General features: G+C 71.6%; 51 protein-coding genes and 1 riboswitch (2 of these 52 cut by a window edge). Of the genes, 39 read left to right on the forward strand and 12 right to left on the reverse strand.

All coding sequences use genetic code 11. The annotated features are described in order from the left end of the window. Both fmt and OOK38_RS26530 read left to right on the forward strand, forming a co-directional pair. On the forward strand, positions 1-857 hold the 3' portion of the coding sequence (fmt, locus tag OOK38_RS26525) for a methionyl-tRNA formyltransferase (protein WP_266756472.1). It extends 76 nt beyond the left edge of the window; only the last 857 of its 933 coding nucleotides appear in the window; its start codon lies beyond the left edge, outside the window; the stop codon is at positions 855-857. 62 nt (positions 858-919) lie between these two features. Next, the gene (locus OOK38_RS26530) at positions 920-2,353 is read left to right on the forward strand and encodes an RsmB/NOP family class I SAM-dependent RNA methyltransferase (RefSeq protein ID WP_266756471.1); all 1,434 of its coding nucleotides are present in this window, start codon (positions 920-922) and stop codon (positions 2,351-2,353) included. Between the two features lie 73 nt (positions 2,354-2,426). Here OOK38_RS26530 and OOK38_RS26535 read toward each other — a convergent pair whose 3' ends face one another. Next, positions 2,427-4,688: an MMPL family transporter gene (locus tag OOK38_RS26535; RefSeq protein WP_266756469.1), complete on the reverse strand. Its 2,262-nt coding sequence runs from the start codon at positions 4,686-4,688 to the stop codon at positions 2,427-2,429. Between the two features lie 134 nt (positions 4,689-4,822). Here OOK38_RS26535 and rpe point away from each other — a divergent pair, with 134 nt between their 5' ends. The 7 genes from rpe (at position 4,823) to OOK38_RS26570 (ending at position 11,408) form a co-directional block, all read left to right on the forward strand. Then, complete coding sequence (gene rpe, locus OOK38_RS26540; RefSeq protein WP_266756467.1) at positions 4,823-5,509, forward strand: ribulose-phosphate 3-epimerase; 687 nt, start codon at positions 4,823-4,825, stop codon at positions 5,507-5,509. 112 nt (positions 5,510-5,621) lie between these two features. Beyond that, positions 5,622-6,632 carry a sugar-binding transcriptional regulator gene (locus OOK38_RS26545; protein WP_266765587.1) on the forward strand — a complete coding sequence of 337 codons (1,011 nt, stop codon included), beginning with the start codon at positions 5,622-5,624 and terminating at the stop codon, positions 6,630-6,632. A gap of 50 nt (positions 6,633-6,682) precedes the next feature. Further along, positions 6,683-7,129 carry a ribonuclease domain-containing protein gene (locus OOK38_RS26550; RefSeq protein WP_266756465.1) on the forward strand — a complete coding sequence of 149 codons (447 nt, stop codon included), beginning with the start codon at positions 6,683-6,685 and terminating at the stop codon, positions 7,127-7,129. After that, positions 7,126-7,503: a barstar family protein gene (locus tag OOK38_RS26555; protein WP_266756463.1), complete on the forward strand. Its 378-nt coding sequence runs from the start codon at positions 7,126-7,128 to the stop codon at positions 7,501-7,503. The genes OOK38_RS26550 and OOK38_RS26555 overlap by 4 nt, the downstream gene beginning before the upstream one ends. Positions 7,504-7,610: 107 nt before the next feature. Further along, on the forward strand, positions 7,611-9,053 hold the full coding sequence (locus tag OOK38_RS26560) for a GuaB1 family IMP dehydrogenase-related protein (RefSeq protein WP_266765586.1): 1,443 nt from the start codon (positions 7,611-7,613) through the stop codon (positions 9,051-9,053). A 390-nt stretch (positions 9,054-9,443) separates the two neighbouring features. After that, positions 9,444-10,925: an amino acid permease gene (locus OOK38_RS26565; protein WP_266756461.1), complete on the forward strand. Its 1,482-nt coding sequence runs from the start codon at positions 9,444-9,446 to the stop codon at positions 10,923-10,925. Between the two features lie 30 nt (positions 10,926-10,955). After that, positions 10,956-11,408 (forward strand): Lrp/AsnC family transcriptional regulator, encoded by a 453-nt coding sequence (locus OOK38_RS26570; RefSeq protein WP_015661832.1) that lies wholly within the window; start codon positions 10,956-10,958, stop codon positions 11,406-11,408. A gap of 190 nt (positions 11,409-11,598) precedes the next feature. On the opposite strand, the gene OOK38_RS26575 is transcribed toward OOK38_RS26570, so the two are convergent. Further along, positions 11,599-12,339 (reverse strand): GntR family transcriptional regulator, encoded by a 741-nt coding sequence (locus OOK38_RS26575; protein WP_266756459.1) that lies wholly within the window; start codon positions 12,337-12,339, stop codon positions 11,599-11,601. Positions 12,340-12,550: 211 nt separating this feature from the next. Here OOK38_RS26575 and OOK38_RS26580 point away from each other — a divergent pair, with 211 nt between their 5' ends. From OOK38_RS26580 to OOK38_RS26625, 10 genes are all read left to right on the forward strand, one after another. After that, entirely contained in the window at positions 12,551-13,708 is a 1,158-nt protein-coding gene (locus OOK38_RS26580; protein ID WP_266756457.1) for an ABC transporter substrate-binding protein, read from the forward strand. After that, on the forward strand, positions 13,705-14,613 hold the full coding sequence (locus OOK38_RS26585; protein WP_266756455.1) for an ABC transporter permease subunit: 909 nt from the start codon (positions 13,705-13,707) through the stop codon (positions 14,611-14,613). The genes OOK38_RS26580 and OOK38_RS26585 overlap by 4 nt, the downstream gene beginning before the upstream one ends. Beyond that, positions 14,601-15,419 carry an ABC transporter permease gene (locus OOK38_RS26590; RefSeq protein WP_266756453.1) on the forward strand — a complete coding sequence of 273 codons (819 nt, stop codon included), beginning with the start codon at positions 14,601-14,603 and terminating at the stop codon, positions 15,417-15,419. Before OOK38_RS26585 ends, OOK38_RS26590 begins: the two co-directional genes overlap by 13 nt. Further along, a complete protein-coding gene (locus tag OOK38_RS26595; RefSeq protein WP_266756451.1) occupies positions 15,416-16,483 on the forward strand; it encodes an ABC transporter ATP-binding protein in 1,068 nt (355 codons plus the stop codon). The genes OOK38_RS26590 and OOK38_RS26595 overlap by 4 nt, the downstream gene beginning before the upstream one ends. Before the next feature lie 797 nt (positions 16,484-17,280). Further along, complete coding sequence (locus tag OOK38_RS26600; RefSeq protein WP_266756450.1) at positions 17,281-18,765, forward strand: HAD-IA family hydrolase; 1,485 nt, start codon at positions 17,281-17,283, stop codon at positions 18,763-18,765. Positions 18,766-18,936: 171 nt separating this feature from the next. After that, a complete protein-coding gene (locus tag OOK38_RS26605) occupies positions 18,937-21,237 on the forward strand; it encodes a nitrate- and nitrite sensing domain-containing protein (RefSeq protein WP_266756448.1) in 2,301 nt (766 codons plus the stop codon). Next, on the forward strand, positions 21,227-21,745 hold the full coding sequence (locus OOK38_RS26610) for a roadblock/LC7 domain-containing protein (protein WP_266756446.1): 519 nt from the start codon (positions 21,227-21,229) through the stop codon (positions 21,743-21,745). The genes OOK38_RS26605 and OOK38_RS26610 overlap by 11 nt, the downstream gene beginning before the upstream one ends. Before the next feature lie 7 nt (positions 21,746-21,752). Further along, a complete protein-coding gene (locus tag OOK38_RS26615; protein ID WP_266756444.1) occupies positions 21,753-22,133 on the forward strand; it encodes a DUF742 domain-containing protein in 381 nt (126 codons plus the stop codon). Positions 22,134-22,436: 303 nt separating this feature from the next. Next, a complete protein-coding gene (locus OOK38_RS26620) occupies positions 22,437-23,264 on the forward strand; it encodes a carbon-nitrogen hydrolase family protein (protein ID WP_266756442.1) in 828 nt (275 codons plus the stop codon). 61 nt (positions 23,265-23,325) lie between these two features. Continuing rightward, positions 23,326-25,020, forward strand: a complete 1,695-nt coding sequence (locus OOK38_RS26625; RefSeq protein ID WP_266756440.1) for an NAD(P)/FAD-dependent oxidoreductase — start codon at positions 23,326-23,328, stop codon at positions 25,018-25,020. Between the two features lie 186 nt (positions 25,021-25,206). Here OOK38_RS26625 and OOK38_RS26630 read toward each other — a convergent pair whose 3' ends face one another. Together OOK38_RS26630 and OOK38_RS26635 are read right to left on the reverse strand one after the other, a co-directional pair. Beyond that, on the reverse strand, positions 25,207-26,136 hold the full coding sequence (locus OOK38_RS26630; protein WP_266756438.1) for an LLM class F420-dependent oxidoreductase: 930 nt from the start codon (positions 26,134-26,136) through the stop codon (positions 25,207-25,209). Between the two features lie 92 nt (positions 26,137-26,228). Beyond that, positions 26,229-26,903 (reverse strand): DUF5995 family protein, encoded by a 675-nt coding sequence (locus OOK38_RS26635; protein ID WP_266756436.1) that lies wholly within the window; start codon positions 26,901-26,903, stop codon positions 26,229-26,231. Between the two features lie 184 nt (positions 26,904-27,087). Here OOK38_RS26635 and OOK38_RS26640 point away from each other — a divergent pair, with 184 nt between their 5' ends. Then, on the forward strand, positions 27,088-28,197 hold the full coding sequence (locus tag OOK38_RS26640) for a glycoside hydrolase family 6 protein (protein WP_266765585.1): 1,110 nt from the start codon (positions 27,088-27,090) through the stop codon (positions 28,195-28,197). Here OOK38_RS26640 and OOK38_RS26645 read toward each other — a convergent pair. Further along, positions 28,179-29,573, reverse strand: coding sequence for a uracil-xanthine permease family protein (locus OOK38_RS26645; RefSeq protein WP_266756434.1), 1,395 nt, complete (start codon positions 29,571-29,573; stop codon positions 28,179-28,181). The two genes, OOK38_RS26640 and OOK38_RS26645, sit on opposite strands and share 19 nt — an antisense overlap. Before the next feature lie 121 nt (positions 29,574-29,694). Between OOK38_RS26645 and OOK38_RS26650 the strand changes: the two genes are divergently transcribed. After that, positions 29,695-30,993 carry an alginate lyase family protein gene (locus OOK38_RS26650; RefSeq protein WP_266756433.1) on the forward strand — a complete coding sequence of 433 codons (1,299 nt, stop codon included), beginning with the start codon at positions 29,695-29,697 and terminating at the stop codon, positions 30,991-30,993. A gap of 97 nt (positions 30,994-31,090) precedes the next feature. After that, on the forward strand, positions 31,091-31,549 hold the full coding sequence (locus OOK38_RS26655) for a thioesterase family protein (RefSeq protein ID WP_266756431.1): 459 nt from the start codon (positions 31,091-31,093) through the stop codon (positions 31,547-31,549). Here OOK38_RS26655 and OOK38_RS26660 read toward each other — a convergent pair. Then, positions 31,509-32,720, reverse strand: coding sequence for an MFS transporter (locus OOK38_RS26660; protein WP_266756429.1), 1,212 nt, complete (start codon positions 32,718-32,720; stop codon positions 31,509-31,511). The two genes, OOK38_RS26655 and OOK38_RS26660, sit on opposite strands and share 41 nt — an antisense overlap. A gap of 130 nt (positions 32,721-32,850) precedes the next feature. Here OOK38_RS26660 and OOK38_RS26665 point away from each other — a divergent pair, with 130 nt between their 5' ends. Then, the gene (locus OOK38_RS26665; RefSeq protein ID WP_266756428.1) at positions 32,851-34,083 is read left to right on the forward strand and encodes an ROK family transcriptional regulator; all 1,233 of its coding nucleotides are present in this window, start codon (positions 32,851-32,853) and stop codon (positions 34,081-34,083) included. 74 nt (positions 34,084-34,157) lie between these two features. Here OOK38_RS26665 and OOK38_RS26670 read toward each other — a convergent pair whose 3' ends face one another. Further along, on the reverse strand, positions 34,158-34,907 hold the full coding sequence (locus tag OOK38_RS26670; RefSeq protein ID WP_266756426.1) for an SDR family oxidoreductase: 750 nt from the start codon (positions 34,905-34,907) through the stop codon (positions 34,158-34,160). 162 nt (positions 34,908-35,069) lie between these two features. Next, the gene (locus OOK38_RS26675; protein ID WP_266756424.1) at positions 35,070-36,056 is read right to left on the reverse strand and encodes an RNA polymerase sigma-70 factor; all 987 of its coding nucleotides are present in this window, start codon (positions 36,054-36,056) and stop codon (positions 35,070-35,072) included. Positions 36,057-36,435: 379 nt separating this feature from the next. Further along, positions 36,436-36,566, forward strand: a riboswitch (FMN riboswitch). A 154-nt stretch (positions 36,567-36,720) separates the two neighbouring features. Here OOK38_RS26675 and OOK38_RS26680 point away from each other — a divergent pair. The 9 genes from OOK38_RS26680 to OOK38_RS26720 all read left to right on the forward strand — a co-directional run bounded on the left by OOK38_RS26680 (position 36,721) and on the right by OOK38_RS26720 (position 44,230). After that, entirely contained in the window at positions 36,721-37,356 is a 636-nt protein-coding gene (locus OOK38_RS26680; protein WP_266756422.1) for a riboflavin synthase, read from the forward strand. Continuing rightward, entirely contained in the window at positions 37,353-37,988 is a 636-nt protein-coding gene (locus OOK38_RS26685) for a nicotinamide mononucleotide transporter family protein (protein WP_266756420.1), read from the forward strand. The genes OOK38_RS26680 and OOK38_RS26685 overlap by 4 nt, the downstream gene beginning before the upstream one ends. Beyond that, entirely contained in the window at positions 37,985-39,322 is a 1,338-nt protein-coding gene (locus tag OOK38_RS26690; protein WP_266756418.1) for a bifunctional 3,4-dihydroxy-2-butanone-4-phosphate synthase/GTP cyclohydrolase II, read from the forward strand. The genes OOK38_RS26685 and OOK38_RS26690 overlap by 4 nt, the downstream gene beginning before the upstream one ends. A 74-nt stretch (positions 39,323-39,396) precedes the next feature. Further along, positions 39,397-39,882 (forward strand): 6,7-dimethyl-8-ribityllumazine synthase, encoded by a 486-nt coding sequence (ribH, locus tag OOK38_RS26695; RefSeq protein WP_266756416.1) that lies wholly within the window; start codon positions 39,397-39,399, stop codon positions 39,880-39,882. Between the two features lie 34 nt (positions 39,883-39,916). Further along, on the forward strand, positions 39,917-40,189 hold the full coding sequence (locus OOK38_RS26700; protein ID WP_111665608.1) for a phosphoribosyl-ATP diphosphatase: 273 nt from the start codon (positions 39,917-39,919) through the stop codon (positions 40,187-40,189). 86 nt (positions 40,190-40,275) lie between these two features. After that, positions 40,276-41,133 (forward strand): ATP phosphoribosyltransferase, encoded by an 858-nt coding sequence (hisG, locus tag OOK38_RS26705; protein ID WP_266756412.1) that lies wholly within the window; start codon positions 40,276-40,278, stop codon positions 41,131-41,133. A gap of 14 nt (positions 41,134-41,147) precedes the next feature. Then, positions 41,148-41,615, forward strand: a complete 468-nt coding sequence (locus OOK38_RS26710) for a PH domain-containing protein (RefSeq protein WP_266756410.1) — start codon at positions 41,148-41,150, stop codon at positions 41,613-41,615. 198 nt (positions 41,616-41,813) lie between these two features. Continuing rightward, positions 41,814-43,145 (forward strand): hemolysin family protein, encoded by a 1,332-nt coding sequence (locus OOK38_RS26715; protein ID WP_266756408.1) that lies wholly within the window; start codon positions 41,814-41,816, stop codon positions 43,143-43,145. After that, positions 43,142-44,230 carry a hemolysin family protein gene (locus OOK38_RS26720; RefSeq protein ID WP_266756406.1) on the forward strand — a complete coding sequence of 363 codons (1,089 nt, stop codon included), beginning with the start codon at positions 43,142-43,144 and terminating at the stop codon, positions 44,228-44,230. Before OOK38_RS26715 ends, OOK38_RS26720 begins: the two co-directional genes overlap by 4 nt. 81 nt (positions 44,231-44,311) lie before the next feature. Here the strand turns inward: OOK38_RS26720 and OOK38_RS26725 are convergent, their stop codons facing one another. After that, entirely contained in the window at positions 44,312-46,177 is a 1,866-nt protein-coding gene (locus OOK38_RS26725; RefSeq protein ID WP_266756404.1) for an AAA family ATPase, read from the reverse strand. 467 nt (positions 46,178-46,644) lie between these two features. Further along, positions 46,645-47,298: a uridine kinase gene (locus OOK38_RS26730; RefSeq protein WP_266756402.1), complete on the reverse strand. Its 654-nt coding sequence runs from the start codon at positions 47,296-47,298 to the stop codon at positions 46,645-46,647. A 232-nt stretch (positions 47,299-47,530) separates the two neighbouring features. Between OOK38_RS26730 and OOK38_RS26735 the strand changes: the two genes are divergently transcribed. The 5 genes from OOK38_RS26735 (at position 47,531) to OOK38_RS26755 (ending at position 53,346) form a co-directional block, all read left to right on the forward strand. Continuing rightward, entirely contained in the window at positions 47,531-48,487 is a 957-nt protein-coding gene (locus OOK38_RS26735; RefSeq protein WP_266756400.1) for a hypothetical protein, read from the forward strand. Between the two features lie 54 nt (positions 48,488-48,541). Continuing rightward, complete coding sequence (locus tag OOK38_RS26740) at positions 48,542-50,083, forward strand: amino acid permease (RefSeq protein ID WP_266756398.1); 1,542 nt, start codon at positions 48,542-48,544, stop codon at positions 50,081-50,083. Positions 50,084-50,272: 189 nt separating this feature from the next. Continuing rightward, positions 50,273-51,625 (forward strand): peptidase C39 family protein, encoded by a 1,353-nt coding sequence (locus OOK38_RS26745; RefSeq protein ID WP_266756396.1) that lies wholly within the window; start codon positions 50,273-50,275, stop codon positions 51,623-51,625. A gap of 722 nt (positions 51,626-52,347) precedes the next feature. Continuing rightward, positions 52,348-52,494, forward strand: a complete 147-nt coding sequence (locus tag OOK38_RS26750; RefSeq protein ID WP_266756395.1) for an SCO1431 family membrane protein — start codon at positions 52,348-52,350, stop codon at positions 52,492-52,494. A gap of 192 nt (positions 52,495-52,686) precedes the next feature. After that, positions 52,687-53,346 (forward strand): TetR/AcrR family transcriptional regulator, encoded by a 660-nt coding sequence (locus OOK38_RS26755; protein WP_266756393.1) that lies wholly within the window; start codon positions 52,687-52,689, stop codon positions 53,344-53,346. 127 nt (positions 53,347-53,473) lie between these two features. On the opposite strand, the gene OOK38_RS26760 is transcribed toward OOK38_RS26755, so the two are convergent. Continuing rightward, complete coding sequence (locus OOK38_RS26760; RefSeq protein WP_266756391.1) at positions 53,474-54,781, reverse strand: glycoside hydrolase family 18 protein; 1,308 nt, start codon at positions 54,779-54,781, stop codon at positions 53,474-53,476. Between the two features lie 351 nt (positions 54,782-55,132). Between OOK38_RS26760 and OOK38_RS26765 the strand changes: the two genes are divergently transcribed. Beyond that, positions 55,133-56,305 carry an acyl-CoA dehydrogenase family protein gene (locus OOK38_RS26765; protein ID WP_266756389.1) on the forward strand — a complete coding sequence of 391 codons (1,173 nt, stop codon included), beginning with the start codon at positions 55,133-55,135 and terminating at the stop codon, positions 56,303-56,305. Here the strand turns inward: OOK38_RS26765 and OOK38_RS34565 are convergent. Continuing rightward, positions 56,268-56,567 carry a hypothetical protein gene (locus OOK38_RS34565; RefSeq protein WP_323178829.1) on the reverse strand — a complete coding sequence of 100 codons (300 nt, stop codon included), beginning with the start codon at positions 56,565-56,567 and terminating at the stop codon, positions 56,268-56,270. The genes OOK38_RS26765 and OOK38_RS34565 overlap by 38 nt on opposite strands. A gap of 330 nt (positions 56,568-56,897) precedes the next feature. Here OOK38_RS34565 and OOK38_RS26775 point away from each other — a divergent pair, with 330 nt between their 5' ends. Beyond that, positions 56,898-57,041, forward strand: the 5' portion of a protein-coding gene (locus OOK38_RS26775; protein ID WP_266756387.1) for a hypothetical protein. 969 nt of this gene lie beyond the right edge of the window; 144 of the gene's 1,113 nt are visible here — the first part of the coding sequence; it begins with the start codon at positions 56,898-56,900; its stop codon lies beyond the right edge, outside the window.

A 57,041-nucleotide genomic window follows, 5' to 3' on the forward strand; every position in this document is an offset into this window, starting at 1 on the left:
AGGTGGCCGCTGTCGTGACCCGGCCGGACGCTCCGGCCGGGCGGGGACGACGGCTCGTCGCGAGTCCGGTCGCCGTGCGGGCGGAAGAGGCCGGGATCGAGGTGCTCAAGCCTGTGAAGCCCCGGGACGAGGAGTTCCTGGCCCGGCTGCGGGAGATCGGCCCGGACTGCTGTCCCGTCGTCGCGTACGGCGCCCTGCTGCCCCGGGTCGCCCTCGACATCCCCGCTCAGGGCTGGGTCAACCTGCACTTCTCGCTGCTGCCCGCCTGGCGCGGCGCCGCCCCCGTGCAGCACGCGATCATGGCCGGCGACGAGATCACCGGCGCCTCCACCTTCCTGATCGAGGAGGGCCTCGACTCCGGGCCGGTGTACGGGACCGTCACCGAGGAGATCCGGCCCACCGACACCAGCGGGGACCTGCTGACGCGGCTCGCCTTCGCCGGGTCGGGACTGCTCGCCGCGACGATGGACGGGATCGAGGACGGCACGCTCAAGGCCGTCCCGCAGCCCGCCGACGGCATCAGCTCCGCGCCGAAGATCACCGTCGAGAGCGCCCACGTCGACTGGGCCGCCCCGGCGCTGCGCGTGGACCGCGTGGTGCGCGGGTGCACGCCCGCGCCCGGCTCCTGGACCGTCTTCCGCGACGAGCGCCTCAAGCTCATCCAGGTCGCGATGGTGCCCGACCGCACGGATCTCGCCCCGGGTGAGCTGTCGGTCGCCAAGAACAACGTGTACGTGGGCACCGGGTCCTTCGCCGTGGAACTGCTCTGGGTGCAGGCCCAGGGCAAGAAGCCGATGCGCGCGGCGGACTGGGCCCGCGGGGTGCGGATTCCGTCCGGGGAGCGGCTCGGAGTCTGACGCCGGACCTGCGGCGTACGCTGATAAGCGCATCTTTTTCCTGGATCCGGAGCACCTTTTTCGTGAGTGAGCAGCCCCGTCGGCCGCAGAAGCCCGGCAAGCCCTACCGCCGCCCCCAGAAGGACCCGGTCCGCATGCTCGCCTTCGAGGCGCTGCGGGCCGTGGACGAGCGGGACGCCTACGCGAACCTCGTCCTGCCGCCCCTGCTGCGCAAGGCGCGGGAGAAGAGCGACTTCGACGCACGGGACGCCGCGCTCGCCACCGAGCTGGTGTACGGCACACTGCGCCGGCAGGGGACGTACGACGCCGTGATCTCGGCCTGTGTCGACCGGCCGCTGCGCGAAGTCGACCCGCCGGTCCTCGACGTGCTCAGCCTCGGTGTCCACCAGCTGCTCGGCACGCGCATCCCGACGCACGCCGCCGTCTCCGCCTCCGTCGAGCTGGCCCGGGTGGTGCTCGGCGACGGGCGGGCCAAGTTCGTGAACGCCGTGCTGCGCAAGGTCGCGCGGCAGGACCTCGACGCCTGGCTGGAGCAGGTCGCGCCGCCCTACGACGAGGACCCCGAGGACCACCTCGCGGTCGTGCACTCGCACCCGCGCTGGGTCGTCTCCGCGCTGTGGGACTCGCTGGGCGGTGGCAGGGCCGGCATCGAGGACCTGCTGGAGGCCGACAACGAACGGCCCGAGGTGACCCTCGTCGCCCGGCCGGGACGCTCCACCTCCGAAGAACTCCTCGACGCCCTGGACGAGGACTCGGCGCTTCCCGGGCGCTGGTCGCCGTACGCCGTGCGGCTCACCGAGGGCGGCGAGCCGGGCGCCATCGACGCCGTACGGGAGGGCCGTGCGGGCGTCCAGGACGAGGGCAGCCAGCTGGTCGCGCTCGCTCTGGCCAACGCGCCGCTCGACGGGCCCGACCGGGCCTGGCTGGACGGCTGCGCCGGACCCGGCGGCAAGGCCGCGATGCTGGCCGGCCTCGCCGCCCAGCGGGGCGCCACACTGCTCGCCTCCGAGAAGCAGCCGCACCGGGCCGGGCTCGTCGCCAAGGCGCTCGCCGGGAACCCCGGCCCCTACCAGGTCATCGCCGCCGACGGCACCCGCCCGCCGTGGCGGCCCGGCACCTTCGACCGGGTGCTCATGGACGTGCCCTGCACGGGCCTGGGCGCGCTGCGCCGCCGTCCCGAGGCGCGCTGGCGGCGTCGCCCCGAGGACCTCGACGGCTTCGCCCCGCTCCAGCGCGGGCTGCTGCGCACGGCGCTCGACTCGGTGCGGGTCGGCGGCGTCGTCGGGTACGCGACCTGTTCGCCGCACCTCGCCGAGACCCGCGCGGTCGTCGACGACGTCCTCAAGCACTTCGAGGGCGGCTCCGCCGAACTGCTCGACGCCCGTCCGCTGCTGCCCGGCGTGCCGGCTCTGGGGGACGGCCCCGACGTACAGCTGTGGCCGCATCTGCACGGGACGGACGCGATGTATCTGGCGCTCATCCGCAGAACCGGCTGACCGCTCCACCGTGTCGGACCGGACGGCGAGTCCGCCGGTCCGTCCGGCTGAGAACCGGTCGGCCGGGAACCGGTCAGTCGGGCGGCGGGGAGGGTTTCGCCGGTTCTCCGGTCTCGGTGGAAGACCCGGGCTCCTCGGACGACCCCGTCCCGCCCATCGTCCCGGGTGCTCCCGGCCCGCCGGCTGTTCCGGACGCCTCCGGTTCCCCCGCGTCGGCGGGTCGCGCCGTGCCGTCCTCGCGGGCGAGCCGGTGCGGCCACCACACCTTCGGGCCCACGTCGAGGAAGAGCGAGGTGACCAGCACCGAGCGCACCACGAAGGTGTCCAGGAGCACGCCGAGGGCGACCGCGAAGCCGATCTCCGCGAAGCCCACGATCGGCAGGGTGCCGAGCGCCGCGAACGTGCCCGCGAGGACGAGACCGGCCGAGGTGATCACCGCCCCGGTGGTGGCGAGCCCCGTCACCACACCGGCACGGGTGCCCTGGCGGCCCGCCTCCTCGCGGATGCGGGTGGTCAGGAAGATGTTGTAGTCGATGCCCAGGGCCACCAGGAACACGAAGACGAACAGGGGGAAGGCCACGTCCTCGCCCGCGTAGTCGAAGACGTGCCGGAAGGCCAGCGCGCTGACGCCGAGGGCGGTGGCCAGCGACAGCACCACCGTCCCGATCAGCAGGAGCGGAGCGACCAGAGCGCGCAGCAGGACGCTCAGGACCAGCAGGACCACCAGCAGGACGAGCGGGATGACCAGATAGTTGTCATGCGTCTGGGCGGCGTCCATGTCCAGCAGGGCCGCCGTGCCGCCGCCCACCTTCGCGTCGGCGTCGGGTACCGCGTGCACCGCGTCGCGCACCCGGTCGACGGTGTCCTTCGCCGCCTCGCTGTCGGCCGGGGCGCGCATGGTCGCCTCGAACAGCACCCGGCCGTCGCGCTCGGGCGCGGTGCCCGGTGGCACACCGATGCTCGTCGGCACCACGCCCGGATCCGCCGCGACGGCACGGCCCACCTGCTCGGCCTGGGCCGTGTCGGACACGATCACCAGCGGATCGCCCGCACCCGCCGGGAAGTAGCGGGCCGACACCTCCTGGCCGACCACCGAGTCCGGTTTCCCGGTGAACGCGTCGGCGTTGGAGATGCCCGCGGCCCGCAGCTGGATCAGGCCGAGGGACAGCACCGCCAGCGCCAGTGCCGTGGCGACCCAGGTCGTCCGGGGGCGTAGCGCGATGCGGTGGCCCATGCGCGCCCAGACGCCGCTCCTGGTCGGATCGGGGGAGCCCAGGTGCGGAACCGCGGGCCAGAAGATCCAGCGCCCGAAGACCAGAAGCAGGGCCGGGAAGAGCGTGAGCATGGCGATCAGGCCGACCCCCACGCCGATCGCCGCGACCGGACCGAGGCCCCGCGTCGAGTTCATCTCGGCGACCAGGAGCACCAGCATGCTGAGCACGACCGTCGCGCCCGAGGCGAGGATCGCCGGACCCGCCCGGTTCATGGCGAGCGTCATCGCCTCGTGGCGGTCCTCGTGGCGGCGCAGCTCCTCGCGGTAGCGGGCGACCAGCAGCAGCGCGTAGTCGGTACCCGCTCCGAAGACGAGCACCGTGAGAATGCCCGCGCTCTGGCCGTTGACCGTCAGACCGGCGTGTCTCGCCAGCAGGTAGATCAGCGCCTGGGCCGTGAACAGGGCGACGACCACGCCGAGCAGGGGGACGAACAGCAGGATCGGGCTGCGGAAGGTGATCAGCAGCATCACGATGACGACGGCCATCGCGGCGTAGAGCAGCGTCGAGTCGATGCCCTCGAAGGCCTCGGAGGAGTCGGCGGCGATACCGCCGGGCCCCGTGATGTGCACGGAGAGCCCGTCGCCGCCGTCGCCCACCTCGTCATGGATGGAGTCGACGGCGGGGGCGATCCGCTGCCAGCCGGACGCGTCCATCGTGATGGGGACGTAGATCTGTGCCGCGCGCGGGTCCGCCTGCCGGTCGAAGACCGGTCCCCGGGTCTCCGCGCCCCGGATGCCGTGCTCCCGCAGCGCCTTCATCTGCTGGGCGTCCTCGGCGATCTGCCGGCGGTCCTGTGCCGTCAGGCCGTCCGCGCGCGCGTAGACGACGACCGCCGGAATCTGCTCGGGCCGGAACTCCTCGGAGATGTCGAGGACTTGGGTGGACTCGGCCGAGCCCGGCAGCCAGGACTGCGCGTCGTTGTCCTGGGCGTCGCTGAGCTTCATTCCGAGGGGCGCCACGAAGACGAGGACCAGCAGCCACAGGACCAGGACCAGCCACTTGGACCGCCGTCCGCACACCACCCCGATGGCCGCCCGCTTCCAGGCGTCGAGCCGCTTCATGCCCACCCCCGTGGTCGGACGGAGAGCCGCTGGGCCGCCCAGCATGGCATGCCGGACCGTCGTCCGACATCCGCGGAACAACCCAGGTCCGGACCGAGGAGAGCAACCGGCCCGGGACATGGCAGTCTTGGGGCATGGCCGTGCAGATCAACCCCAGCATCCTGTCCGCCGACTTCGCCCGTCTTGCCGAGGAGGCACAGGCGGTGCAGGGCGCGGACTGGCTCCATGTCGACGTCATGGACAACCATTTCGTACCGAACCTCACCCTCGGGGTGCCGGTCGTAGAGTCTTTGGCCCGTGCGACGGACACTCCGCTGGACTGCCATCTGATGATCGAGGACGCCGATCGGTGGGCGCCCCAGTACGTGGAAGCGGGTGCCGGCTCCGTCACCTTCCACGTGGAGGCGGCTGCCGCGCCCGTCCGGCTGGCCCGGGAGATCCGGGCCAAGGGCGCCCGCGCCTCCATGGCGCTCAAGCCCGCGACCCCCATCGAGCCGTACGAGGACCTGCTGCCCGAGCTCGACATGCTGCTGATCATGACGGTCGAACCCGGATTCGGGGGCCAGGCCTTTCTTGACATCATGCTCCCGAAGATCCGCCGCACGCGCGAGTTGATCAGCAAGCACGGACTGGAACTGTGGCTCCAGGTCGACGGCGGTGTCTCGGCGTCGACCATCGAGCGGTGCGCCGAGGCGGGCGCCGACGTGTTCGTCGCCGGTTCGGCGGTGTACGGGGCGGCGGACCCGGCGCAGGCGGTACGTGCATTGCGCACCCAGGCTCAGGAGGCGACGGCCCATGCATCGTGGGCGTGCGACCACTGAGCCAAGGGAACGTGAACGCCGCCCATCAGGGCGAACCGAGTACGCCGGATCTGCAAGGATGAACGGCGAATCCAGAGTGTGAACAGAAGTGAAGGAGATCGCCGTGTCGGGTATGTCGGCGGGCCGGTCAGCCATGCGGATGGGACCCGCTGAGCTGGTGCAGGCGGCGGCCATGGCCCGCCGCTTCTACCTCGAGGGCAAATCCAAGATCCAGATCGCCGAGGAGTTCGGCGTCAGCCGCTTCAAGGTGGCCCGGGTCCTGGAGACCGCTCTCGAACGGGATCTCGTGAGGATCGAGATCCGCGTCCCCGCAGAGCTGGACGCGGAGCGCTCGGACGCGCTGCGCGCCCGCTACGGCCTGCGGCATGCCGTGGTCGTCGAGTCCCCGGCCGATGCCGAGGAGTCGCCCGACCCGGAGAACCTCGGTGAGGTGGCCGCCGACCTGCTCGGCGAACTCGTCAACGAGGGTGATGTGCTCGGCCTCGCCTGGGGCCGCTCCACGATCCACATGGCGGCGGCCCTGGACCGGCTCCCGCCGTGCACCGTGGTGCAGCTGACGGGCGTGTACGACGCCGGGACCGCCGAGCGCGGCTCCGTCGAGGCGGTCCGGCGCGCCGCGCAGGTGTCGGGCGGCGACGCCCACCCCATCTACGCGCCGATGCTGCTGCCCGACGCGGCCACCGCGGCGGCGCTGCGCAACCAGACGGGGATCGCCCGCGCCTTCGAGTACTTCGACAAGGTCACGGTCGCCTGCGTCTCCATCGGCTCCTGGGAGCCGGGCATCTCCACGGTGCACGACATGCTCAGCGACGAGGAGCGCTCGCACTACGCGTCCCTCGGTGTCGCCGCCGAGATGTCCGCGCACCTCTTCGACGCCGAGGGCCGGCGGGTCGGGCGTGACCTGGGCGAACGCTGCATCACGGTCGAGGCCGACCGGCTGCGCCGTATCCCCGAGGTCGTCGCGATCGCGGGCGGGCAGCGCAAGGCGGCCGCCATCGACGCGGTGCTGCGGTCCGGGCTGGTCACCAGCCTGGTGACGGACACCTCGGCCGCGGACAGTCTGATGACGGCGGGCCCGCCCCCGCGTCCGGCGCTGAACCGGGCGGACCCGGACGGCCCCTGAGGGTTTTCCACCGCGCGCCGCGAGGGGACGGCCGTGGCAGCATCGACGTCATGCTGCCGCGGCCGTCCCCTCGCGCGTACGCGGGCCGGCTCTTCGCCGGCCTGCTGGTCTGTCTGACGGTCCTGCTGGCGGGCTGCTCGTCGACGGGGGCCGCCGTGCCGGAAGACTCCGCGGCCACGGGCGCGAGCCGTGCCACGGTGATCCCGTCCTGGGCCGGCGACCTGCCGACCGTCGCCGCCGCCGCGCTCCCCGCGCAGGCACGCGAGATCCTCGCCCTCATCGACCGGGGCGGCCCCTACCCGTACGCCAGGGACGGCGCCGTCTTCGGCAACGTCGAGCGTGAGCTGCCGAGGCACGCCAGGGGGTACTACCACGAGTACACGGTCCGGACTCCGGGCGAGAGCGACCGCGGGGCCCGGCGCATCGTCACCGGGCGCGGCGGGGAGATCTACTACACCGACGATCACTACGACTCGTTCAAGGCGGTGCTGAGATGACCCACGGTCCTCTCTCGGAGGTGTGCCGCTCCGCCGGGTGGCAGGTCACCGAGCTCGACCTCACCGGGGTTCTCGACAAGGCCGGTTTCATGGCGCGCTGTGGCCGCGCCCTCGACCTGCCGGAGTGGTTCGGGCGGAACTGGGACGCGCTCGCCGACGTCCTGGGCGACCCCGACTGGGGACCGGCCAGTCCGGGCAGGCTGCTGGTGGTGACGGGCTGGCGCCCCTACGCGAGGGCGCGGCCCGGCGAGTGGGAGACCGCCCAGGAGGTCCTGGAGTCGGCCTCCGGCCACTACCAGCAGTTCGACGCCACGCTCTCGGTCGTCCTCGTCCTTGGAGGATCCGACCAATTGCCCCCTGACCAGCCTGGATGATCTGTTCGGGGACCGCATACCGGTTGTCATGGGACAATGAAGTACGTGCTCTTCCCCCTGGCTGACCTGTCCGGGGGCCACCTCTGATCGACTGGGATGTGCAGCACGTGCGTTTCCTCAACGACATCCAGCCCCCGTACGACCTGACGTACGACGACGTCTTCATGGTGCCCAGCCGCTCCGCGGTCGGCTCGCGCCAGGGCGTGGACCTCAGCTCTCCGGACGGCACGGGCACCACCATCCCGCTCGTCGTCGCCAACATGACGGCGATCGCGGGCCGCCGGATGGCCGAGACCGTCGCCCGCCGCGGTGGCCTTGTCGTCATCCCGCAGGACATCCCGATCGAGGTCATCACCGAGGTCGTCTCCTGGGTCAAGGGGCGCCACCTCGTGCTCGACACCCCGATCCGCCTCGAGCCCCACCAGACCGTCGCCGACGCGCTTGCGCTGCTCCCCAAGCGCGCCCACAACGCGGGCGTCGTCGTGGACGAGAACAGCCGTCCGGTCGGTGTGGTCACCGACGCCGACCTGACCGGTGTGGACCGCTTCACCCAGCTGTCCGAGGTCATGTCGAAGGACCTGCTGCTCCTCGACGCGGACATCGAGCCCCGCGAGGCGTTCAACACGCTCGACGGCGCCAACCGCCGCTACGCCCCCGCCGTGGACGCGGACGGCAAGCTGGCCGGCATCCTCACCCGCAAGGGCGCCCTGCGCGCCACGCTGTACACCCCGGCCACCGACGCGGGCGGCAGGCTGCGCATCGCCGCCGCCGTCGGCATCAACGGCGATGTGGCGGGCAAGGCCAAGCAGCTTCTCGACGCGGGCGTCGACACGCTCGTCATCGACACGGCGCACGGCCACCAGGAGTCGATGATCAGCGCCGTCAGGACGGTGCGCGCGCTCGACCCGCAGGTGCCGATCGTCGCGGGCAACATCGTCGCCGCCGAGGGCGTCAAGGACCTCATCGACGCGGGCGCCGACATCATCAAGGTCGGCGTCGGCCCCGGCGCCATGTGCACCACCCGCATGATGACCGGCGTCGGCCGGCCGCAGTTCTCGGCCGTCATGGAGTGCGCGGCCGAGGCCAGGAAGTACGGCAAGCACGTGTGGGCCGACGGCGGTGTCCGCCACCCCCGTGACGTCGCGATGGCGCTCGCCGCCGGTGCGTCCAACGTCATGATCGGCTCCTGGTTCGCCGGCACGTACGAGTCCCCGGGCGACCTCCAGCAGGACGCCAACGGGCGCCTGTACAAGGAGTCGTTCGGCATGGCCTCGGCGCGTGCGGTGAAGAACCGCACCAGCGAGGAGTCGGCGTACGACCGGGCCCGCAAGGCGCTGTTCGAGGAGGGCATCTCCACCTCGCGCATGTTCCTCGACCCGTCCCGTCCGGGCGTGGAGGACCTGATCGACTCGATCATCGCGGGCGTCCGTTCCTCCTGCACCTACGCGGGCGCCAACTCCCTGGACGAGTTCGCCCGGAACGCGATCGTCGGCATCCAGAGCGCGGCCGGCTACGCCGAGGGCAAGCCCCTGCACGCCAGCTGGAGCTGACCCGCCCTTCTGCCCTCGTACGGCCCCTGTTCCCCTCGTCGGGAGCGGGGGCCGTACGCGTGTCCCGAGGGTGTGGAGGGGGTGGACGGACGCCCCCGCGAAGGGAACTGACGCCGTGTCGGACGGGGTGCTCGCAGGGCCGTTCCCTGAGCGAAAAGGCGCCTCGCGCAACCATCGAAAGGCCCCGCGCAACGAACATGCGCCGGGATGCGATGAACGCAACGATCTTGCGGAGATGCGCAAGGTTGCTGCATTACGCCCGTGAAGCCCGGACTCATAGGGTCAAGCGCTGTACATAGCGTGGCGGGGACCCCGCTCGGTGGGTCCCTCCTGTCAGGGGTGCCGCCGGTCCCCGCCCTTTCCGACCGGCAGCGATGAAGGAGCCAGCGCGTGCTCGACCAAGGCGCACCCCCGAAGTCCCCCACCACGTCCGCCCCACCGTCCCCGGGTGTCGGCGCGCGTCTCATGCGCCGCAAGCCCGTGGAACGCCTGGTCGCGGAGGGTGGCCAGGGGGAGGGAGGCTCCCTGCGGCGCTCCCTCGGCCTGTGGCAGCTGACCATGATCAGCATCGGTGCCACGCTCGGCACCGGCATCTTCGTCGTCCTCGGCGAGGCCGTCCCCAAGGCCGGACCCGCGGTCACCCTGTCCTTCGTGATCGCCGGCCTCACGGCGCTCTTCTCCGCCCTCTCGTACGCCGAGCTGGCCGGCACCATCCCGGTCGCCGGATCCTCGTACTCGTACGCGTACGCAACGATGGGCGAGCTCATCGCCTGGATCTGCGGCTGGTGCCTGGTCCTGGAGTACGGCGTCTCGGTCGCGGCCGTCGCGGTCGGCTGGGGCGAGTACCTGAACGAACTGCTCGACGGCACCATCGGCGTCACCATCCCGGACGCGCTGTCCGCGCCGCCCGGTGACGGAGGCATCTTCAACCTGCCCGCGCTCATCGTCGTGCTGCTCGCGATGGCGTTCCTGCTCGGCGGGGCGAGGGAGTCGGCGCGCGCCAACACCATCATGGTGGCCGTGAAGATCGCCGCGCTGGTGATGTTCTGCGCGATCGGCGTCCAGGGCTTCCGCTCCGGCAACTACGAGCACTTCATGCCGCTCGGCATGGCGGGCGTCAGCGCCGCCGGCGCCACCCTGTTCTTCTCCTACATCGGCTTCGACGCCGCCTCCACCGCCGGTGAGGAGGCCAAGGACCCGCAGCGCGACCTGCCGCGCGCGATCATGCTCTCGCTGGTCATCGTGACCGCCCTGTACGTCCTCGTCGCCGCCGTCGCCGTCGGTGCGCGGCCCTGGCGGGGGTTCAACGACTCGGAGGCCGCGCTCTCCGGGATCATGAAGGACGTCACCGGGCAGACCTTCTGGGGCACGCTGCTGGCGGCCTGCGCGGTCATCGCCATCGCGAGTGTCGTGCTGACCGTGCTCTACGGCCAGACCCGCATCCTGTTCGCGATGGGCCGGGACGGCCTGGTGCCCAAGGTGTTCGCCCGGGTCCACCCGAAGACCGGCACGCCCCGCGCCAACACGGTCATCGTGTCGCTGTTCTGCGGTGTCCTCGCCGCCGCGATCCCGCTCGGCCAGCTCGCCGACGCCACCAGCATCGGCACGCTCTTCGCCTTCGCGCTGGTCAATGTCGCCGTCGTCGTACTGCGCCGGACGCGCCCGGCCATGCGCCGTACTTTCCGGGTTCCGCTCGCGCCGGTGCTGCCCGCGATCGGCTTCCTGCTGTGCGTGTGGATGATGGCCAGTCTCTCGGCCGTCACCTGGGTGGTCTTCGGCGTCTGGATGGCCGTCGGGCTCGTGTTCTACTTCAGTTACGGCTACCGCCGGTCCCGGATGGCGACCGCGGAACCCGTCGCCGAGCAACCGTAGAACCCCTCGCAGAAAAGTGAACCACCCGCAGTGCTGAACGATCTCGACGAACGCATCGTGCACGCCCTCGCCGAGGACGCCCGTCGCTCCTACGCGGACATCGGGCAACTGGTCGGCCTGTCCGCGCCCGCCGTGAAGCGGCGGGTCGACCGGCTGCGGGCCACCGGGGCCATCACCGGGTTCACCGTACGGGTGGACCCGGCGGCGCTCGGCTGGGAGACCGAGGGCTTCGTCGAGATCTACTGCCGGCGGAACACCTCGCCGGAGACCATCCAGCGCGGTCTCGAGCGCTATCAGGAAGTCGTGGCCGCCTCCACCGTCACCGGGGAGGCGGACGCGGTGGTGCAGGTCTTCGCCTCGGACATGCGGCACTTCGAGCGGGTCCTCGAGCGGATCGCGGGGGAGCCGTTCGTGGAGCGGACGAAGTCCGTGCTGGTGCTTTCGCCGCTGTTGCGGAGGTTTTCCTCGGGGTCGCCGACGTAGTCGGCGCCCCCATGAACGCTGGTGCGCCCCAGAGGGTGGGGGTCCTGCCTCTTGGCGGCTGCGGGCCTGTTGTGGCTGGGCTCGCAGTTCCCCGCGCCCCTGACGGGCGCTCCAGATCCCGGCGTTCTGAGGGGCCCGCCGCTCGGAGGGAGGCGGCGCTCAGAGGGCGGCCGGTGGGCGGAGGGAGTGACTACTCCGCCGTTTTCCTCGCCAGGGCGTTGTTGCCTATCGAGTTGTGCACGCTGAAGCTCACGGCGTCCGAGCGGTAGCGGTCGTCGGACCACTCCACCGGGCGTCCTTCGCGTGTGGTGGTGACGCGGCGGACCCGCAGCAAGGGGCTGGTGCGGCGGACTCCGAGGAGGTCGGCGTCCTGCGCGCCCGCCGCGACGGCGTCGATGACGTGCTCGCCGTAGGCGAAGACCACGCCGGTGTCCTCGTAGAGCCGTTGGGTCACGGAGGGGCACTCGGGCTCGATGGCCGCCACGGCGGGGGAGATCCAGTCCGCGTACACGGTGCGCTCCAGCAGGACCGGTTCCCCGTCCAGGCCGCGGACCCGCAGCACGTGCAACACGGGTGTCTTCTCCCGTAGTTGGAGTCGGACGGCATCCTCCGCCGTCGCCGGGCGGTACTCCTGCGCCACCACGTGTCCCGTCGCCTCGCGCCCCATCGCCCGCGCCCACTGGGCGAAGCTGCGCAGTTCGGCGAAGCTCTGGCTGCGGCGGCCCGCGAGAACCACGCGGCGGGCGCCCTGGCGTGAACCGATGAGCCCCTCGGCGGTCAGGGCCGCGACGGCCTGACGGACCGTGCCGCGCGAGACGCCATAGTGGGCCGCGAGGTCGGTCTCCGCCGGCAGCAGACTGCCCACGGTGTACTCCTCGCGGTCGATCGCCCGCCGCAGCTCCTCGGCGATCTCCTCGTGTCGCGCCGCCATTCTTCCCCTCTGATCCGACCACTGTGCACAGCGTGATCAGCCTAATCGAGATCGGACGGTGATCCGCGGCGGCCGGGATTGTGCAGGGGATAAGGGGTAACGGTTTCGCCAAAGTTTACGGACAAGACATCATCGGCGGGCCTACTGGGGCCAACTTGTTCAGACAAGTTCTCCGTCCCACTCCACCCTCGTGCGCCACCCTGGAGAGACCGTGACCGTGTTCCTGCCGAGGACCGCCCGCCTCACCGGCGGCCTCGCCGTCGCCGCAGCACTCGCCCTGAGCGCCTGTGGCGCCGCTCCCGACGACAAGGCGACCACCGCCGACGGCAAGAGCGCGGCCACCGCGACCTCCGCCGCGGACTTCGGCGGCCTCGACGCCCTCGTCAAGGCGGCCAAGAAGGAGGGCACGCTGCACGCGATCGCCCTTCCCCGCGACTGGGCCAACTACGGCGCCCTCATAGACGGCTTCACCAAGAAGTACGGCATCAAGATCGAGGTCGAGAGCCCCGACGGCTCCAGCCAGGACGAGATCAACGCCGTCACCTCGCGCAAGGGCCAGGACCGTGCCCCCGACGTCCTCGACCTCGGCAGCTCCTTCGCGCTGAGCGCGGCCCAGCAGGGGCTGCTCGCCCCGTACAAGGTGACCGCCTTCGGTGACCTCCCCGAGGGGCAGAAGGACGCCGCCGGCCGCTGGTTCAACGACTACGGCGGCTACATCTCCATCGGCTGCGACGCCAAGCGGGTCAAGGAGTGTCCGAAGACCTTCAAGGACCTGCTCAAGCCGCGGTACAAGGGCCAGGTCGCGCTCAACGGCAACCCCACCAAGTCCGGTTCGGCCTTCGGCGGTGTGTACGCGGCCTCGCTGGCGAGCGGCGGTTCCTTCGACGACATCCAGCCCGGACTCGACTTCTTCGCCAAGCTGAAGAAGAACGGCAACTACACGCCGGTGGAGTCGACCCCGGCCACGGTCGAGAAGGGCGAGACGCCCATCAGCATCGACTGGGACTACCTGAACGCCGGGTACGCCGACGAGTTCAAGTCCAAGGGCGTCGACTGGAAGGTGTCCATCCCCTCCGACGGCCAGTACGCCCAGTACTACTCCCAGGCCATCAACAAGGACGCCCCGCACCCGGCCGCCGCCCGCCTCTGGCAGGAGTACCTCTACAGCGCCGAGGGCCAGAACCTCTGGCTGAAGGGGTACGCCCGCCCCGCTCTGATGACCGCGCTGGAGAAGGCCGGCACGCTCGACAAGACCGCCGCCGCGAAGCTCCCCGCGGTCTCCGGCACCCCGAGCTTCCCGACCGAGGACCAGCAGAGCAAGGCGAAGACCGTGCTCGCCGACGGCTGGGGCAAGGCCGTCTCCGGATGACCACCGCTCTCACCGAGGCCCCGGCCGACGTGGCGCCCGCCGCTGCCGACCAGCAGCGGCGGCGCCGCCGCGCCCCCGACTGGCTCGCCGTCGTCCCGCTGCTCGTCTTCGTGGTGATCGCCTTCGGCATCCCCGCCCTCGCCATGCTCAACGGCGCCTTCACCGTCAAGGACCAGGCCACCGGCGCGAGTTCGTACACCACGGCCAACCTGACCGGCTCGTTCCGGGGCGCCTATCTGACCGCCCTGATCGGCAGCGTCAAACTGTCCGCCGTCTCCGCGGGCCTCGCGACCGTCCTCGGACTCCCGCTCGCCCAGGCCGTGGTGACCTCCCGCTTCCGGGCCCTGCGCGAGGCCGTGCTCACCGCGTCCGGGGTCCTCGCCAACTTCGGCGGCGTCCCGCTGGCCTTCGCCTTCGTCGCCACCCTCGGCAACTCGGGTGTGCTGACACGGCACTTGAGCCTCACCGACAAGGGCTGGAACCTCTACAGCTTCTGGGGCCTGGTCATCGTCTATCTGTACTTCCTGATCCCGCTCATGGTCCTCACCATCACGCCCGCCCTCGACGGCCTGCGCTCCCAGTGGCGCGAGGCGGCGCAGAACAACGGCGCGACCTCGGTCCAGTACTGGCGGCATGTCGCGCTGCCCGTCCTCGCGCCCTCGCTGCTCGGTGGATTCGTGCTCCTCTTCGGCAGCGCCTTCGCCGCGTACGCCACCGCCGCCGCGATGGTGGGCAGCGCGGTCCCGCTGGTCACCCTGCAGATCGCCGACGCCATCTCCGGCAACGTGCTGGTCGGCCAGGAGAACGTGGCGCTCGCCCTCAGCCTCGACATGGTCCTCATCGCGGGCCTGGTCATGGCCGTGTACCTGCCCCTGCAACGACGGAGCGCGCGATGGCTCGCCTGAACCTGTGGCGCTGGGTGGTCCTCGCCCTCGCCGCGCTGTACTTCCTGGTGCCCATGGCCGCGTCCGTGGTCTTCACGGTCGACGTTCCGGGGCAGGGCGTCACCTTCGACGCCTACAGCGAGATCGTGTCCAGTGACGGGTTCGTCTCCAGCCTGGTGCTCTCGCTGGAACTCGCCGCCGCCACCATCGTCGTGGTGCTGCTCCTGATGGTGCCCGCCACGGTCGCCCTGCGGCTCGGCGCGCCCCGGCTGCGACCGGTCGTCGAGGTGGTGTGCTCACTGCCTCTCGTCGTCCCGCCGATCGCGTTCGTCGCCGGGATCGCCACCGTCCTGAAGTGGGGGCCCGAACACCTCTCGCGGACCCCGCTGTTCCAGACGTTCGTCGCGATCCAGGACCCGGGCTTCCCGGTCGTGCTCGTCCTCGCGTACGTCGTGATGGCGCTGCCGTTCGTGTACCGGGCCCTGGACGCGGGACTGCGCGCCGTCGACGTGCGCACCCTCGTCGAAGCCGCCCGCAGCTGCGGCGCGAGCCCCGCGCGGGCGCTCGTGCACGCGGTGCTGCCCAATCTGCGCGGCGCGCTGCTCAACGCCTCCTTCCTCACCCTGGCCCTGGTGCTCGGCGAGTTCACGGTCGCGCGGCTGCTCGGCTACCAGCCGTTCGCCGTGTGGATCTACAACGTCGGCGGCTCGCAGGCCCAGATGTCCGTCGCCGTCTCCGTGCTCAGCCTGTTCGTCACCTGGGCACTGCTTCTCGCGCTCGCCGTCTTCGGTGGCCGCTCCCGTACCGCTTCCGCCTCCCGGGGATGACCATGACCCTCGCCACGCTCGAAAAGGCCGCCACCGTCGAATTCCGGGGACTCCGGCGGGAGTTCGGCCCGACCGTCGCCCTCGACGGCCTGAACCTCACCGTCCGGCCCGGTGAGCTCCTCGCCCTGCTCGGCCCCTCCGGCTGCGGCAAGACCACCGCGCTGCGCATGCTCGCCGGGTTCGAACAGCCCGATTCCGGCGAGGTGCTGGTCGACGGCGAGGACATCACCCGGGTTCCGGCACACCGCCGCGACGCCGGGATGGTCTTCCAGTCGTACAGCCTCTTCCCGCATCTCAGCGCCCTGGACAACGTGGCCTTCGGACTGCGGATGCGCAAGGTGCGTTCGGCCGAACGCCGTTCCCGAGCCGCCGAGTTGCTCGACCTCGTGGGCCTCGGGGACAAGAGTGAGCGGTTCCCGCACCAGCTCTCCGGCGGCCAGCAGCAGCGCGTCGCGCTGGCCCGCGCGCTCGCCCTGCGGCCCCGCGTCCTGCTGCTCGACGAGCCGCTCTCCGCGCTGGACGCCAAGGTGCGGCTCTCGCTGCGTGAGGAGATCCGTCGGCTCCAGCTGGAACTCGGCATCACCACCCTGTTCGTGACGCACGACCAGGAAGAGGCGCTGTCCATGGCGGACCGGGTCGCGGTGATGCGGGCCGGACAGCTCGAACAGTGCGCGTCGCCCGCCGAGTTGTACGGGCGTCCCGCCACCGCCTTCGTCGCCGAGTTCGTGGGCACGATGAGCCGGATTCCGGGGAGCCTCGACGGCGACACGGTCGAGGTGCTCGGCCGGCGGCTGCCGGTGGACGGGAACCCGCCGGCCGCGGGGGAGGTGGATGTGCTGGTCCGGCCCGAGGCGGTCTGGGTGAGCGCCGACGACGCGGGTGACGCGCGGGTCGTGGCCACCGCCTTCCTCGGGGCTGCCACCCGGGTCACCGTGCGGCTCGCGGACGGCACCGAGGTCAAGGCCGACCTGCCCACGCACGAGGCCGCGACGCTCGCGTCGGGTGCCGCGGTGACGGTCGCGCTGCCGGACCGTCCGGTCCTGGTCGCCGAGCGCGCGACCTGAGCGGCGCCCGGTCTCGCCGGTCCGAGCCCACGCGGTTCCGAACCGGTACCGCATCCGGTTCCGGACCCGGCACCGCATGCGGTTCCGGATCGGTCGCGAACCGGGCCCCCACCGGGTCTCGAACCGGTCGCGCATCCGGTACCGAACCAGGCCGGGAATCCCGCCCGGTACCGAACCAGGCCGGGAACCCGGTCCCGCGTCGGCCGACGTACCCGGCAGGGTGGCGGGGCGCGCGTCCGGTGCCGTGCCGCGCGGGGGTGGTACTGGTCGCCGCAGGTCGCCCCATCTCGCTGAGCGAGGCGGAGGCGCCCCGCGCGGCCTCGGACACCGGCCGTCCCTCCGGGATCGGCCCCGGCACCGCGCGTCGTACTCCGTGCCGCGGGGAGCGTCCGGCGGTGTGGCCGGTGCCGTACGACCGGGGCGCGGGGGTGTCCGGTGGTGCGGCGGGTGCCGTACGACCGGGGCGCGGGGGTGTCCGGTGGTGCGGCGGGTGCCGTACGACCGGGGCGCGGGGGTGTCCGGTGGTGCGGCGGGTGCCGTACGACCGGGGCGCGGGGGTGTCCGGTGGTGCGGCCGGTGCCGTACGACCGGAGTGCCCGGGCCCGCGGAGGCCACTGCCCTCGCGCCTCGGGTCACTCCCCGCCGGGCGCACCTCGGGGTGGCCCCACAGGGCATGGCCCCGCATGACCCACCCCGCCATGACCCACCTCACCCGAACGCCGACCCGCCTCGCCCGCCCCTCCGTCCGAGCCCGCACCCGGCTCCCCCCACCCCCCCCACCGAAGAAAGAGAACCCCGTGACCCACCGCACCACCGCCCGACTTCCCCTCCAGGCCGTCCTGTTCGACATGGACGGGACGCTCGTGGACACCGAGCGGCTGTGGTGGGAGGCGGTGGAGCAGGTGGCCGACGGGCTCGGACACGTCCTGACGGGGGCCGACCAGCCGCACGTGCTCGGACGGCCCGTCGAGCACACCGCGGGCTGGCTGGCCGGAGTCACCGGCGCATCGGCCGAGACGATCGCCGCCGAGCTGCACCGGCAGTTCGCGGACCGGGTCCGCACGGGCATCGTGCCCCGCCCCGGAGCGACGGAACTGCTCGACGCGCTCGCCCGTGAAGGCGTGCCCACCGCGCTGGTGACCGCGTCGCCGCGCGCGGTCGCCGACACGGTCCTGGAGGCGCTCGGTGCCGATCGCTTCGCCGTGTCCGTCACCGCCGACGACACCGAGCGCACCAAGCCCGCCCCCGACCCCTACCTGGCCGCCTGCCGTGCCCTCGGCGTCGATCCCGCCGCCTGCGTCGCCGTGGAGGACACCCAGACCGGCGTCACCTCCGCCGAGTCGGCCGGCTGCGCCGTCCTCGCGGTGCCCTCGCTCGCCCCGATCGCCCCCGCGGCCGGGCGTACCGTGCTCGGCAGCCTGGAGGAGGTGTCCCCGGCGCGGCTGCGCGCGATGGTCGCGCCGGGTGAGCTGCGGGTGATGAGCTGGAACCTCTGGTACGGCGGCACCAAGGTCGACGGGTACCGCGAGAAGCAGCTCAAGGTCATCGCCCGGACGGGAGCGGACGTGGTCGGCCTCCAGGAGACGTACGGGAACGCGGCGGAGGAACTCGCCGAGGCTCTCGGCTGGCACCACCACCGGGCGGGCGACAACCTCGGCGTCATCAGCCGCTACCCGATCGTCGCGCGGCTGGGCGACCCGGACGTCGGCTTCTACGGGGGGACCGGCGTCCGGATCGCGCTGGACGGCGGCCGGCGGGTCGACGTCTGGAGCGTCCACCTCGACTGCGCGCCGTACGGCCCGTACGAGGCACGCTTCGACGGACTTCCGGCGGCCGGACTGATCGCGCACGAGGAGGGGCGGCTCGGCCGGATGAGGGAGATCCTGCGGCGGGTCGCCGACTCCGCCGACGGGTCCGTTCCGGTCGTCCTGGTCGGGGACTTCAACACGCCCTCGCACCTGGACTGGCCGGACGTCGCCTGGCCGGTGACCAAGGCCGCCGAGGAGGCGGGCCTGAGCGACTCCTATCGCGAGGCCCACCCCGACCCGCTGCGGGACCCCGGGCACACCTGGTCACCCGTCCACACCGAGCACGAGGACGGCAGCGGCCGTCCGGAACCGCAGGACCGGATCGACTTCGTCCTGCACAGGGGCCTGACCGTTCTCGATTCCCGCACCCTTGTCAGCGGCACCCCGCGCGCCTGGCCCGACGTCGCGGACAACGACTGGCCCTCGGACCACGGGGCGGTCGTCACCGTCTTCGAGGTGCCTCGCGGAGGCTGACGGGCCGGACCGGGCGGCGGGCCGTGGGAATTGAACGGTGGGTCAGCCCGGACCATTGCGGTCCGGGCATGTCATCCACTAGTTTGAGCCGCCTCGCTACCCGCGAGTAACACCGATGGGTTACCACACGTCACCCGGCCACCCGATTCGTCCTGTCGTCCTGGGGAGTCCATGCGCTGGCCCTTCGGCCGTACGACCACGGTCCGCACGCGGATCGTGGCCCTCGCACTCGCTCCGGTGATAGCCCTCATGACGCTGTGGAGTTTCGCCATGGTGTCCGTCACCGGCGAACTGCGAGCGCTCGTCCGCCTGGAGGGTGTCTACAACACCTTCGGCACGCCGGTCGACACGGCGATCGGCCAGATACAGATCGAACGGCGGTTCGCGGCCGCGTACTTGGGCGAGGGCCGCGGAACGAGGGCGGCCCTCGACCTGCTGGCGCAGGAGCGCCGCACCGACCGGGCGGTGACCGCGATGCGCACCGCGATCCGGGACGGGGACCGTGACCAGCTCTCCGATCGCCAACGGCAGGAACTCGACGCCGTGCTCCACTCGGTGGACGGGCTGGAGGGGCTGCGCGGGCGGGTGCTGTCCCACGCCGTCACCTGGGACCGGGCCGTGGCCGAATACAGCACCCTGGTGGAACCGGGCTTCGACGTCCCGTCAGCGCTCACGGCGCTCCAGGCCGGGCAGCTGGCCCGCGAGGCGCAGGTCGTCGTCGAGCTGGTGCGGGTGCGGGAGTTCGTCTCCCGCGAGGACGCGCTCGTCGCCGGGGCACGGGCCGCCGGAACGCTCACCGACCGCCAGTACGACACCCTCACCGCGACGATCGAGGACCGCCGGGTCTTCGAGCGGACCTATGTGCCCGACCTGCCGGCCGACTCGCGCGGCCTCTTCGAGGAGTTCCAGCGCGGAGACCTCCACCGGGAGCTGACCCGGGGTGAGGACGCCCTGCTGCGGGCGGGTGCGGAGGGCGCGGGCGAGGCCGTCGCGGCCGGTACGTGGCGCACCACCACGGACCGCGCCGTCAAGCAGTACATGCGGCTGTGCACCCGGTCGGCGATCAACTCCGCCGAGCGAGGCCGGGCGTTCGCCTACCGTGAGATGGCCAAGGCGGCGATCGTCGGTGTGCTGGGACTGGCCGCCGTGGGGCTCTCCCTGTGGTTCGCGGTGCGTGGCGCACGGCGCATCTCGCGCCGTCTCGAGTCGCTGCGGGACGCCGCCGATCTGCTGACCAATCGTCAGCTCCCGCACGTCATGGAGCGGTTGAGCGCCGGTGAGGAGATCGACGCCGCCGCCGAGGCGCCGCCCCTGGCCGACGCGGAGGCGGTGGCCGACGAGATCGGCCAGGTCGGCAGGTCCTTCAACACCGCCCGGCTCGCGGCCGTCGAGGCCGCCGTCAAGCAGGCCACCCTGCGCCGCGGGCTGTTCGCGGTGCTCCTGAACATCGCCCGCCGCAACCAGGCGCTCGTGCACCGGCAGCTCAAGCTGGTCGACACGCTGGAGCGGCGCACCGACGACCCGGACGTCCTGGACGACCTGTTCCGGATCGATCACCTGACCACACGCATGCGGCGCCACGCGGAGAGTCTGATCATCCTCTCCGGCTCGGCCCCGGGCCGCCGTTGGCGGCGGCCCGTGCCCGTCGGCGAGGTGGTGTCGTCCGCGGTGAGCGAGATCGAGCAGTACGCGCGGGTCATGATCCCTCCGATGCCGGAGGTGGGCGTCGCGGCGGACGCCGTCGCCGACATCGTCCATCTGATCGCCGAACTCGTCGAGAACGCCACGGTGTTCTCACCGCCCCACACCCAGGTCACCCTGCGTACCGGACGGGCCGGGAGCGGGTTCGTCCTGGAGATCGACGACCGGGGTCTCGGTCTGGCGCCGGAACAGATCGAGGAGGCCCACCGCACCATCACCACGCCGGACGACTTCGACCCGACCCGGCACGACCGGCTCGGGCTGTACGTGGTGGGCCGGCTCGCCGCACGGCACGGCATCACGGTCACGCTGTGCCGTTCGCCGTACGGCGGCACGACGGCGGTGGTGCTGCTGCCGGAGGCGGTTCTCGCGCCGGTGGAACCCGCGCGCCCGGCGGTGGCGGCGGACCCGGACCCGCGGGCGCTGCCCTCGCGGACGGGCACCGTGGTCCTCGAGGAGCGGCGGACGGCGCGGCGCGAGCAGGAGCTCGATCCTGTGCCGCGGGACGCCCCGGTCCCGGGCTCGCCCGTGCTGCCCACCCGGGTCCGCCAGCGGGCCCTCGCACCCGAGCTGCGTACCGCGGGACCGGTGGCCGACGAGACGCCGGAGCGCGAGGTCACTCCGGAGGAGATGCGCGCGGTCTTCGGATCCTTCCAGCGGGGCCTCGACCGCGGACGCAGGGGCCTGCCCACGCAGCCGGACGCCAGGCGGTCCGGCCCCTCGCAGCGAACCGACACCGAGGAAGGGACGGACGCCGACGATGCGCCCTGACCAGCTCCCAGAGCACTCCGACCGGACCCTCGAGGCCCGCGTCCCCGAGGCCCGGACCCCGGAGCCGGCGGGGGGCGCCTCCGGGTACGGGGGTGACACCGACCGGCCCGGTACCGATCTCGGGTGGCTGCTCGACGACCTCGTGGCCAGGACGGACCATGTCCGCCAGGCCGTGCTCCTCACCGCCGACGGTCTCCCGCTGAGCTGCTCGGACGGCATGCGCAGACGGGACATCGAGCACCTCGCCGCCGTCTGCGCGGGCTTCCACAGCCTCGCCCGTTCGGCGGGCGAGCGCTTCGCCGCGGGCGGGGTGCGCCAGACCATGGTGATGCTCGACGACGCCTACCTCTTCATCACCCCGGCGGGCGACGGAAGCAGGCTGGCCGTGCTCAGCGAGGTGCAGACGGACGTCGGACAGCTCGCCCACGAGATGGAACTGCTCGTCCGCCGCGTCGGCCGCCACATGGCCGCCGCCGTACGTTCGGCGGCCGACCCCGCTGGCCCCTGATCCGCCCGTGACCGACGACCACTGGTACGAGGACGAGACCGGGCCGATGGTGCGGCCCTACACCGTCACCGGGGGCCGGACCCGGCCCTCGGGCGGGCAGCTCATCGATCTGATGTCGCAGGTCACGGCCCTGGAGGCGGGCACCGGGCTGCCCGGTGTCGATCATGCGGCGGCCGCCCTGCTCGACCTGGCGCGGCACGGCCCCCGGCCGGTCGTCGAGCTCGCCGCGGATGTCGACCTGCCGCTGACCGTCGTACGCGTGCTCCTCGGCGACCTGGCGGAGGCCGGGCTGGTGCGCATCGACGAGCCGCGCCGTTCGCCGCACGGCGGTCCGGTGGCCGACCCGGAACTGCTGCGCGAGATCGTGGAGCGGCTGCGCGAGCTGTGAGCGCCCGCAGGGCCGGAACCGGGGCCGGAGGGGGCCGGAACCGGGGCCGGGGGGCCGCCGCCTCCGGGCAGCCGCCCTGCCCCGTCCTGGTGCGGGAAACCCGCCTGTGACCTGCGTCTCCCCGGGAATCGGGGCCACGACCGGGATGCGCGAGGGGGTGCGCAACGAATCGCCGCCGGAGGCCGGGCGCACGCAATGAATCGTTCGGTGACGCGCAACGGGTCCTTCTTGTCCCCCCGAGCCGGCCGACCGTACCGTCTATCTGGCCCCCCGAATCCCCTTCCGCACCGGTGGAGAACACGCATGCGCACAGCCCTGCTCCAGAGCTCCGGCCGCCCCGGCTCCATCGTCGAGAACCTCAAGGTGCTCGACGAGGCCGCCGGCCGCGCCGCCGCAGCGGGAGCCGGGCTGATCGTGACCTCGGAGATGTTCCTGACCGGCTACGCCATCGGTGACGACATCGCGCGCCTCGCCGAGCCCGCCGACGGCGAATCCGCCGACGCGATCGCCGAGATCGCCACCCGGCACGGCGTGGCCGTCGCCTACGGCTACCCCGAGCGCGAAGCCGCACGCCACGAGGACGAGGGCGCCCCGGCCGACGGTGGGGCGCGGGTGTTCAACTCCGTGCAGCTGATCTCCGCCGACGGCGCCCGGCTCGCGAACTACCGCAAGACCCACCTCTTCGGCTGCTTCGAGCACGACCACTTCACGCCCGGCGACCAGCCCGTCGTGCAGGCCGAACTCGACGGCCTCCGGGTCGGCCTCATGATCTGCTACGACGTCGAGTTCCCGGAGAACGTCCGCGCGCACGCCCTCGCCGGCACCGACCTGCTGCTCGTACCGACCGCGCAGATGCACCCCTTCCAGTTCGTCGCCGAGTCCGTCGTCCCGGTGCGCGCCTTCGAGAACCAGATGTACATCGCCTACGTCAACCGCACCGGTCCGGAAGGGGAGTTCGAGTTCGTCGGGCTGTCCACGCTGGCCGGGCCCGACGGAGTCGCCCGTACCCGGGCCGGCCGCGGCGAGGAACTGGTCCTGGCGGACGCCGACCCCGTCCGTCTCGCGGCCTCGCGCGAGGCGAACCCGTATCTGAAGGACCGCCGCCCCGGTCTCTACGGGTCCCTCGTCTGACATCCCGCCCGGTCGAACAAGCCTCCCCCTCACCAGCATTCGCGCAAGGAGTCCGTACCCCATGACGTCCACCGTGCCCAACGCCGTCCAGCACGCCGACGTGCAGCAGCCGCCGATCACCATGTTCGGCCCGGACTTCCCCTACGCCTACGACGACTTCCTCGCGCACCCCGCGGGCCTCGGGCAGATACCCGCGACCGAGCACGGCACCGAGATCGCGGTCATCGGTGGCGGACTGTCCGGCATCGTGGCCGCGTACGAGCTGATGAAGATGGGCCTCAAGCCCGTCGTGTACGAGGCCGACGAGATCGGCGGCCGGCTGCGCACGGTCGGTTTCGAGGGCTGCGACCCCTCGCTCACCGCCGAGATGGGCGCGATGCGCTTCCCGCCGTCCTCCACCGCCCTCCAGCACTACATCGACCTGGTGGACCTCGAGACCCGGCCGTTCCCCAACCCCCTTGCCGAGTCCACGCCTTCGACGGTCGTCGACCTCAAGGGCGAGTCGCACTACGCGACCTCCGTCGACGACCTCCCGCAGGTCTACCGCGACGTCATGAACGCCTGGAACGCCTGTCTGGAGGACGGCGCCGACTTCTCCGACATGAACCAGGCCATGCGGGAGCGCGACGTTCCGCGCATCCGGGAGATCTGGTCGAAGCTCGTCGAGAAGCTCGACAACCAGACCTTCTACGGCTTCCTGTGCGACTCGGAGTCCTTCAAGTCCTTCCGCCATCGTGAGATCTTCGGTCAGGTCGGCTTCGGCACCGGCGGCTGGGACACCGACTTCCCGAACTCCATCCTGGAGATCCTGCGGGTCGTCTACACCGAGGCCGACGACCACCACCGCGGCATCGTCGGCGGCTCCCAGCAGCTCCCGCTGCGGCTGTGGGAGCGCGAGCCGGAGAAGATCGTCCACTGGGCGTACGGCACCTCGCTGTCGACGCTGCACGACGGCGCCCCGCGTCCGGCCGTGACCCGGCTGAACCGCACCGCGGGCAACGGCATCACGGTGACGGACGCGAACGGCGACATCCGTACGTACAAGGCGGCGATCTTCACCGCCCAGTCCTGGATGCTGCTCTCCAAGGTCGCCTGCGACGACTCGCTCTTCCCGATCGACCACTGGACGGCGATCGAGCGCACGCACTACATGGAGTCCAGCAAGCTCTTCGTGCCCGTCGACCGGCCGTTCTGGCTGGACAAGGACGAGGAGACCGGCCGTGACGTCATGTCGATGACGCTCACCGACCGGATGACGCGCGGCACCTACCTCCTCGACGACGGCCCGGACAAGCCCGCCGTCATCTGCCTCTCGTACACGTGGTGCGACGACAGCCTGAAGTGGCTGCCGCTGTCCGCGAGCGAGCGGATGGAGGTCATGCTGAAGTCGCTCGGCGAGATCTACCCGAAGGTCGACATCAGGAAGCACATCATCGGCAACCCGGTGACCGTGTCCTGGGAGAACGAGCCCTACTTCATGGGCGCGTTCAAGGCCAACCTGCCGGGCCACTACCGCTACCAGCGCCGTCTGTTCACGCACTTCATGCAGGAAGCGCTGCCCGAGGACAAGCGGGGCATCTTCCTCGCCGGTGACGACATCTCCTGGACGGCCGGCTGGGCCGAGGGCGCCGTCCAGACCGCGCTGAACGCGGTCTGGGGCGTCATGCACCAGCTCGGCGGGACGACCGACCCGACCAACCCCGGGCCCGGCGACGTCTACGACGAGATCGCGCCGGTGGAACTCCCCGAGGACTGAGTCTTCCTCGACTCGACTCGGCTCGACTCGGCTCGGCTCGGCTCGACTCGACCCGACTCGACCCGACCCGACCCGACCCGACCCGACCCGGCTCGGCTCGGCTCGGCTCGGCTCGACTCGACTCGACTCGACTCGACTCGACACGACACGCGGCGCGGCGCGGCGCGGCGCGGCGCGGCTGGAGGGTCAGACCCCGGCGGCCCGCGCCGCCTCGTACACCTCGGCGGCCACGTCCTTCAGTTCCTGGGCGTCCCGCACCGAGCTCTGGAGGTCGAGGAAGATCTCGTCGAGGCCGACCTCGGCGTGGGCGACCAGGTCGGCCACGATCTGCTCGACACCGCCCTGGAAGGGCTGGCGGTCCGCGCCCTCGTACCCCTTCGCCGTGTACCGGGGGTTGGTCCGCAGCACCGTGCGCAGCGGCTCGGTGCGGCCGCGCTCGGCGGCCAGGTCCTGCAACTGGCGCCACTGCGCCGCCAGCTGCTCGACGCCCATGCCGATCGGCATCCATCCGTCGGCGTGGTCGACGAGCCGGCGCCGCGCCTTTCCGGTGTTGGCGGCCAGCAGGATCGGGATCGGCCGGACGGGCTTGGGGCCGACCACGGCCGACGCGATCTTGGTGAGCGTGCCGTCGTGGACCACCGGGTCGGGGCCCCACACCGCGCGGCACACCGCGATGACCTCGTCGAGAACCTGGCCGCGCTCCTCGAAGGGCCGGGCGGAGGCCGCCGCGTACTCGTCGAGCGACCAGCCGGTGCCGAGGCCCGCGACGACCCGGCCGCCGCTCGCCGCGTCGAGCGAGGCGAGGGCCTTGGCGAGCTGGAAGGGCACGTGCAGCGGGGCCACCAGGACGCTGGTCCCGAGCTCGGCGCGCTCGGTGACCGCGGCCGCGAGCGTCAGGGTGACCAAGGGGTCGGCGACGCCGCGGTACGCCTCCGGCCAGGCCAGTCCCTCGATGCCGTACAGCCCCTGCGTCGGGGGATCCGGGAACAGCGCCCGCTCGAAGACCCACAGGCTGTCGTACCCGATCGCCTCCGCGGCGCGTGCCACGTCGGGCACGTCCCGTCCGAGGTCGAACTGCTTCATCTGGGGGAGGGTGAGACCGAGTCGCGTCGCCATACCTGGGTGCTCCTTCGCATCAGGGTGTGCCGATCGTTCAACGTACAGTGATCCGGACCGAGTTCCAGCGAGGACCGCGCCGCGTGGCCGGATCAGGTCGGCAGAGGAGTGAGCAGCATCCGGCCGGCCAGGCCCACCGCGGCGTCGAGGCGTTCGGCGAACTCCTCGGCCAGGTCCGGGAGTCCGCGCAGGGCCCACAGTGCCCGCGCCGCCGCCCAGGTGGCCTGACGGGCCCGCTCGAGGCTCCATGAGCCGAGCAGATGGGTGAGCGGATCGGCGATCTGGAGCAGGTCGGGGCCCGGCATCAGATCTTCGCGGATGTGTTCCTCCAGCGAGACGAGGAGGTCACCCACGCGGTCGAACTCGTCCTCCAGGTCCGCCGGTTCGCAGTCGAGCGTACGACAGGTGTCCACCAGGGCGAGCGCCAGATCGTGCCCGATGTGCGCGTTGATGCCCGCGAGCGCGAACTGCAGCGGACGTACCCCCGGATGGCGGCGGAACTGCAGCACCGGCCGCCAGGAGGCCGGTGCGCGGCCTTCTTCGGCCACCGCGAGATAGCGCTCCGCGAACCGCACGTCCAGCGTGATCGCGGCCCGGCGGTCCGGGAAGACCCCGGTGTCCAGGTGCCGGTCGAACTCCTCGGTGACGGTGAGGTAGACGCGGTTGAAGACCGCGAGACCGTCCCGCTCGGGTAGCTCCGCGTCCAGGGTGCGCATACGGGAGACGACCGCGTCTACGGGAGTGGTGAACTGTGCCGACTGCGCCATGAGGGCAGCGTCCCAGTCCTAGGGTGGCCGGAGTGCCGCCGGGCCGGAGGCTTCCCCAGAACGGGGGAACGCGGCCGGGGCGGGAGTGGGGGAGCAGTACGTGTCAGGCTTACGTGCCCATCGGCCGGCCGAGCGCAGGTCCGACCGCAGGGCGGAGCGCAGGCGGTCCGCCGGGCGCGCCGCGATGGTCGCCGCGGCCTCGGTCGTCGTGGCGGTCGGGACGGTGACGGGGATGGTGTCCGCGCTCGACGGAGATCGCCCCTCGAAGGAAGCGAGACCGCTGGTGACCCGTGCGCCGAGCCTCGGCCCGCTGCCGGGTGTGCCGTTGCCCTCGCGCACCACGGCAGCGCCGTCCCCGTCGAAGCCGGCCTCGTCCGGGCCGGCTCCCGAGCCCTCGCCGACCAGGAAGAAGCCGCGGACCGTGGCCGCCCCCGGCCTTCTCTACCACCACGCGGACTCCCAGGTCCGTGACTGGGTCGACGCCCATCCCGGCGACGCCCGGCGTGCGGTCATCGCGTCCCGGATCGCCGACCGTCCGGCCGCGGTGTGGTTCGCCGACTTCACACCGTCCACCATCACCGCGCGGGTCAGGGCCGTGACGTCGGCCGGCGCCGCGCAGGGCCGGGTGCCCGTCGTCGTGCCGTACGCCATCCCGCAGCGCGACTGCGGCGGCGCCTCGGACGGCGGGGCGCCCGACCTCGCAGCGTACGACGGCTGGATCGACCGCTTCGCGGCCGGGCTCGGCTCGGGCGAGGTCGTCGTCGTCCTGGAGCCCGACTCGATCGCCCAGTCCGACTGCCTCGGCGAGGGTGAACGGGCCGACCGCTTCGCCTCCCTGGCCCGCGCCGGCCGCGTCCTGAAGGCGGCGAACCCCAGGGCCAGGGTCTACTTCGACGCCGGTCACTCCGACTGGAACCCGGCCGCCGAACAGGCCGCGCTGCTCGGCCGGGCGGGCGCGGCCTCGGCCGCCTCCTCGGACGGCGTCTTCACCAATGTGTCCAACTTCCACCGGACGAGCGACGAGATCGCCTACGCCCGGCGGGTGCTGTCCGCGCTCGGAGGGGCCCCGCACCTCGGCGCCGTGATCGACACCAGCCGCAACGGCAACGGCGCGCCTCCCGACGGCGAGTGGTGCGATCCGGCGGGCCGCAGGATCGGCCGGGCGCCGACCCTGAGCACCGGCGAGGCCGGGATCGACGCCTACCTGTGGGTGAAGCTGCCGGGTGAGTCGGACGGCTGCCGGGGCACGCCGGGGACCTTCTCGGCCGAGTACGCCTATGATCTGGCGCGCTGATCCCCGGGCTCGTCGTACGTCGACGTCCCCGAGTCGAGCAGGGGCTCCTGCCGCTTGAGGTGGGCCGGGGCCATCGCCCGCAGCGCGTGGTAGCCGGTGATCACGACGATGGTGCCCAGCGCGATGCCGTTCAGCGAGAAGTTGTCGGTGAACTTCAGGGTGACGCCGCCGATGCCGATGATGATGCCCGCGGCGGCCGGCACCAGGTTGAGCGGATTGCGCAGGTCCACCCGGGCGTTGAGCCAGATCTGGGCGCCGAGCAGCCCGATCATGCCGTACAGGATGACGGTGATGCCGCCGAGGACACCGCCCGGGATCGCCGCGACCACCGCGCCGAACTTGGGGCACAGGCCGAAGAGCAGGGCGAAGCAGGCGGCCGCCCAGTAGGCGGCCGTGGAATAGACCCGGGTCGCGGCCATCACGCCGATGTTCTCGGAGTAGGTGGTGTTGGGCGGGCCGCCGACCGCCGTGGAGAGCATCGAGGCGGCGCCGTCGGCGGAGATCGCGGTGCCGAGCCTGTCGTCCAGCGAGTCGCCGGTCATCTCGCCGACCGCCTTGACGTGACCGGCGTTCTCGGCGACCAGCGCGATCACGACCGGCAGCGCGACGAGGATCGCCGACCACTGGAACGAGGGTCCGTGGAAGGCCGGCAGCCCGATCCAGTCGGCCCGGCCGACACCGGAGAGGTCCAGGCGCCAGTGGTCGGTCACCTTGCCGCTCGCGTCCGTCGAGTGGATCCGGCCGAAGATCCGGTCGAAGGCCCAGGAGATGACGTAGCCGAAGACGAGCCCGAGGAAGATCGCGATGCGTGACCAGAAGCCGCGCAGGCACACCACGGCCGCTCCGGTGACCAGCATCGTGAAGAGCGCGGTCCACTGGTCCTGCGGCCAGTAGGTGGACGCGGTCACCGGCGCCAGGTTGAAGCCGATCAGCATGACGACCGCGCCGGTCACGATCGGCGGCATCGCGGCGTGGATGATCCTCGCCCCGAACCGCTGCACGGCCAGACCCGCCAGGAACAGCGCGACCCCGACCACGAAGCACGCGCCCGTCACCGTCGCGCTGGTGCCGCCCTGTGCGCGGATCACGGCGGCGACGCCCACGAAGGAGAGCGAACAGCCCAGGTAGCTGGGCACCCGGCCGCGGGTGGCGAGCAGGAAGATGACCGTCGCCACGCCGGACATCATGATCGCGAGGTTCGGGTCGAGTCCCATCAGGACGGGTGCCACGAAGGACGCCCCGAACATGGCCACCACATGCTGGGCGCCGAGCCCGAAGGTCCGGGGCCAGGAGAGGCGTTCGTCGGGGCGGACGACCGCTCCCGGGGCGGGGGTCCGCCCGTCGCCGTGCAGTTTCCAGCGCACGCCGAGGTCCATGGTGAGGATTCGCTTTCTCTGTACGTGAATCGGTCCGGACCATTGTCAGGGTTAACCAGCCGCTCTACGCTCGCACGGTCCTACTCATGAACGTCGTTCATATGTCTGATCGGAGTGTTCTGTGAGTGCACGATCCCGACTGGGCGCGGTCGCGGCGGCCGTCGCGCTGGTGGTCGTCTTCGTTCCCGCCGCGTCCGCTCGTCCCGCCTCCGTCGTCGAGCCCGCGGCGTCCGCACACGCGGTGCCGCGCATCCCCAGGACCGTCGTCCTCGACGGCGGACGGCTCCAGCGGACCCGGATCCGGCTGGACCACGGCGACCCCCGACTCGCCCGGCCGCTGCGGGACTTGACGACCCGCGCCGACAACTGGCTGGACCAGGGCCCCTGGACGGTCGTCGACAAGCCGAGACCCGCCCCCGGCGGCGACCCTCACGACTACCTCAGTCAGGCCCCCTACTGGTGGCCCTCGCAGCCCGCCACCGCCGACAACCCGTGGGGCTGCCCCTATGTCCAGCGCGACGGGCAGCGCAACCCAGAGGTGGACACCGGCACCGACCGCCAGGACGTCGAGAAGGTCTTCGACTCGACGTACGACCTCGCGCTCGCCTGGTACTACACCGGCCGGAAGCGGTACGCCGAGAAGGCCGCCCAGGTCCTGCGCACCTGGTTCCTGGATCCGGCGACGCGGATGAACCCGAACCTGGACCACGGCCAGTTCATCCCGTGCAAGTACGACGGCCGGGCCATCGGCATCATCGACTTCTCGCAGTCGTACACGAGCGTCCTCGACGCGATCGCCCTCCTGGACACCGGCGCCCCCGGCTGGTCCCGGCGCGACCGCGCCGCGATGCTCGACTGGAACACCGGCTTCCGTGACTGGCTGACGGACAGCGCCTTCGGCAAGGAGGAGGGCGCCGCCCGGAACAACCACGGCACCTTCCACGACATGCAGCTCGCCGCGCTCGCGTACGCGACCGGCGACAAGGCCCTCGCCCGGCGGACCGTGCTCGCCGCGCGTGCCCTGCGCATCGACCCGCAGATCGCCGCCGACGGCAGCCAGCCCCAGGAACTGGCCCGCACCCGCAGCTGGCACTACTCGACCTTCGACCTGGTCGCCTACACCCGGCTCGCGGCCATCGGCCGGCACGTCGGCGTGGACCTCTGGTCCTACCGGGGGCCGGACGGCCAGAGCCTGTTCAAGGCGGTCGACTACCTGCTGCCCGCGGCGACCGGCGCCGAGCCGTGGACCCGTCCCGAGCTGGAGTTCCACCGGTTCGCGGCGAGCGATGTGGTGCACGCGGCGGCCGACGCGGGGGACCGGGCCGCACGGGCCGCCGTGCCGAAGCTCGAAGCGCCGCCCGGCGGCGATCTGTGGGAGCTGCGGCCGGCCGCCGAGCAGCTCGACTCGATCACGGGCTGAGCCCGCCCGGACGGGGTTCCTGAGCGGTTGCTTAGGATGGGGGTGTCGTTTTCAGCCACGCCTGTCCCATCAGCACCCTGTTCCAGGAGCCGCGCCCGTGACCGCCGAAGCCCCCGTCGCCCCCGCCCTCCCGTACGGACGGCTGCTGCCCGTCACCGTTCACTTCGACGACCTCGACGCGCTCGGACTGCTGCACAACGCCCGCTACCCGGTGATGGTCGAGCGCGCCTGGGCCGCGCTCTGGTACGAGCGCGGCTTGAGCTTCGAGGGCGACTGGGAGGCGGCGGGCGACTTCTGCAACGCCGTCAAGGAACTGCGCATCACCTACGAGGCCCCGGTCGGCCGCCCCGGCGCGTACGCCGTCCACCTCTGGCTGGAACGGCTCGGGAACACCGGACTGACGTACGGCTTCCGCTTCTGCTCCCTCGACGGCGCGGTGACCTACGCGCAGGGCACCCGCGTCCTCGTCCGGCTCGACCCCGGGACGCTGCGCCCGACGCCGTGGAGCGACCGCTTCAGGACCTTGGGCCGGGAACTGCTGCGCTCGGAGAGCTGACCTTCGGGCGGTCGCGGTCCCCGGCGCGCAGCACACCCGCGAGCACGGTGAGCCCGAACGCCAGGATCGTGACCAGCCCGAACGACACGACCAGACTCGTCGCCTGCGCCACCGACCCGATCAGGCTCGGCGCGATCAGCCCCGAGGTGTACGTGATGGTCGCGACGCCCGCGATGGCCTGACTGGGGTTGGGGCCGCTGCGCCCGGCCGCCGCGAAGCAGAGCGGGACGACGACCGCGATACCGAGGCCGAGCAGCGCGAAGCCGCCCATCGCCACCGCCGGATGCTCCGCCACGACGATCAGCAGCCCGCCGATCACGGCCAGCACACCGCCCGCCCGCACGGTGCGCACGGCACCGAAGCGGTTCACCACCGTGTCGCCCACCAGCCGGGCCACCGCCATGGTCAGCATGAAACCGGTGGTCGACGCCGCGGCGAGACCCGCCGAACTGTCCAGCTGGTCGCGCAGATAGACCGCCGACCAGTCCAGGCTCGCGCCCTCCGCGAAGACCGCGCAGAAGCCGACGGCGCCGATGAGCAGCGCCGACCGGGGCGGCAGCGCGAACCGCGGCGGCGGCTCCTCGTCCTCGGTGGGCTGCAGGTCGAGCACCCAGCGGCAGGCGACCAGGCCCAGGAGCGTGAGGGTCACCGCGGCCAGGGCGTGGTGCAGGCGGGCGTCCGAGCCCAGATGTGCGGCGAGCGTGCCCGCCGTCGCGCCGATCAGGGCGCCGGCGCTCCACATGCCGTGCAGCCCGGACATGATCGACTTGTCGAGCCGGTTCTCGACCTCGACGCCCAGCGCGTTCATGGCGACGTCCGCCATGCCCGCCGTGGCGCCGTAGACGAACATGGCGAGGCACAGGGTGAGCAGGTTCGGAGCCAGGGACGGGAGGATCAGGGCCAGCGTCCACAGGGCCATGAGCCCGCGCAGTGCCGTACGGCTCCCGAAGCGGTGGGTGATCCGGCCGGCCAGCGGCATCGAGCAGGACGCGCCGAGGGCGGTGAAGGCGAGGGCGAAGCCCAGCTGCCCCGCGCTGACCGACGCATGGTCCTGGATCCACGGCACGCGGGTCGCGAACGAGCCCGTGACGGCTCCGTGCACGGCGAAGACGGCCGCCACGGCGTACCGGGCGCGCTTCACCTCGCGCTGGTCGTAGACCACTCCACTCATACTCCGGCCCCTCCCCGAGTGATGGTGCCCCATTCCGCCGCCGTAAACTATCAGGAACCCTGCCTGATAGATAGACGATTGCTCGCCGCCCGCCCATCGGGCGGGCCCGCCGATCTGGGAGGATCCCGGCATGCCCGCATCCCCGAGCACCGCCCGGGCCATCAACGACCGGCTCGCCCTGCGGCTGTTGCAGCAGGAAGGCCCCTTGACGGCAGGCCGGCTGAAACAGCTCACAGGACTGTCCCGGCCGACGGTCGCCGACCTCGTCGAACGCCTCACCGCCTCCGGCCTCGTCACGGTCGTCGGGGAATCGGGGGAGCAGCGGCGCGGCCCGAACGCCCGGGTCTACGGGATCGTCGCGGACCGCGCCCATCTGGCCGCGCTGGACGTCCGTACCGAGGGAGTCTCCGTGGTCGTCTCCGACCTGGTCGGAGACGTCCTGGCCGAGGCGTCCGTGCCGATCGGCGGCGACACCGGGACCGGACCCGCGGTGGAGCAGGCGGTCGCCCTGGTCGAGCGGGTGGCGAAGGAGGCGGGGACCCTGGGGGCGGCGCCCCCGCGCGAACTCGTCCGGGGGTGGGGCAGGCTGCACACCGTCGGCATCGGCGCGCCCGGTCTGATCGACCCCGCCACCGGCGAACTGCGCGACTCCTCGGGCCTGCCCGCGTGGCACCGGCGGCTGGTCGCCGCCCTCCAGGAACGGCTGCCCGAGGCCCGCGTCCTCGTCGAGAACGAGACCAACCTCGCCGCCCTCGCCGAACAACGCGACGGCGTCGCCCGCGACCGTGACACCTTCGTCCTGCTGTGGCTCGGCCACGGCACCGGGGCCGCCGTCGTCCTCGACGGTGCCCTGCGCCGCGGTGCCTCGGGAGGCACCGGGGAGATCGGCTTCCTGCCCGTGCCCGGCACCACGACCCTCCCCTCGGCGACCGACTGCGAGGGCGGCTTCCACTCGCTGGCCGGGGCGGCCGCGGTCGCGGCGCTGGCGGCGGAGTTCGGCGTCTCGGCCGAGCCTGACGCCCATGAACCGCATGCCGCGGCGCTGGTGAGACACGCGGTGGCCGCCCCCGGCACCCCGGGCGCCGCCGGCTTCCTCGACGCCCTCGCCGACCGCCTGGCCATCGGGGCGGCCTCCGTCACCGCCGTACTGGACCCCGGCTGTGTGGTTCTCGGCGGTGAGGTCGGCCGGGCGGGCGGCGCCGCGCTCGCCGCCCGGGTCGAGCGGCGGCTCGCCCGTATGTCGCCGCTCCCGACCGAGGTGCGCGCGAGCACGCTGGGCGGCGGCGCGGTCCTGCGCGGCGCCCTGCTGACCGCCCGCGACGGCGCGCAGGACGAGCTGTTCGCTCCGCCCTCGTCGCGGTAGGAGCGGGGCCGTGGGACGACCCCGGGTGGTGTGCCGAGCCGATGGGGGCTCGGCGCCCCGGGATCACCGGCGTATCAGCGTGCGTTCTCCGAGCGTGCCTTCAGGAAGTTCTCGAACGTTCCCTTCCCCACGGCGTGGGCCGGTGTGAGGTGGTGCCCCTCACGGAACGCCCGGTAGGTCTTGCCCGGCAGGCGTACGTCGAGCAGTGGGCGTCGTTTTCCGGTGGCGCGGAGGTGGGCGGCGGCCAGGGAGCGGAACGAGCGCACCTCGGGCCCGCCCATGTCCGCGACCCGCCCCGCGGGCGGCCCGGCCGCCAGTTCGGCCAGCCGGGCGGCGACCTCGGCGGCCTCGACCGGCTGGTCGGAGACCCCGGCCGGGAGGAGCAGCACCGGCAGCTTGGCGAGCCCGCCCAGGAACTGGGCGACGAGGTCGTGGAACTGGGTGGTGCGCAGGATCGTCCAGCCGAGCCCGGACTCCTCGATCAGCCTCTCCACAGCCAGCTTGGTCTTGTAGTAGCCCATCGGCACCGCGTCGACGCCGACGATCGAGATGTAGATCAGATGCGGGACGGCCGCCCGGCGCGCGGCAGCGACGACCTGCGCGGCGGCCCGTTCGTCGCCTCCGCGCGGTGTGGTCGCGCAGTGCACGATCGCGTCCACTCCCTCGACGGCCGCGTCCAGGCCGCTGCCGCCCACGCGCAGATCGACGGCGTACGGCTGCGCATGCCGACTGAGGACCCGCACCTCGTGGCCGTCCGCCCGCAGTCGCTCGGTGACGAGCCGGCCGAGGGTTCCGGTTCCCCCGGTCACCAGGATCGTGGTCATGCTCTTCAGCCTTTCGATTGCCGGCGCTCCCGGGTGGAACGCCCCTCGTCAGCTGAGACCGGACAGCCCGCGCGGATGTGACAACGGACTCCGCGGGACGACGACCGCACCCGGCGTCGGCGGGCGTGACCCCGTCTACCCGCCCGGATGGCGTCAGCCCGTCTACACGCGCGGTTCGGGCGGGAGCGGAACCTCACGAGGCCGGGACCCGGGTGAGGGGAGCCGGTCGGAGCCGTCGGGCCGGACCCGCGCCAGCTGGCGCCCCACGAACTCCAGTTTGTCGGGGTTCAGCACCACCCGCACCTCCGTGAACAGCCCGTCGTGGACTTCGAACGCGGCGACGCCGATGACCGCGGCGACCCCGTCGGCGTCCTCGGGCCCGCGCGCGATCAGCCCGGCGCCGCCGTTGACCTCGGTCTCCGACAGCTCGACGCCGTCCGCCAGCGCCCTGCCGAGGACACCGGCCAGGAAGCGCAGCACCTTCTCCCGCCCCTCGACGGGCCGCCGCGCCGCGGAGACCTTGCCGCCGCCGTCGGACCACCAGGTGACCTCCTCGGCGAACAGCCGCTCCAGGCCGGCCAGATCACCGTCACGGGCGGCGGAGAGGAACGAGGCGACGAGCCGGGTCCGCTGCTCGGCGGGGGCTTCGAAGCGGGCCTCCGGTGCGGCGATCCGCAGCGCCGCCCGCCGGTACAGCTGACGGCAGTTGGTCTCGCTCAGCTCCAGCACCTCGGCGATCTCCCGATGGCCGTACGCGAAGGCCTCCCGCAGGACGTAGACCGCCCGCTCGGTCGGGGTGAGCCGCTCCAGGAGGACGAGCAGGGCGAATGACACGGCGTCACGCTGCTCCGCGGACTCCAGGGGGCCGAGGGCGCCGTCCGCCGTGACGAGCGGTTCGGGCAGCCAGGGCCCCACGTACCGCTCGCGCCGTGCGCGGGCCGAGGTCAGCCGGTTGAGGCAGAGGTTGGTGACGGTCTTGGCGAGCCAGGCGCCGGGCCGCTCGACCTCCGCGCGGTCGGCGCCGCTGAAGCGGAGATAGGCGTCCTGCACCGTGTCCTCGGCGTCGGCGGCGGAACCGAGCATGCGGTAGGCGAGCCCGAACAGGCGCGGGCGATACGTCTCGAACTCGTCGGCGAGGCTCGTCGTCACGCCCTCCAGCCTCGCAGAGACCGGGATCCGGCGGACCGCACGGGTACCGGCGGCGGAGCCGGTTCCGGTTGGGGGACCCGGCGGCGGGGCAAGGGCCTTCGTCACCGCCGCCGGGTCGATCATGGGGGGACCGGCGATGAACGATCACGCAGTCTTGATCGAGGACACTAAGAGGACTAGACCATAGCGTCAATAGGTATGGACCAATATCGCGACGGCGTGGTACGGCCCAAGGGCGCGCGGCGCGACGGGAGTTGAACGGGGGTTGACTTGAGAGACCGTCTCGCGAATGTCCATGCCGAGTCTCTGTGAGCCACCCCACAGAGGTGCGGCCGCATGGGTGCCGATCGAGCGTGGCACACTGGCCGTGTACCAGAAGCAGCGCACTCCGGGGTCGGTGTAATTCCGAACCGGCGGTTACAGTCCGCGACCCGGTCGCTTCCAGCGGCCGGTTGACCAGGTGAAATTCCTGGACCGACGGTTAAAGTCCGGATGGGAGGCAGTGCGCGGCGGGCGGGCATGCGTGCGCGCTGCCGTTTGTTGCTCCTCGTCCTGCGGGACGAGTGACCTTTCGGCTTCGCTGCCTGTATGTCGCGGTCCGCTCATTCTGTCGTCATCGACAGGCCCCGGAGTCCGTGCCCTATGAGGCAGGAGGACCCGGGAAGTGTTCACCGGAATCGTCGAAGAGCTGGGTGAGGTCACCGCCGTCGAGACGCTCGACGACGCCTCGCGTTTCCGCCTGCGTGGCCCCGTCGTCACGCAGGGCGCGCAGCACGGCGACTCCATCGCCGTCAACGGAGTCTGTCTCACCGTGGTCGAGCACGAAGGCGACGAGTTCACCGCCGACGTCATGGCGGAAACCCTGAACCGCTCCAGCCTCGGCGCCCTCACCGTCGGCTCCCGCGTCAACCTGGAACGCCCGATGGCCGTGGGGGAGCGCCTCGGCGGCCACATCGTGCAGGGACACGTCGACGGCACCGGCGCGGTCATCGAGCGCAAGCCGTCCGACAACTGGGAGATCGTCAAGATCTCGCTCCCGGCCGACCTCTCGCGCTATGTGGTCGAGAAGGGCTCCATCACGGTCGACGGCATCAGCCTGACCGTCGTCGACGCCGGCCCCGACTACTTCACCGTGAGCCTCATCCCCACCACCCTCGACCTGACCACGCTGGGCCACAAGCAGCCCGGCGACCCGGTCAACCTCGAGGTCGACGTCATCGCCAAGTACGTCGAGCGACTGCTCGGCACCCGTGGCGAGCAGCCCGCCGGTCTGCCCGGTGCCCAGGGGGCCGGGCAGTGAACTGGATCAACTCCGAGGCCTTCGTCCTCCTCGACCAGCCCATCAAATGGTCGGACATGGTCGGCAACGTGTTCGGCCTGATCGCCCTCGGGCTCGGCTGGCGGCGCTCCATATGGACCTGGCCCGTTCAGTTCCTGTCCGGCGTCATCCTCTTCGCAGCCTTCGTCGGCCACCTCACCGGCAGCGCCGGCAAGCAGGTCGTGGTCGTCGTCGTCGCCCTGTGGGGCTGGTGGCAGTGGAACCGCGGCGAGGGCAAGGACGGGCGCGTCTCCGTGCGGTTCGCCACCTGGCGCGAGCGCGCGTACATGGTGGGCGCCGCGGCCGTGGGCACCCTCGCGGTCAGCGGCCTGTTCCACCTCTACCCGAAGCTGTCGTGGGACCCCTGGCCGGACGCCTACATCTTCGTCGGCACGATCGTCGCCATGTACGCGCAGGCCCGCGGCATGGTCGAGTTCTGGTTCGCCTGGCTGCTGGTCGACCTGGTGGGTGTCCCCCTCAACTTCGCCAACGGCTACGCCTTCTCCGGTTTCGTCTACGTCCTGTACGGCGCGCTCGTCCTGTGGGGACTGCGCGACTGGTGGCTGCGCTCCCGCGAGGCCGGGCAGCCCGTCCTGGAAGGAGCTCCGGCATGACAACGGCGCCGGTTTGGTACAGCACCGGGCACGATCAAGACGCCTCGGACTTCGCGCTCGATCCCGTCGAGCAGGCCATCGCCGACATCGCGGCCGGCCGCCCCATCGTGGTCGTCGACGACGAGGACCGGGAGAACGAGGGCGACCTCGTCATCGCGGCCGAGAAGGCGACCCCCGAGATCGTCGCCTTCATGATGAGCGAGTGCCGTGGGCTGATCTGCGCCCCCATGGAGGGCGACGAACTCGACCGGCTGCGCCTTCCGCAGATGGTCGACGACAACACCGAGTCGATGAAGACGGCGTTCACGGTCTCGGTGGACGCGTCCGCCGCGCACGGCGTGAGCACCGGCATCTCGGCATCCGACCGCGCCACCACCCTGCGGCTCCTCGCGGACGGCGTGGCCGGGGCCGACGACTTCGTGCGCCCGGGCCACATCTTCCCGCTCCGCGCCCGGCCCGGCGGTGTCCTGGCGCGCAACGGCCACACCGAGGCCGCCGTCGACCTGGCCCGGCTGGCCGGCCTGCGTCCGGCCGGAGCGATCGTCGAGATCGCCGGCGAGGACGGCCGGATGCTCCGGCTGCCCGAGCTGATCCCCTTCGCCCGCAAGCACGGCCTGACGATCATCTCCATCGAGGACCTGATCGCCTACCGCCGCTCCGTCGAGCTCTCGACGACGCCCGGGGAGGGAGCCCTGCTCGCCGGACCCACCGTCCGCCGCGAGGCCGAGGTCCATCTCCCCACCGCCTTCGGCGAGTTCACCGCGTACGGCTACCGCTCCACCGCCGACGGCGTCGAGCACGTCGCTCTCGTCCACGGCGAGATCGGCGACGGCGAGGACGTCCTCGTCCGCGTCCACTCCGAGTGCCTCACCGGTGACGTGTTCCACTCGCAGCGCTGCGACTGCGGCCCCCAGCTGCAGACGTCCATGGAACGCATCCAGACCGAGGGCCGCGGCATCGTGGTCTATCTGCGCGGCCACGAGGGGCGCGGCATCGGCCTGCTCTCCAAACTCCGCGCGTACGAGCTCCAGGAGCGCGGCCGCGACACCCTCGACGCCAACCTGGAACTCGGCCTGCCCGCCGACGCCCGGGACTACGGCGCGAGCGCGCAGATCCTGGAGGACCTCGGCGTCCGGAGCCTGCGGCTGATGACGAACAACCCCGACAAGACCGACGCGCTCGTCCGGTACGGCCTGCGGGTCTCCGGACGGGAGCCGATGCCCGTACAGGCGGGCGAGCACAATCTGCGCTACCTGCGCACCAAGCGGGACCGGATGGGCCACGACCTGCCCTGGCTGGACACGACCACCGTGTCGGCCTGCGGGAGCCAGTGACACCGCACGACCGGTACCACCGGCACGACACACGCACTATCGGCGACACAGCACAGCGGGACTTGAGGAGAGACGTGAGCGGCAAGGGTGCACCTGAACTGTCCGTACGCAACTGCGGCGACCTGCGGGTCGCGGTCATCGCGGCACAGTGGCACGACAAGGTGATGGACGGTCTCGTCGACGGCGCGCTGCGCGCCCTGCACGAGCTGGGAATCGACGAGCCGACCCTGCTGCGGGTCCCCGGGAGCTTCGAGCTGCCGGTCGTCGCCAAGGTCCTGGCGGGCCGCGGCTACGACGCGATCGTCGCGCTCGGCGTCGTCATCCGCGGCGGAACGCCCCACTTCGAGTACGTGTGCCAGGGAGTCACCCAGGGCCTCACCCAGGTCTCCATCGACACCGGCGTCCCCATCGGCTTCGGTGTACTGACCTGTGACACCGAGGAGCAGGCCCTGGACCGCGCGGGCCTTGAGGGCTCCAACGAGGACAAGGGACACGAGGCGGTGACGGCCGCCGTGGCGACGGCGGCCACCCTCCGCTCAGTATCCGAACCCTGGCACTGAGGTACGGCACCGAGCGCGTAGGGTGAGGACCACCATGTCCAATAAGACGTTCGAGGAGCTCTTCACCGAGCTCCAGCAGAAGGCCGCCACAGGCGATCCCGCCACTTCGCGCACCGCCGAGCTGGTCGGCAAGGGTGTTCATGCCATCGGCAAGAAGGTCGTCGAAGAGGCCGCAGAGGTCTGGATGGCCGCCGAGTACGAGGGCAAGGACGCCGCCGCCGAGGAGATCTCGCAGCTGCTGTACCACGTCCAGGTGATGATGGTCGCTCGCGGGATCTCCCTCGACGACGTGTACGCGCATCTGTAGGGGCCCGTCTCAGCAGCGCCCCCCACCGAGCACGTCCACCTGTCCCACCCACTCCTGAACAACCTCACGCAAAGGAAGCCGACCTCATGCTGCGCATCGCCGTCCCCAACAAGGGTTCCCTCTCAGGCCCTGCGGCGGAGATGCTGCATGAGGCCGGCTACCAGCAGCGCCGGGAGTCCAAGGAGCTCAGGATCGTCGACCCGGAGAACGAGGTCGAGTTCTTCTACCTCCGCCCCCGCGACATCGCGATCTACGTCTCCTCGGGCCGGCTCGACATCGGCATCACCGGCCGCGACCTCCTGATCGACTCCGGGGCCAACGCGGAGGAGATCCTCCCGCTCGGCTTCGCCCGCTCCACCTTCCGCTTCGCCGGCAAGCCGGGCACCGCGAACGGCATCGCCGACCTGAACGGCACGACGGTCGCCACCTCCTACGAGGGCATCGTCGCCAAGCACCTCGCCGACCACGGCATCGACGCCTCCGTCGTGCACCTCGACGGCGCCGTCGAGACCGCCATCGAACTCGGTGTCGCCGAAGTCATCGCGGACGTCGTCGAGACGGGCACCTCGCTGCGCAACGCCGGACTGGAGGTCTTCGGCGACCCGATCATGAAGTCCGAGGCCATCGTCGTCCGCCGTGTCGGAGCCGACCTCACCGAGGACGCCGAGCCCAAGGTGCAGCAGTTCCTGCGCCGGCTCCAGGGCGTCCTGGTCGCCCGGACCTACGTGATGATGGACTACGACTGCCGCGCCGAGCACCTGGAGAAGGCCGTCGCGCTCACTCCCGGCCTGGAGTCGCCGACGATCTCGCCGCTGCACAACGAGGGCTGGGTCGCCGTCCGCGCCATGGTCCCCTCCAAGGAGGCCCAGCGGATCATGGACGACCTGTACGCGCTCGGCGCGCGGGCCATCCTGACCACGGCCATCCACGCCTGCCGGCTCTGACAGGGACCTCGAACATGTCGGACCTCCCCGCCCTTCCCATGACTTTCCGCCCGTCCCGCACCCGGGCCGTGCTGCTCACCGCGGGCGCCACGATCCTCGTGGTCATCACCACGGTCGCCATGCTTCTGGAGCAACTCGGCCCGGGGGAGCGGCTCAGCTTCATCTTCACCGCGGCCCTCCTCTTCGGAGTGCTCCTGCTGCTCGCGCGGCCCAAGGTCGTCGCCGACGAGACCGGGGTCACCGTCGTGAACATCGCGAGCCGGCGGCACCTGGACTGGGCGGAGATCCTGAAGGTCAACCTGCGCCCCGGCGACCCCTGGGTGTTCCTCGACCTCAGTGACGGCACCAGCCTGCCGGCGCTCGGCATCCAGCCGGGCATCGCCAAACAGCGCGCCATCGAGGACGCCCGGACCCTGCGCGCCCTCGCCGAGGCCCGCGCCATTCGCGAGCCCGGCGGGCACCGCGACGAACATCAGGGCTGACTCTCGGCCTTCCACCCTGCCCTGAGGGCCCATGTCTTGATTAATCTGTTGGCGGAGGCGTTTTCATCGCGCCTCCGCCTCCGATGTGCCCCCAGCCCTCAGAGGCTCCCTGCTACCCGAGGAGTGACTCCCTCCAGCGATGGACGGATCGTCCTGTAGTACCTGCGCCGCCCCCTTCCGACATATCGAGGCGGCGGCATGACCATCCCCCTGATGCTCCTTGGCGCGGCGTTCCTGCTGATTCTCGCCAACGGCTTCTTCGTGGCGGCCGAGTTCGGCCTCATCACGGTCGAGCGCCCGGACGCCGAGCAGGCCGCGGCCGCCGGTGACAAGCGCGCCGGCACGGTCGTCGAGTCGCTCAAGGAACTGTCCTTCCAGCTCTCCGGCACCCAGCTCGGCATCACCATCACCTCGCTCGTCGTCGGCATGCTCGCCGAACCGGCGCTCGCCCAGCTGCTGGACGGCCCGTTCACCGCGATCGGGCTGCCCGAGGGCGCGGTGCCCGGCATCGCCGTGGTGGTCGGCATGCTGCTCGCCTCCGCCGTACAGATGGTGGTCGGTGAACTCGTGCCCAAGAACTGGGCGGTGTCCAGGCCGCTCCAGGTCGCCCGCTTCGTCGCCGGCCCGCAGCACGTCTTCTCCCGCCTTTTCCGGCCGGTGATCGCCGCGCTCAACACGGTCGCCAACCGGCTCGTCCGCGCCCTGGGCGTGGAACCCGCCGAGGAACTGGCCTCCGCCCGCACCCCCGGCGAACTCGTCTCCCTGGCCCGCCACTCGGCCCGGGCGGGCGCGCTGGAGCAGGACACCGCGGACCTCTTCGTCCGCACCATGTCGCTCGCCGACCTCACGGCCCAGCACGTCATGACGCCGCGAGTGAAGGTCAGCGCCCTCCAGTCGTCGGCGACCGCCGAGGACGTGGTCAACCTCACCCGTGCCACCGGCCTCTCCCGCTTCCCGGTCTACCGGGAGCGGATCGACGAGATCGTCGGCATGGTGCACCTCAAGGACGCCCTCGCGATCCCCTCGTACGACCGGCTGCGCACCCCCGTCGGCCGGATCGCCCAGGTCCCGTTGCTCGTCCCGGAGACACTGCCCGTACAGCCGCTCCTCGAACAGCTGCGCAATGAACAGCCGATCGCCGTCGTCGTCGACGAGTACGGCGGCACGGCCGGCGTGGTCACCCTGGAGGACATCGTCGAGGAACTCGTCGGTGAGGTCCGCGACGAGCACGACGACGTCCTGGGCGAACCGCCCGAACTCGCGGCCGCTCCGCCCGAGGACGGCAGGCCCGCCTGGGACGCCGACGGCAGCTGCCGGGTGGACATCCTGCAGCGCATAGGCCTCGACGTTCCCGAGGGACCGTACGAGACCGTGGCGGGCCTTGTCGCCGATCTGCTCGGCAGGATCCCGGCCCCCGGCGACAAGGCCGAGCTCCCCGGCTGGCGCCTCTCGGTGCGCCAGGTCGGGCACTACCGTGCCGAACGCGTCCGCCTGGTGCGGACCGCGCTCGCCCCGGAGGCCGTCCGATGAGCGTGCTCCAACTCCTCTTCGCCGGCCTGCTGGTGCTCGCCAACGGCTTCTTCGTCGGCGCCGAGTTCGCCCTGGTGTCCGTGCGGCGCAGCCAGATCGAACCGCTCGGCACCGCGCGCTCCCGGCAGGTCCTGTACGGCCTGGAGCGGCTCCCGCAGATGATGGCGGCGGCCCAGTTCGGCATCACCATGTGCTCGTTGACGCTCGGCGCGGTCGCCGAGCCCACGGTCGCCCATCTCCTGGAGCCGGTCTTCGAGGCGGTCCATCTGCCGGACGGGGTGATCCACCCCCTCGGCTATGTGATCGCGCTCGCCCTCGTCGTCTTCTTCCACCTCGTCATCGGCGAGATGGTCCCGAAGAACCTGGCGATGGCCGCGCCGGAGAAGACGGCCCTGTGGCTCAGCCCCGGACTGGTCGCCTTCGCGCGGCTGTGCCGGCCGGTCACGGTGGGCCTCGGCGCCTGCGCGCGGCTGATCCTCAAGCTGTTCCGGGTCGAGCCCAGGGACGAGGTCGAGGCGGTCTTCACCAGCGAGCAGCTCAACCGGCTCGTCGAGGACTCCGGACAGGCCGGCCTCCTCGACCCCGAGGAGCAGGAGCGCCTCGAGGACGCCCTGGAGCTCGGCTCCCGCCCGGTCACCGACGTCCTGCTCGACGGCGACTCGCTGGTCACCGTGGACTCCTCGGTCACCCCGGGCCAGGTCGTTGCGCTCACCGCGCGCACCGGGTACTCCCGTTTCCCGGTGGTCGCGGAGAACGGCGCCTTCATGGGCTGCTATCTGCATGTGAAGGACGTCCTCGACCTGGAGGAGTCCGACCGCGCGGTCCCGCAGCAGATGTGGCGCCCCATGACCACCCTGCGGTCCGAACTCCCCCTGGACGACGCCCTCACCGTGATGCGCCGCGCCGCCACCCACCTGGCCCAGGTCGCCGACGCCACTGGGAAGGTCATGGGCCTCGTGACCCTTGAGGACGTACTGGAGCTGCTGGTCGGCGAGGTGCGGGACCCGGCGCACCGGGATGTCGCACCGGTGCGCGTCGCCGAGCCGCGCCCGAGCCCGGCCCCGGAGGAGGCGCTGGCGAGCTGATCCTGAGCGTGGGCCCCGGTCTCCCCGGCGGCCGTGCGACCGGGCTTCCGGTCGTACGGCTCCGGCGGCGCCGGGGCCTTCTCACATGGCCGACGGATCCTGCGGGCCCCGTCCGGACAGGACCTCCCCGTAGGCCTGCATGAGGTCGGGCAGGCGCAGGGTCGACAGGTCGTCGCGCGAGGGTGTGCCGGGGTATCCCGACAGCCGCAGATCGCGATAGGCGCAGCTCTTCTCGTACAGGGTGCGCAGGAAGCGGCCGTTGCCGAGTTCGTCGATCCAGCCCTGGTCGACGACGTGGCCGGCGATCGACCGCAGCTCGTCCAGTGCCTCCTCGTCCCAGATGTCACCGTTCTCGGCGGCCAGCACCTCGCCGATGGAGGTCAGTTCGAGGGGGCGGTAGGAGGGGAAGTCCACGCGGGTGGTGAAGCGGGAGGAGAGGCCGGGGTTGGCGGCGAGGAGCCGGTCCATGCCCTCGGGGTATCCGGCGAGGATGACGACCAGGTGGTCGCGGTTGTCCTCGGCCCGCTTCAGCAGGACCTGGAGGGCTTCGTCGCCGTACGCGTCGCCCTTGCCGTAGCCGGAGTTGGACAGGGAGTACGCCTCGTCCACGAACAGAACGCCGCCGATCGCCGAGTCGATCAGCTCGTTGGCCTTCACGGCGGTCTGGCCGAGGTACTCGCCGACCAGGTCGGCTCGCTGGGCCTCGACCAGATGGTCGCCGCCGAGCAGCCCGAGCGCGTAGAAGACCCGGCCGAGGATGCGGGCCACCGTGGTCTTGCCGGTGCCGGAGGGGCCGGAGAAGACGAAGTGCCGCTTGGGCGGCTGCACCGGGAGGCCCTGCCCGGTGCGCAGCCTCGCCATGTTCAACTGTGCCGAGAGCGCCTTGACCTGTCGCTTCACGGGCTCCAGGCCCACCATGCGCTCCAGCTCGTCGAGCGCTTCCTCGAGTAATGCCGGGTCGGTCGGTCCCGCGGGCAGCGGCTGCACCGGTACCACGGCCTTCTCCCGGAAGGCGTCGGTCTGGGGCGGCAGCCCGCCGGGCGGCGAGGGATCGGGCTCCGAGAGTTTCAGGTCCCGCCCTTCGGAGCCGAACAGCGGATCCACTCCGTCCGGGCCCTCCAGCACGTCCTGTCCGATCCCGGCGAGCGTGATCGCCGCGAGATCGGCCGCGGCGTCGTCGTACCCGTCCCCCTCGGAGATGGCCGCGAGCCGCGCCGAGGTGTCCATGAAGGAGGGGTCGACCCGGTGCACCGCCCGGTACAGGGGGAGTGCCGCGGCGGACCGTCCGGTGCCCTCGTGGGCGCGGGCCAGCCAGTACCGCAGCTCCTTGCGCTGCGGCTGCTCGCTGCGGCAGCGCATCAGCGCGGACGACAGCAGCGGCTCCGCCTGGCCGAACATCTCCAGCCGGACACGCGCCATGCCGCCGAACAGGCCGGCCTCTATGCCGAGCATCGGATCGTTGATCAGCGGATCGGTGTGCCGCACCAACTGGTCCCAGTCCTTGACCAGATAGGCGCGGCACGCGTGCAGGAACCGCACCTGGTGATCCGCGTCGACCGGTGGCAGACCGGCCAACGCCCGGTCCAGTTCGGGGACATGACGTCCGTCGAGCCAGTGCGAGGCGTGCGCGAGCAGCAGGTCGCGCGGGCTCTCCAGGACCGGCTGGACCCACCATCCCAGCCAGTACCAGGAGTTGAGGGTGCGCCGGTGGCGGCCGCGCTGTTCGCCGAAGCGGTCCCGGTGCCGGAACATCCGCAGCAGCGCGGTCGTCGTGTCCACGCGTAGCGCGTGCAGTCCGAGCCAGCCGTCCGCCATACCGGGGTCCATCCGGACCGCGGCGCGGAACTCCTCCTCCGCCTGCGGGTAGGCGCCCATCGTGTAGGCGTCCACACCTCGCAGCCAGGCGAGGTCGGCCGGGGCCTCGGGGCCCTGCGTGCCGAAGTCCATCACGTCCCCCACAAACCGTGCCCCCGATGGTCGGGGAGTGTCTCGTGGATCAGGACACCCCCCTTGCCGCCGGGCCGGTGCCCGTCGGCAGCTCTGGTCGAACGACTGTGCCGCGGACGGGAGTTGCAGTGGTGCGCAGAGCAGCCGTCCGAAGGTCGCACCGAGAGGCATCGTACCTGCGGTTCATGGGCCTGCCGAAGGGTGCCGCACACCCCGTTCCACGAGGTGGGAGCAGATGGGGCGCACTTCGGACGGTGACCCAGGGTGAGCGAATCATGCCGCGCAGCGTCCGGAAAGAGAGGGTGTGGGCAGAACGAAGCCCCCGATCACGGGGGAACAACCGGGGGCTTCGCGACTGCGGGGCGGCTCCCGAAGGCCGCTCATTGAGAACGTAAGACCTGTACGGCCCCCTGGTCAAGCAGAGTTGAGGCACTGAGAAAACTTCCAGGGCGCGGCTCTTCACAAGTTCAGCACACTGCGGGTGGTCCATCACGGTGAGTGATGAACTGGTCCGGTCCAGACGTCTCAACAGGCCCCGGCAGCACCTCATATCCCTCCGGACACTGCCGCACCACATGGTCCGCGAAGGGCCGCGTGGGGTCCTCGGCGAAGTGCCGGCGCTCCGCGTGGACCCACCCGGCCCAGAAATCGCTCTGCGCCTCACCGTCCCGCCGGCGCCCCCGCGCCCACGCCTCCTCGTGCGGCAACTCCATCCACAGGAGTCGCGCGAGCCACGGTCGCAGCAGCCGGCGTCCCGCGCCGACGCCCTCCAGAAGCACCACGGGCGCGGCCGGCAGCTCACGGGCCGGTCCGAACTCCCGGGCGGTCCAGTCGTACGGGGCGTAGAGCGCCGTCTCGCCGCGCCCGAGCGGCTCGATCACCTCGTGCAGCAGGCGCCCGGTCCAGGCGAAGAGCTCCTCGTGGGTGGCGATGTCGTCGAGGTGCAGTACGGGTGCGCCGCCCAGGGCCGACGCCAACTCCCCGGCGAACGTGGTCTTTCCGGAGCCCGCGTGGCCGTCGACGCCGATCAGGCGGACGGGACCGCAGGAGGGCGGCAGCCGGCGCAGACGCGAGGCGAGCTCGTGAATGAGGTTTCCCGGGGTGAGATGTGAGGTGGGCATAGTCCTGTGGAACATTCTATCGATGCGCCGATCGCAGGGTATCCACGGGTTCGGGGTAGTGGCGTATTGAACCATTTATTGAACAACCCTCAGGAACTTCCCCCGTCGACTCCAAAGGTTCCCGGCCCGGCGGAACCAGGTATTTCAGATATGTCGTTCCGGTGCTCCGTGATGCTGAGTAGGGTTTCTGTTGCGCAAGGGCGAAGTGTCGTACGGGGATGGACAGGGGAAGATGGCCGCGGGCTTATTCGAGGGGCAGTATGTGTGGCATCCGGCGGCCGACGACCGCAGACTCGCGAGCGTCTGTGTGGATGTCCGGGCCGGCCGCTATCTGAGTGCCGACGAAGCTCTGGCCGAGACACGCGCCGACTTCGCGTTACGGGCCCACCGCTCCCTGGTCCTCGCCTCCGAGGCCGCCGACTCCGACCTCGCCGAACGCTGGCTGGGTGAGGAGCAGACCCCCGAAGCCGCGCTGATGTGGGCCCGCGTCGCCGTGCTGCGGGCGCTGCGCGCGGCGGACGCCAAGGACGACCGGGCCGAGGCGCTGGAACGCATAGCGCTGACCGCCTGCGACCGGGCCGCGGCGATGGACCGGGCGGATCCCACCCCCTGGGTCGCCCGGCTCTCCATGGCCCGGCTGCACGATCTGCGTGACCCCGCACCGCAAGGGCTGCTGACCCAGCCGCCCGGCCCCTGGCGCCTGTTCTCGCACATCGCCCGCCTCGACCCGTGGAACCGTGAGGGCCATCACCGGTTCCTGGCGTTCTTCTTCACGCGGTACGGCGGTTCCGTGAACGCCGCCTGGGACGTCGCCGCCTTCCTCGGCCAGCGTGCCCCCGCCACCTCACCGCTGCGCCTGCTGCCGCTGGTGGCCCTGGTGGAGAGCTACAACCCCTCCCAGTTGCTGGTCGACCGCACCTGGGAGCAGCCGCAGTGGCGCTCCACGGCCCTCGCGAACTACCAGAACTGGCTTCCGGAGGTGTCCGGATACCGCTTCACGCCGGTGCTCGACCTGGCGTATCTGGCGCACGCCCTGTTCATGGCCCAGCGCGAGTTCGAGGCGCGCGCGGTCCTGATGGCCATGGGGCCGTACGCCTGCCGCATGCCGTGGAGCGTGTTCGGTGAACCCGAGGAGCAGCTCTCCCGTGCCCGTCGGGCCTGCGGCCTGCCCGTGCCGGGAGCCGCCTGACCGGCCACCGCCCTTCCTGACGACCTGCACCCCCCACCCAGAGAAAGGTCAGTCGTGTCAGAACGAATATCGGCCCCACGTCCGAGAGCCCGCGCCGGAGAGGATTCCGTCGCCCTCGACGACGACGCGACGCTTCACGCGATGGGATATCCGCGAAAACTCACCCGCCGATTCAAGGCGTTCGACAATTTCGCGATCTCCTTCACGATCATCAACATTATCTCCGGTATTTTCTCGTCCTTCGGTTTCGGAATGAATGCGGGCGGTCCGCGCATTCTCGTGTTCGGCTGGATCGGCGTCTCCGTGATGGTGCTCTTCATCGGCGCGGCGATGGCGGAGGTCGCCTCCGCCTATCCGACCAGCGGGGCGCTCTACTTCTCCGCCGGGAAGCTCGCCAAGCGGCACAAGGGTGCCTGGTCCTGGTACACGGGGTGGCTGAATTTCGTGGGCCAGGTGGGCGGCACGGCCGCCACCGGATACGCGGCCGCCACCTTCATCCAGGCGTTCATCGCCCTGCAGTGGCACTCGTACGAGCCGACCGCCCAGCAGACGGTCCTGATCACGGCTCTGATCATCGTGCTCCAGGGTTTGGCCAATACCTACACCGTCCAGCTGGTCGCCCTGCTCAACCGGATCTCCGTGTGGTGGCTGCTGATCGGGCTCGTAGTGATCGTGAGCACACTCATCGTGATGCCCGACGACCATCAGTCGGCCTCGTTCGTCACGCATTTCGCGAACAACACCGGTTTCACGAACGGGATTTACGGAGGCATGCTCGGTCTGCTGGTCACCAGCTGGACCTTCACCGGCTTCGACGGCAGCTTCCACATGTCCGAGGAAACGGTGCGTGCCACGGTCAACGCGCCGAAGGGGATCACCCGGGCCATCGGCTATTCGGCGATCACCGGACTCATCCTGATGCTCGCCCTTGTGTACAGCATCCACGATTATGACCAGGTGGCCGGTTCGTCGGCGCCGCCCGTGCAGATCCTCATCGACGGGCTTGGCATGGGCATGGCGAAGGTCATCCTGCTGATCGTGATCGGGTCCATGCTCTTCTGCGGCCTGGCCAACCTGACCAGCAACACCCGGCAGATCTTCGCCTTCTCCCGGGACGGCGCGATGCCCGGCTCCCGCTGGTGGCACTCCGTCTCGCCCCGCACCCGTACACCCGTCAAGGCCGTCTGGCTGGCCGTCGCCTGCTCGCTGGCGCTCGTCCTGCCCGGCTGGTGGTCGCACACCGCCTTCACCGCCATCGTCAGCGTCAACGTCGTCGGACTCTTCCTGGCCTACGCCGTGCCGATCTTCCTGCGGCTGCGGCTCGGCGACGAGTTCCAGCCCGGCCCCTGGCACCTGGGCCGCTGGAGCAAGCCCGTCGGCTGGGTGGCCGTGACCTGGATCCTCGCCAGCAGCGTGCTCTTCATGCTGCCGCAGGTCTCGCCGATCACCGGGGACACCTTCAACTACGCCTCGATCGCCCTGGCCGTCGTGCTGATCATCGCCACGGTGTGGTGGTTCGCCACGGCGCGCCGCCGTTTCCAGGGCCCCGTCAGCTACGGCCGCCCCGACGAGGTCGCCGCCATGGACCTCGTCTGATCGACCGTCATCCTCGGCCCCGGCAACCGCCGGGGCCGAGGCGTCGCAGGTCATGCCAGTGGTCCCGACCAATATTGGTAGGCGCGGCACGGGCCGAAGTGCTGGCAGAAGTCGGCCTCCGGCGTCCATAGTTGGCGCACAACCGAGCACTGGGCCCGCCCGTTCCGGACACCTGGGGGTTCTCCGCCCATGAGCAGAGCCGAACAGCCGTCCCGCAGAATCGTCCTGGCCGCCGCGGTCGCCGCGGCGGCGGTGGGGGCCGCGGGCCCGTCGGCCGCCGCCGCCCCGCCCCGCCGGGCCAAGGCGTCCGGCGGTCTCGTCGACAACCGCGCCTGGACCTCCTACAGCGACTGGCGCGGTGGAACCGCGCGGGGTACGCGGCCCGTGCCGGGCGCGCGTCCCGGCCTGGTGATCGTCTCCCCGGCCGGCACCACGGACTACACCGACCCGCACACCGGCAGGACCGCCACCTGGGAGTACGCGACCTGGACCACACCGGTCCACCGGCTCGCCGTCCCCTCCACGGAGGCCATCGCCTCCTGGAACGCGCACACCCCGGCCGGCACCTGGCTCCAGGTGGAGCTGACCGGCACGTACTCGGACGGCACGGACACCCCCTGGTACGTCATGGGCCGCTGGGCCGCCGGCGAACAGGACATCCGGCGCACCTCCGTGGACGATCAGAGCGACGGCCGCAGCAGCATCTGGACGGACACCTTCTCCATCGACGACGCCGCCTCCGGCCTGCGCCTCGTCTCGTACCGGCTGCGCCTGACCCTCTACCGCACCCCGGGCTCCAGGATCACGCCCACCGTGTGGCGGCTCGGCGCGATGGGCTCCGATATCCCGGACCGGTTCACCGTCCCGGCCTCGACACCGGGGCTCGCCCAGGAGCTGAAGGTCCCGCGCTACTCGCAGGAGATCCACGCCGGCCAGTACCCCGAGTACGACAACGGCGGCGAGGCCTGGTGCAGCCCCACCTCCTCGCAGATGATCATCGAGTACTGGGGGCGCAGGCCCACCGCCGAGCAACTCGCCTGGGTCGACCCGACCTACACGGACCCGCAGGTGTGCCACGCGGCCCGCTACACCTACGACCACCAGTACGCCGGCTGCGGCAACTGGCCCTTCAACGCCGCCTACGCGGCGACGTACAAGGACCTCCAGGGCGTGGTGACCCGGCTCGGCTCGCTCACCGACCTGGAGACGCTGATCGCCGCCGGCATCCCGGCCATAACGTCCCAGTCGTTCCTCAAGTCCGAGCTGACGGGCGCGGGTTACGGCACCTCGGGCCACCTCATGACGGTCATAGGGTTCACCGCGGACGGCGATGTGATCGCCAACGACCCGGCGTCGCCCGGCGACGACGCCGTGCGCAGGGTCTACAAGCGCTCCGAGTGGGAGAACATCTGGCTGCGGACCAAGCGCTACAACGCCTCCGGGAAGGTCGTCTCCGGAACCGGCGGGGTCTGCTACCTGTACTTCCCGGCGCATCCCTCGGCGCGGCAGCGCAAGGCCCTCGCGGCGGTCGGCGTCCGGTGATCCGAGAGGCGGCCCCCAGCAGTGGGGGCCGCCCGTCCGGGCTCGGCCCTGGACGGGATCCACCACCCAGCCCGGGTGGGTCGGCATCGGCGGGGTCCCCGAGCAGGTCGGCCTTGGGGATCAGGGAGAGCGTCTGCGTCTCCAGGGCCACACCCAGGTCGGTGTCGCCGACGAGCAGGCCGTACTGGTCGAAGGGGTACGGGCCGAGCCGCTCCTCCAGCCAGGCGATGTGCTCGGCGGTGAGTCCCCGGTACCGCCGCGTCGGGGCGACCAGGTCGTCCGGGACCACGTCACGGATCGGCAGTCCGTGCGGTCCGGTGCTGTCGACCAGGGTGAACCGGCCGATCGCCGGCTGGGTGAGCTGGATGGCGACCGGCCGCTCCGAGTCGCACGTCCACCGCACACGGCCGTCGGCCCGCTCGGTGCGGTCGGCGAGCCTGCGAGACCGGACCCGTGAAGGCGGCCGCCACGGTGATCGCCGCCGCCAGGGCGAGGCAAACGTGCTCATCGGGGACCCTTCGGTTGGCTGACCGGGATCGTGTGATGCGACGCACACGCGGAGCGCGCCGTTCTTGATTCCGGCGGGATTCGAAGGTGGTCGAAGCGTGGACGTGACCCAGGTCTCTACCGGTGGGAGCGGCTCCGGTGGCAAGGTGGTCGGGTCGGTGGGGAGCCGACGGGAGGCGGGGGGTTCCACCGCACCACTACGTCAGCGAGATGCCATGACCGCGAGCTCCGCCACCGCCCCTCGTCTCCGCGCGCGCACGGGCGGTCCCAAGGACGACGGCCCGAAGATCGTCGAGCACGTCGTGGGCTGGATCCTCGTGGTGGTCGTGGCGATGCTCGTGACGCAGCTCGGTCTGCTCTGAGCCGTCACGCCCCGGAGAGCCGGCGGCGAGGCCCACGGCGGTCCGCCCGCAGCGGCCGGGCCCGCCGCCCTGCGGCCGGGCCGCCGCCTCCCGCCCCGCGGTGACCGGTTGCCGATCGCACCCGAATGAGCGGTCGGCAGGGTTCTGCCATACTGCGCATGTTCCGTCGGCAGTTGGAGACCAGGGCCGAAATTGAATAATAGTCAACAGAGTGGCGTCGACCGTCCCCGGGCGCGGGGCACCGACCGCTCCTTGGCGCGCCGCGCCGAACTCATCGCCATCGGACGGAAGTTGTTCGCCGACACGTCCTACGACGCGTTGTCGATGGATGACATCGCACGTCAGGCGCATGTCGCCAAGGGGCTGATCTACTACTACTTCAAGTCCAAGCGCGGCTACTACCTCGCCATCGTCGAGGACTCGGTCGCGGACCTGGTCTCGCGGGCCGCCGACGGTCTGGAGCTGCCTCCGGTGGAGCGGGTCCACCGCACGATCGACGGCTATCTCCGCTATGCCGAGCACAATCAGGCCGCCTATCGGACGATCATCACCGGTGGCGTGGGCTTCGACACCGAGGTGCAGGCGATACGGGAGGGCGTGCGCGAGGTCATCGTCGAGACGATCGCCGAAGGGGCGTACGGCAGGGGCCGGGTCGGGCCGTTGCCGCGGATCGCCCTGCTGGGCTGGCTGCACAGTGTGGAGGGAGCCACCCTCGACTGGATCGGCCACCAGACGCTGCCGCGCGAGACGATGCGCGAGCTGCTGGTGAAGATGCTGGGCGGCACGATGCGCGCCGTCGAGGAACTCGACCCCTCGTACGTGGCCCCACCCGGAGCCCGCAGGGACGGCTGACCGAACGGCGGCCCCGCGGCAGGGGGCCGGGGAAGGTGTGCCCTTCGTGGACCGCGCCCTGCCCGGACGACTGACGAAGGGGCGGACACCGTGGCCGGTGCCCGCCCCGAGTCGCTTTCGCCGAAGGCTAGTTGATCGACTTGATCAGCTCGCCGTTCGAGGTGTCGCCGCTCAGCTCCCAGAAGAAGGTGCCGCCCAGGCCCTGCGCGTTCTTGTAGCTCATCTTGCCCGCGATGGTCGACGGGGTGTCGTAGCTCCACCAGTTGCTGCCGCACTTGGCGTACGCGGTGCCGGCGACCGTGCCGGTCGCGGGGCACTTCGTCTTGAGCACCTTGTAGTCGTCGATGCCCTGCTCGTACGTGCCCGCCGCCGGGCCGGTCGCCGTGCCGCCCGGCGCCGCCTGGGTCACGCCGGTCCAGCCGCGCCCGTAGAAGCCGATGCCGAGCAGCAGCTTCGAGGCGGGAATGCCCAGCCCCTTGAGCTTCGCGATGGTCGCCGAGGTGTAGTAACCCGCCTTCGGAATACCGGTGTAGGAGTTGAGCGGCGAGTGCGGGGCGGTCGGGCCCGCCGCGTCCCAGGCGCCGAAGAAGTCGTACGTCATCGGGTTGTACCAGTCGACGTACTGTGCGGCGCCCGCGTAGTCCGCCGCCTCGATCTTGCCGCCAGCGGTGGCGTCGGCAGTGATCGCCGCGGTGACCAGGTTGCCGCTGCCGAACTTCGCCCGCAGCGCCGACATCAGGTTCTTGAACGCCGCCCTGCCGCTGGTGTCGCAGGACAGGCCGCAGGAGTTGGGGTACTCCCAGTCGATGTCGATGCCGTCGAAGACGTCCGCCCACTTGGAGTTCTCGACCAGGTCGTAGCAGGACTGGGCGAACGCGGCCGGGTTCCTGGCGGCCTCGGCGAAGCCGCCGGACCAGGTCCAACCACCGAAGGACCAGAGGACCTTGAGGTTCGGGTGCTTCTTCTTCAGCTTGCGCAGCTGGTTGAAGTTGCCGCGCAGGGGCTGGTCCCAGGTGTCGGCGGTGCCGTCCACGGACTGATCGGCGGTGTACGCCTTGTCGGTGGCCGCGTAGGCGTCGCCCATCGCGCACTTGCCGCCGGTGACGTTGCCGAAGGCGTAGTTGATGTGGGTCAGCTTGGCGGCGGAGCCGGACGTCTCGACGTTCTTGACGTGGTAGTTCCGGTCGTAGACGCCCCACTCGGTGAAGTATCCGACGACCTTGGAACCGGCCGCGGCGGCGCTCTCCGCGCCGACGGTACGCGTGGTTGCCGCTGTGCCGGTCTCGTCGGCGGTCGCCGTGCCGGCGCCGGCCAGCAGTCCCGCTCCGAGGACGGCGCAACACGCGGCGGACACCAGTCCCCGGAGTGAAGTGCCCTTGGGGCGAACGGATTCGAGGAGCTGAGGGAGGACGCGGGATCGGTGTGGTCTGAGCATCGTTTCTCCTCGTGGGGGAGGGGAGTGTGGGGGATGGTGCTGTGACCTTCCGGCGGCCGCGCGGCGGCCTGCCGATCGCCAATTGGCATGAACGCGGTGAGGCGTTGAGGGAACAGTAGGAGGACTAGACCATTGCGTCAATGGTTCGGACCAATCCGCCACATGGTCGGCGGACGGCCGTCATCCGGTGAGGGCGTGCCTCCGTTCGGGCATACTCACCGCGCCACAGCCGCTGATCGGCGGGTTCCGCGATCCGGACCGGGAGCATCGGCCGGGCCGGGTGAGACCCGGCGGCGTCGCCCCGCCCGGGTGCGCGTTCGCCTTTGTGCCCGACCAGGGAGGAGCGTCACCATGCCCGACCGCGTGCCGGCGCCGGTGGACCGTCAGCAGCCCACGGACGAGGCCCGGGAGCTGATCTCGCTCGTCCGTGACATCGCGCGGCGCGAGATCGCTCCGAAGGCGGCCGAGGAGGAGGACGCCGGGCGCTTCCCGCGCGAGGTCTTCCGGCTGCTCTCGGAATCCGGACTGCTCGGACTGCCGTACGACTCCGACCACGGCGGCGGGTCCCAGCCGTACGAGGTCTACCTCCAGGTCCTCGAGGAGCTCGCCGCGGCCCGCCTCACCGTCGGCCTCGGTGTCAGCGTCCACACCCTGGCCTGCCACGCCCTCGCGAACTACGGCACCCGGGAGCAGCGGGCCGGGCAGCTGCCCGCGATGCTCGGTGGCGGCCTCCTGGGGGCGTACTGCCTCTCCGAGCCGTCCTCGGGCTCGGACGCCGCCTCCCTGCGGACGAAGGCGGAGCGCCGGGGGGACGACTGGGTGATCACGGGCACCAAGGCGTGGACCACGCACGGCGGGGTGGCCGACTTCTACACCGTGTTCGCGCGCACCGGCGGCGAGGGCCCGAGCGGCATCACGGCCTTCCTGGTGCCCGGCGACGCCGAGGGGCTCAGCGCCGCACCGCCCGAGAGGAAGATGGGCATGAAGGGCTCACCGACCGCGCAGGTGCACTTCGACGGCGTGCGGGTCGCCGACAGCCGGCGCCTCGGCGACGAGGGCCAGGGCTTCGCGATCGCCCTGTCGGCGCTCGACTCCGGGCGGCTCGGTATCGCGGCCTGCGCGGTCGGCGTGGCCCGGGCCGCGCTGGAGGAGGCCGTCGCGTACGCCACCGGCCGGCGCCAGTTCGGGCGGAGGATCTCGGACTTCCAGGGGCTGCGCTTCATGCTCGCGGACATGGCCACCCAGGTCGAGGCCGGCCGCGCGCTCTGCCTGGCCGCGGCACGGCTGCGTGACGCCGGCCGGCCCTTCTCCAAGCAGGCCGCCATGGCGAAGCTGCTGTGCACGGACGCCGCGATGAAGGTCACCACGGACGGCGTCCAGGTGCTCGGCGGATACGGCTACACGGCCGACTTCCCCGCGGAGCGCTACATGCGCGAGGCGAAGGCCCTCCAGATCGTGGAGGGCACCAATCAGATCCAGCGCATGGTCATCGCGCGTCACCTCGTGGGTCCCGGTCCGCGCTGAGGTCGCCTCGCGGGTCCCGGGGCGCGCCGAACTCCGCGCGCGGGTCCTGGATCACGCCGAACTCGTTCCGAGGGTCGCGGGACGCGTTGAACTGCCCCTCGCCGCGCAGGTCCCGGACCGGGACGAAGCGCGGCTCGGCCCGCGGCTCCGCGCTCGCGCCGAACTGCCCGTACCCGTACATCACCGACGGTGCCGCCAGGCGCGCCCACTCGGGGTCGTGGCGGCCCGGCAGCGTGCGGCCGCGATCGGCCCAGGCGCGCATCAGGGCACGGTAGATGGGCGGATCCTGGACCGGCGGGGGCGGCAGCGGGAGGGGTGCCCGGTGAACCGATTCTCCCGGGGCCGGGACGAGGATCCGGCGTCGGCGCCCGGTCGCGGAGGGTGTGGGGCTCATACCGGGGCAACGCCTGGGCGGGCGGACAGGTCACCCGCCCACGGAATCGGGCGTGCGTTCGCGGGCAGACCCTCTGGGGGTCCACCGGCGGAGCGCGCTGTCTGGTCGAGCACCCGCATCTGACGTACCGTCAACTCTGCCGCCGGGGGCCGTACCCTCCGGGCGACGTCGACTGCCGCGCTCCCTGGGAGGCCTGACGTGACCGACGACCGCCCCGTCCCCCTCGACGAATACCCCGTCCATCAGGTCCCGCTGTCCATGAAGCACGTCGCGAGCGGTGACCGGAACGCGTACGACCGCTGCATCTTCCACGTCCTCGACCACCGGGGCCGGGCCCTGCTG

The sequence above is a fragment of the Streptomyces sp. NBC_00568 genome, from assembly GCF_026341855.1.
Classification (GTDB): domain Bacteria; phylum Actinomycetota; class Actinomycetes; order Streptomycetales; family Streptomycetaceae; genus Streptomyces.

Excerpts from the sequence above, each read along its gene's own strand:
- OOK38_RS26535 (WP_266756469.1), bottom strand. The coding sequence starts at position 4,688 with ATGAAGCGGCTCGACGCCTGGAAGCGGGCGGCCATCGGGGTGGTGTGC.
- rpe (WP_266756467.1), top strand. The coding sequence starts at position 4,823 with ATGGCCGTGCAGATCAACCCCAGCATCCTGTCCGCCGACTTCGCCCGT.
- OOK38_RS26545 (WP_266765587.1), top strand. The coding sequence starts at position 5,622 with ATGTCGGCGGGCCGGTCAGCCATGCGGATGGGACCCGCTGAGCTGGTG.
- OOK38_RS26550 (WP_266756465.1), top strand. The coding sequence starts at position 6,683 with ATGCTGCCGCGGCCGTCCCCTCGCGCGTACGCGGGCCGGCTCTTCGCC.
- OOK38_RS26555 (WP_266756463.1), top strand. The coding sequence starts at position 7,126 with ATGACCCACGGTCCTCTCTCGGAGGTGTGCCGCTCCGCCGGGTGGCAG.
- OOK38_RS26575 (WP_266756459.1), bottom strand. The coding sequence starts at position 12,339 with ATGGCGGCGCGACACGAGGAGATCGCCGAGGAGCTGCGGCGGGCGATC.
- OOK38_RS26585 (WP_266756455.1), top strand. The coding sequence starts at position 13,705 with ATGACCACCGCTCTCACCGAGGCCCCGGCCGACGTGGCGCCCGCCGCT.
- OOK38_RS26590 (WP_266756453.1), top strand. The coding sequence starts at position 14,601 with ATGGCTCGCCTGAACCTGTGGCGCTGGGTGGTCCTCGCCCTCGCCGCG.
- OOK38_RS26595 (WP_266756451.1), top strand. The coding sequence starts at position 15,416 with ATGACCATGACCCTCGCCACGCTCGAAAAGGCCGCCACCGTCGAATTC.
- OOK38_RS26605 (WP_266756448.1), top strand. The coding sequence starts at position 18,937 with ATGCGCTGGCCCTTCGGCCGTACGACCACGGTCCGCACGCGGATCGTG.
- OOK38_RS26610 (WP_266756446.1), top strand. The coding sequence starts at position 21,227 with ATGCGCCCTGACCAGCTCCCAGAGCACTCCGACCGGACCCTCGAGGCC.
- OOK38_RS26620 (WP_266756442.1), top strand. The coding sequence starts at position 22,437 with ATGCGCACAGCCCTGCTCCAGAGCTCCGGCCGCCCCGGCTCCATCGTC.
- OOK38_RS26625 (WP_266756440.1), top strand. The coding sequence starts at position 23,326 with ATGACGTCCACCGTGCCCAACGCCGTCCAGCACGCCGACGTGCAGCAG.
- OOK38_RS26630 (WP_266756438.1), bottom strand. The coding sequence starts at position 26,136 with ATGGCGACGCGACTCGGTCTCACCCTCCCCCAGATGAAGCAGTTCGAC.
- OOK38_RS26635 (WP_266756436.1), bottom strand. The coding sequence starts at position 26,903 with ATGGCGCAGTCGGCACAGTTCACCACTCCCGTAGACGCGGTCGTCTCC.
- OOK38_RS26640 (WP_266765585.1), top strand. The coding sequence starts at position 27,088 with ATGGTCGCCGCGGCCTCGGTCGTCGTGGCGGTCGGGACGGTGACGGGG.
- OOK38_RS26645 (WP_266756434.1), bottom strand. The coding sequence starts at position 29,573 with ATGGACCTCGGCGTGCGCTGGAAACTGCACGGCGACGGGCGGACCCCC.
- OOK38_RS26660 (WP_266756429.1), bottom strand. The coding sequence starts at position 32,720 with ATGAGTGGAGTGGTCTACGACCAGCGCGAGGTGAAGCGCGCCCGGTAC.
- OOK38_RS26665 (WP_266756428.1), top strand. The coding sequence starts at position 32,851 with ATGCCCGCATCCCCGAGCACCGCCCGGGCCATCAACGACCGGCTCGCC.
- OOK38_RS26670 (WP_266756426.1), bottom strand. The coding sequence starts at position 34,907 with ATGACCACGATCCTGGTGACCGGGGGAACCGGAACCCTCGGCCGGCTC.
- OOK38_RS26690 (WP_266756418.1), top strand. The coding sequence starts at position 37,985 with ATGACAACGGCGCCGGTTTGGTACAGCACCGGGCACGATCAAGACGCC.
- OOK38_RS26700 (WP_111665608.1), top strand. The coding sequence starts at position 39,917 with ATGTCCAATAAGACGTTCGAGGAGCTCTTCACCGAGCTCCAGCAGAAG.
- hisG (WP_266756412.1), top strand. The coding sequence starts at position 40,276 with ATGCTGCGCATCGCCGTCCCCAACAAGGGTTCCCTCTCAGGCCCTGCG.
- OOK38_RS26710 (WP_266756410.1), top strand. The coding sequence starts at position 41,148 with ATGTCGGACCTCCCCGCCCTTCCCATGACTTTCCGCCCGTCCCGCACC.
- OOK38_RS26715 (WP_266756408.1), top strand. The coding sequence starts at position 41,814 with ATGACCATCCCCCTGATGCTCCTTGGCGCGGCGTTCCTGCTGATTCTC.
- OOK38_RS26720 (WP_266756406.1), top strand. The coding sequence starts at position 43,142 with ATGAGCGTGCTCCAACTCCTCTTCGCCGGCCTGCTGGTGCTCGCCAAC.
- OOK38_RS26725 (WP_266756404.1), bottom strand. The coding sequence starts at position 46,177 with ATGGACTTCGGCACGCAGGGCCCCGAGGCCCCGGCCGACCTCGCCTGG.
- OOK38_RS26730 (WP_266756402.1), bottom strand. The coding sequence starts at position 47,298 with ATGCCCACCTCACATCTCACCCCGGGAAACCTCATTCACGAGCTCGCC.
- OOK38_RS26735 (WP_266756400.1), top strand. The coding sequence starts at position 47,531 with ATGGCCGCGGGCTTATTCGAGGGGCAGTATGTGTGGCATCCGGCGGCC.
- OOK38_RS26745 (WP_266756396.1), top strand. The coding sequence starts at position 50,273 with ATGAGCAGAGCCGAACAGCCGTCCCGCAGAATCGTCCTGGCCGCCGCG.
- OOK38_RS26750 (WP_266756395.1), top strand. The coding sequence starts at position 52,348 with ATGACCGCGAGCTCCGCCACCGCCCCTCGTCTCCGCGCGCGCACGGGC.
- OOK38_RS26760 (WP_266756391.1), bottom strand. The coding sequence starts at position 54,781 with ATGCTCAGACCACACCGATCCCGCGTCCTCCCTCAGCTCCTCGAATCC.
- OOK38_RS26765 (WP_266756389.1), top strand. The coding sequence starts at position 55,133 with ATGCCCGACCGCGTGCCGGCGCCGGTGGACCGTCAGCAGCCCACGGAC.
- OOK38_RS34565 (WP_323178829.1), bottom strand. The coding sequence starts at position 56,567 with ATGCGCGCCTGGGCCGATCGCGGCCGCACGCTGCCGGGCCGCCACGAC.